The 57,671-nt window shown below is 53.6% G+C and carries 48 protein-coding genes, 2 pseudogenes and 1 riboswitch (1 of these 51 running past the window's edge); of the genes and pseudogenes, 14 read left to right on the top strand and 36 right to left on the bottom strand.

The features are described from left to right. Positions 1–2,608: the 3' portion of an excinuclease ABC subunit UvrA gene (uvrA, locus tag AC1DUO_RS06560; RefSeq protein WP_013577341.1), read on the top strand. 248 nt of this gene lie to the left of the window's left edge; 2,608 of the gene's 2,856 nt are visible here — the last part of the coding sequence; its start codon lies off the left edge, out of view; its stop codon occupies positions 2,606–2,608. A 50-nt stretch (positions 2,609–2,658) separates the two neighbouring features. On the opposite strand, the gene AC1DUO_RS06555 is transcribed toward uvrA, so the two are convergent. The 4 genes from AC1DUO_RS06555 to AC1DUO_RS06540 all read right to left on the bottom strand — a co-directional run bounded on the left by AC1DUO_RS06555 (position 2,659) and on the right by AC1DUO_RS06540 (position 6,729). Continuing rightward, the gene (locus AC1DUO_RS06555) at positions 2,659–3,414 is read right to left on the bottom strand and encodes a hypothetical protein (protein ID WP_013577342.1); all 756 of its coding nucleotides are present in this window, start codon (positions 3,412–3,414) and stop codon (positions 2,659–2,661) included. Next, positions 3,393–4,433, bottom strand: coding sequence for a hypothetical protein (locus AC1DUO_RS06550; protein ID WP_015690547.1), 1,041 nt, complete (start codon positions 4,431–4,433; stop codon positions 3,393–3,395). Before AC1DUO_RS06550 ends, AC1DUO_RS06555 begins: the two co-directional genes overlap by 22 nt. 81 nt (positions 4,434–4,514) lie before the next feature. Continuing rightward, the gene (locus tag AC1DUO_RS06545; RefSeq protein WP_119262152.1) at positions 4,515–5,696 is read right to left on the bottom strand and encodes an esterase; all 1,182 of its coding nucleotides are present in this window, start codon (positions 5,694–5,696) and stop codon (positions 4,515–4,517) included. A 115-nt stretch (positions 5,697–5,811) separates the two neighbouring features. Continuing rightward, complete coding sequence (locus AC1DUO_RS06540) at positions 5,812–6,729, bottom strand: LysR family transcriptional regulator (protein WP_013577345.1); 918 nt, start codon at positions 6,727–6,729, stop codon at positions 5,812–5,814. 101 nt (positions 6,730–6,830) lie between these two features. Here AC1DUO_RS06540 and AC1DUO_RS06535 point away from each other — a divergent pair, with 101 nt between their 5' ends. Both AC1DUO_RS06535 and AC1DUO_RS06530 read left to right on the top strand, forming a co-directional pair. Then, entirely contained in the window at positions 6,831–7,451 is a 621-nt protein-coding gene (locus AC1DUO_RS06535) for a glutathione S-transferase (RefSeq protein ID WP_119262153.1), read from the top strand. Positions 7,452–7,457: 6 nt separating this feature from the next. Then, complete coding sequence (locus AC1DUO_RS06530; protein ID WP_119262154.1) at positions 7,458–8,378, top strand: pyridoxamine 5'-phosphate oxidase family protein; 921 nt, start codon at positions 7,458–7,460, stop codon at positions 8,376–8,378. Here the strand turns inward: AC1DUO_RS06530 and AC1DUO_RS06525 are convergent. The 7 genes and pseudogenes from AC1DUO_RS06525 to yihU all read right to left on the bottom strand — a co-directional run bounded on the left by AC1DUO_RS06525 (position 8,360) and on the right by yihU (position 16,788). Next, on the bottom strand, positions 8,360–8,713 hold the full coding sequence (locus AC1DUO_RS06525) for an MmcQ/YjbR family DNA-binding protein (protein WP_013577348.1): 354 nt from the start codon (positions 8,711–8,713) through the stop codon (positions 8,360–8,362). The genes AC1DUO_RS06530 and AC1DUO_RS06525 overlap by 19 nt on opposite strands. A gap of 77 nt (positions 8,714–8,790) precedes the next feature. Continuing rightward, positions 8,791–10,206: an MFS transporter gene (locus AC1DUO_RS06520; protein ID WP_477986835.1), complete on the bottom strand. Its 1,416-nt coding sequence runs from the start codon at positions 10,204–10,206 to the stop codon at positions 8,791–8,793. A gap of 46 nt (positions 10,207–10,252) precedes the next feature. Continuing rightward, on the bottom strand, positions 10,253–11,638 hold the full coding sequence (locus AC1DUO_RS06515) for an MFS transporter (RefSeq protein ID WP_119262155.1): 1,386 nt from the start codon (positions 11,636–11,638) through the stop codon (positions 10,253–10,255). A 55-nt stretch (positions 11,639–11,693) separates the two neighbouring features. Next, complete coding sequence (locus tag AC1DUO_RS06510; protein WP_119262156.1) at positions 11,694–13,730, bottom strand: alpha-glucosidase; 2,037 nt, start codon at positions 13,728–13,730, stop codon at positions 11,694–11,696. Positions 13,731–13,747: 17 nt separating this feature from the next. Beyond that, complete coding sequence (gene yihS, locus AC1DUO_RS06505) at positions 13,748–14,989, bottom strand: sulfoquinovose isomerase (protein ID WP_119262157.1); 1,242 nt, start codon at positions 14,987–14,989, stop codon at positions 13,748–13,750. A 15-nt stretch (positions 14,990–15,004) separates the two neighbouring features. After that, a complete protein-coding gene (gene yihT, locus AC1DUO_RS06500; RefSeq protein ID WP_112151080.1) occupies positions 15,005–15,883 on the bottom strand; it encodes a sulfofructosephosphate aldolase in 879 nt (292 codons plus the stop codon). A 22-nt stretch (positions 15,884–15,905) separates the two neighbouring features. After that, positions 15,906–16,788, bottom strand: a pseudogene (gene yihU, locus AC1DUO_RS06495) (sulfolactaldehyde 3-reductase). 172 nt (positions 16,789–16,960) lie between these two features. Between yihU and AC1DUO_RS06490 the strand changes: the two are divergent. Both AC1DUO_RS06490 and AC1DUO_RS06485 read left to right on the top strand, forming a co-directional pair. Beyond that, positions 16,961–17,857 (top strand): sugar kinase, encoded by an 897-nt coding sequence (locus AC1DUO_RS06490; protein WP_477986830.1) that lies wholly within the window; start codon positions 16,961–16,963, stop codon positions 17,855–17,857. 36 nt (positions 17,858–17,893) lie between these two features. Continuing rightward, positions 17,894–18,679 carry a DeoR/GlpR family DNA-binding transcription regulator gene (locus AC1DUO_RS06485; protein ID WP_013577356.1) on the top strand — a complete coding sequence of 262 codons (786 nt, stop codon included), beginning with the start codon at positions 17,894–17,896 and terminating at the stop codon, positions 18,677–18,679. Positions 18,680–18,782: 103 nt separating this feature from the next. On the opposite strand, the gene AC1DUO_RS06480 is transcribed toward AC1DUO_RS06485, so the two are convergent. Continuing rightward, entirely contained in the window at positions 18,783–19,976 is a 1,194-nt protein-coding gene (locus AC1DUO_RS06480; RefSeq protein ID WP_013577357.1) for an amino acid aminotransferase, read from the bottom strand. Between the two features lie 225 nt (positions 19,977–20,201). Between AC1DUO_RS06480 and AC1DUO_RS06475 the strand changes: the two are divergent. Continuing rightward, a pseudogene (locus AC1DUO_RS06475) lies at positions 20,202–20,372 on the top strand (SDR family NAD(P)-dependent oxidoreductase); the annotation flags it as partial. Positions 20,373–20,466: 94 nt separating this feature from the next. On the opposite strand, the gene AC1DUO_RS06470 reads toward AC1DUO_RS06475, so the two are convergent. Further along, positions 20,467–21,099, bottom strand: a complete 633-nt coding sequence (locus AC1DUO_RS06470) for a YitT family protein (RefSeq protein WP_013577359.1) — start codon at positions 21,097–21,099, stop codon at positions 20,467–20,469. Between the two features lie 245 nt (positions 21,100–21,344). Continuing rightward, entirely contained in the window at positions 21,345–21,809 is a 465-nt protein-coding gene (locus tag AC1DUO_RS06465; RefSeq protein ID WP_013577360.1) for an Lrp/AsnC family transcriptional regulator, read from the bottom strand. A 134-nt stretch (positions 21,810–21,943) separates the two neighbouring features. Here AC1DUO_RS06465 and AC1DUO_RS06460 point away from each other — a divergent pair, with 134 nt between their 5' ends. After that, positions 21,944–22,723 (top strand): transporter substrate-binding domain-containing protein, encoded by a 780-nt coding sequence (locus tag AC1DUO_RS06460; RefSeq protein ID WP_013577361.1) that lies wholly within the window; start codon positions 21,944–21,946, stop codon positions 22,721–22,723. Between the two features lie 3 nt (positions 22,724–22,726). Here the strand turns inward: AC1DUO_RS06460 and alr are convergent, their stop codons facing one another. Together alr and dnaB are read right to left on the bottom strand one after the other, a co-directional pair. Then, positions 22,727–23,806: an alanine racemase gene (alr, locus tag AC1DUO_RS06455; protein WP_119262158.1), complete on the bottom strand. Its 1,080-nt coding sequence runs from the start codon at positions 23,804–23,806 to the stop codon at positions 22,727–22,729. A 108-nt stretch (positions 23,807–23,914) separates the two neighbouring features. Continuing rightward, a complete protein-coding gene (gene dnaB / locus AC1DUO_RS06450) occupies positions 23,915–25,321 on the bottom strand; it encodes a replicative DNA helicase (protein ID WP_013577363.1) in 1,407 nt (468 codons plus the stop codon). A gap of 182 nt (positions 25,322–25,503) precedes the next feature. On the opposite strand from dnaB, the gene AC1DUO_RS06445 reads away from it, so the two are divergent. Then, on the top strand, positions 25,504–26,487 hold the full coding sequence (locus tag AC1DUO_RS06445) for a quinone oxidoreductase (RefSeq protein ID WP_112151084.1): 984 nt from the start codon (positions 25,504–25,506) through the stop codon (positions 26,485–26,487). Positions 26,488–26,883: 396 nt separating this feature from the next. Here AC1DUO_RS06445 and pspG read toward each other — a convergent pair whose 3' ends face one another. Both pspG and dusA read right to left on the bottom strand, forming a co-directional pair. Continuing rightward, entirely contained in the window at positions 26,884–27,120 is a 237-nt protein-coding gene (gene pspG / locus AC1DUO_RS06440; RefSeq protein WP_013577365.1) for an envelope stress response protein PspG, read from the bottom strand. A gap of 192 nt (positions 27,121–27,312) precedes the next feature. Next, positions 27,313–28,320 carry a tRNA dihydrouridine(20/20a) synthase DusA gene (dusA, locus tag AC1DUO_RS06435; protein ID WP_119262159.1) on the bottom strand — a complete coding sequence of 336 codons (1,008 nt, stop codon included), beginning with the start codon at positions 28,318–28,320 and terminating at the stop codon, positions 27,313–27,315. 262 nt (positions 28,321–28,582) lie between these two features. On the opposite strand from dusA, the gene zur reads away from it, so the two are divergent. Then, positions 28,583–29,092 (top strand): zinc uptake transcriptional repressor Zur, encoded by a 510-nt coding sequence (gene zur, locus AC1DUO_RS06430; RefSeq protein ID WP_037035116.1) that lies wholly within the window; start codon positions 28,583–28,585, stop codon positions 29,090–29,092. 158 nt (positions 29,093–29,250) lie between these two features. On the opposite strand, the gene AC1DUO_RS06425 is transcribed toward zur, so the two are convergent. The 4 genes from AC1DUO_RS06425 to AC1DUO_RS06410 form a co-directional block, all read right to left on the bottom strand. Next, entirely contained in the window at positions 29,251–29,460 is a 210-nt protein-coding gene (locus AC1DUO_RS06425) for a CsbD family protein (protein ID WP_013577368.1), read from the bottom strand. A 189-nt stretch (positions 29,461–29,649) separates the two neighbouring features. Next, entirely contained in the window at positions 29,650–31,014 is a 1,365-nt protein-coding gene (dinF, locus tag AC1DUO_RS06420; protein ID WP_119262160.1) for an MATE family efflux transporter DinF, read from the bottom strand. 298 nt (positions 31,015–31,312) lie between these two features. Further along, entirely contained in the window at positions 31,313–31,921 is a 609-nt protein-coding gene (gene lexA, locus AC1DUO_RS06415; RefSeq protein ID WP_013577370.1) for a transcriptional repressor LexA, read from the bottom strand. Positions 31,922–32,040: 119 nt separating this feature from the next. After that, complete coding sequence (locus AC1DUO_RS06410) at positions 32,041–32,409, bottom strand: diacylglycerol kinase (protein ID WP_119262161.1); 369 nt, start codon at positions 32,407–32,409, stop codon at positions 32,041–32,043. A 117-nt stretch (positions 32,410–32,526) separates the two neighbouring features. Here AC1DUO_RS06410 and plsB point away from each other — a divergent pair, with 117 nt between their 5' ends. Next, positions 32,527–35,010, top strand: coding sequence for a glycerol-3-phosphate 1-O-acyltransferase PlsB (gene plsB / locus AC1DUO_RS06405; RefSeq protein ID WP_013577372.1), 2,484 nt, complete (start codon positions 32,527–32,529; stop codon positions 35,008–35,010). 97 nt (positions 35,011–35,107) lie between these two features. On the opposite strand, the gene ubiA is transcribed toward plsB, so the two are convergent. The 4 genes from ubiA to pgi all read right to left on the bottom strand — a co-directional run bounded on the left by ubiA (position 35,108) and on the right by pgi (position 38,950). Beyond that, on the bottom strand, positions 35,108–35,974 hold the full coding sequence (ubiA, locus tag AC1DUO_RS06400) for a 4-hydroxybenzoate octaprenyltransferase (RefSeq protein WP_119262162.1): 867 nt from the start codon (positions 35,972–35,974) through the stop codon (positions 35,108–35,110). A 41-nt stretch (positions 35,975–36,015) separates the two neighbouring features. Further along, on the bottom strand, positions 36,016–36,555 hold the full coding sequence (gene ubiC, locus AC1DUO_RS06395) for a chorismate lyase (protein ID WP_013577374.1): 540 nt from the start codon (positions 36,553–36,555) through the stop codon (positions 36,016–36,018). An 89-nt stretch (positions 36,556–36,644) separates the two neighbouring features. Further along, entirely contained in the window at positions 36,645–37,052 is a 408-nt protein-coding gene (psiE, locus tag AC1DUO_RS06390; protein WP_013577375.1) for a phosphate-starvation-inducible protein PsiE, read from the bottom strand. A 251-nt stretch (positions 37,053–37,303) separates the two neighbouring features. Next, positions 37,304–38,950, bottom strand: a complete 1,647-nt coding sequence (gene pgi / locus AC1DUO_RS06385) for a glucose-6-phosphate isomerase (protein ID WP_013577376.1) — start codon at positions 38,948–38,950, stop codon at positions 37,304–37,306. Between the two features lie 228 nt (positions 38,951–39,178). Further along, a riboswitch (Lysine riboswitch) is annotated at positions 39,179–39,368 on the top strand. A gap of 106 nt (positions 39,369–39,474) precedes the next feature. Here pgi and lysC point away from each other — a divergent pair. Together lysC and panS are read left to right on the top strand one after the other, a co-directional pair. Then, positions 39,475–40,863, top strand: coding sequence for a lysine-sensitive aspartokinase 3 (lysC, locus tag AC1DUO_RS06380; protein WP_013577377.1), 1,389 nt, complete (start codon positions 39,475–39,477; stop codon positions 40,861–40,863). A gap of 90 nt (positions 40,864–40,953) precedes the next feature. Next, positions 40,954–41,871: a ketopantoate/pantoate/pantothenate transporter PanS gene (gene panS, locus AC1DUO_RS06375; RefSeq protein WP_013577378.1), complete on the top strand. Its 918-nt coding sequence runs from the start codon at positions 40,954–40,956 to the stop codon at positions 41,869–41,871. 65 nt (positions 41,872–41,936) lie between these two features. Here the strand turns inward: panS and AC1DUO_RS06370 are convergent, their stop codons facing one another. From AC1DUO_RS06370 to AC1DUO_RS06340, 7 genes are all read right to left on the bottom strand, one after another. After that, positions 41,937–43,589: a Na/Pi cotransporter family protein gene (locus tag AC1DUO_RS06370; protein ID WP_013577379.1), complete on the bottom strand. Its 1,653-nt coding sequence runs from the start codon at positions 43,587–43,589 to the stop codon at positions 41,937–41,939. Between the two features lie 15 nt (positions 43,590–43,604). Then, entirely contained in the window at positions 43,605–44,261 is a 657-nt protein-coding gene (locus tag AC1DUO_RS06365) for an HAD family hydrolase (RefSeq protein WP_477986821.1), read from the bottom strand. Further along, positions 44,258–45,250: an ABC transporter ATP-binding protein gene (locus AC1DUO_RS06360; RefSeq protein WP_112197687.1), complete on the bottom strand. Its 993-nt coding sequence runs from the start codon at positions 45,248–45,250 to the stop codon at positions 44,258–44,260. Before AC1DUO_RS06360 ends, AC1DUO_RS06365 begins: the two co-directional genes overlap by 4 nt. 2 nt (positions 45,251–45,252) lie before the next feature. Next, positions 45,253–46,038: an ABC transporter permease gene (locus AC1DUO_RS06355; RefSeq protein ID WP_013577382.1), complete on the bottom strand. Its 786-nt coding sequence runs from the start codon at positions 46,036–46,038 to the stop codon at positions 45,253–45,255. 22 nt (positions 46,039–46,060) lie between these two features. After that, the gene (locus tag AC1DUO_RS06350) at positions 46,061–46,903 is read right to left on the bottom strand and encodes an ABC transporter permease (RefSeq protein WP_037034946.1); all 843 of its coding nucleotides are present in this window, start codon (positions 46,901–46,903) and stop codon (positions 46,061–46,063) included. A gap of 26 nt (positions 46,904–46,929) precedes the next feature. Beyond that, positions 46,930–47,727: an alkaline phosphatase family protein gene (locus AC1DUO_RS06345; RefSeq protein ID WP_477986818.1), complete on the bottom strand. Its 798-nt coding sequence runs from the start codon at positions 47,725–47,727 to the stop codon at positions 46,930–46,932. An 81-nt stretch (positions 47,728–47,808) separates the two neighbouring features. Continuing rightward, positions 47,809–48,867, bottom strand: a complete 1,059-nt coding sequence (locus AC1DUO_RS06340) for an ABC transporter substrate-binding protein (protein WP_013577385.1) — start codon at positions 48,865–48,867, stop codon at positions 47,809–47,811. 204 nt (positions 48,868–49,071) lie between these two features. Here AC1DUO_RS06340 and AC1DUO_RS06335 point away from each other — a divergent pair, with 204 nt between their 5' ends. Then, positions 49,072–49,782, top strand: coding sequence for a UTRA domain-containing protein (locus AC1DUO_RS06335; protein ID WP_013577386.1), 711 nt, complete (start codon positions 49,072–49,074; stop codon positions 49,780–49,782). A gap of 149 nt (positions 49,783–49,931) precedes the next feature. On the opposite strand, the gene metH is transcribed toward AC1DUO_RS06335, so the two are convergent. Further along, positions 49,932–53,633, bottom strand: a complete 3,702-nt coding sequence (metH, locus tag AC1DUO_RS06330) for a methionine synthase (protein WP_477986815.1) — start codon at positions 53,631–53,633, stop codon at positions 49,932–49,934. Between the two features lie 247 nt (positions 53,634–53,880). On the opposite strand from metH, the gene iclR reads away from it, so the two are divergent. Beyond that, positions 53,881–54,723, top strand: a complete 843-nt coding sequence (gene iclR, locus AC1DUO_RS06325) for a glyoxylate bypass operon transcriptional repressor IclR (protein WP_013577388.1) — start codon at positions 53,881–53,883, stop codon at positions 54,721–54,723. Positions 54,724–54,768: 45 nt separating this feature from the next. Here iclR and aceK read toward each other — a convergent pair whose 3' ends face one another. Together aceK and aceA are read right to left on the bottom strand one after the other, a co-directional pair. After that, a complete protein-coding gene (aceK, locus tag AC1DUO_RS06320; RefSeq protein ID WP_112197688.1) occupies positions 54,769–56,481 on the bottom strand; it encodes a bifunctional isocitrate dehydrogenase kinase/phosphatase in 1,713 nt (570 codons plus the stop codon). A 52-nt stretch (positions 56,482–56,533) separates the two neighbouring features. Then, on the bottom strand, positions 56,534–57,671 hold a 1,138-nt coding region (gene aceA, locus AC1DUO_RS06315), incomplete at its 5' end, for an isocitrate lyase (protein ID WP_477986812.1).

Here is a 57,671-nt window from a genome sequence, read left to right as displayed (position 1 = left end):
TTCGATTGAGCAAAAATCAACGTCACACAACCCGCGCTCTACCGTCGGGACCATCACCGAAATCCACGACTACCTGCGCCTGCTGTTTGCCCGCGTGGGCGAGCCGCGCTGCCCGGATCATAATATTCCGCTGTCAGCCCAGACCGTCAGCCAGATGGTGGATAACGTGCTGGCACAGCCGGAAGGCCAGCGTCTGATGCTGCTGGCGACCATCATTAAAGACCGCAAGGGTGAGCATACCAAGACGCTGGAAAACCTGGCGTCGCAGGGCTATATCCGTGCGCGTATTGATGGTGAAGTGTGTGATTTGTCCGATCCGCCAAAATTAGAATTGCAGAAGAAACACACCATTGAAGTGGTCGTTGACCGCTTTAAAGTGCGTGACGATCTGGCGCAACGCCTGGCGGAATCGTTTGAAACCGCGCTTGAGCTTTCCGGCGGTACCGCCGTGGTCGCCGATATGGATGACCCGAAAGCCGAAGAAATGCTGTTCTCGGCCAACTTTGCCTGTCCGGTGTGCGGCTACAGCATGCGCGAGCTTGAACCGCGTATGTTCTCGTTCAACAACCCGGCGGGAGCCTGTCCGACCTGTGACGGGCTGGGTGTGCAGCAGTTCTTCGACCCTGATCGTGTGGTGCAGAACCCTGAGCTTTCGCTGGCGGGTGGGGCTATCCGCGGCTGGGATCGTCGTAACTTCTATTATTTCCAGATGCTGCGCTCTCTCGGTGAGCATTATGATTTCGACGTGGAAGCGCCGTTTAACGAATTGAGCAGTGACGTGCAAAACGCCATCCTGCACGGTTCCGGCAAAACCACCATTGAATTCAAATACATCAACGATCGCGGTGATACCTCGATTCGTCGCCATCCGTTTGAAGGCGTACTGCACAATATGGAGCGCCGTTATAAAGAAACGGAATCCAGCGCAGTACGTGAAGAACTGTCGAAATACATCAGCAACCGTCCGTGTACTTCCTGCAGCGGCACCCGCCTGCGTGAAGAAGCCCGTAACGTATTTGTCGAAGAAACCACGCTGCCGGAAATCTCTGATTTCAGCATCGGCCATGCGATGGATTTCTTCCGCAATATGAAACTCAGCGGTCAGCGCGCCAAAATCGCTGAGAAAGTGCTGAAAGAGATTGGCGATCGCCTGAAATTCCTGGTGAACGTCGGCCTGAATTACCTCTCGCTGTCACGTTCTGCGGAAACGCTGTCCGGCGGCGAAGCCCAGCGTATCCGTCTGGCGAGCCAGATTGGTGCCGGTCTGGTGGGCGTGATGTACGTGCTGGATGAGCCGTCTATCGGCCTGCATCAGCGCGACAACGAGCGTCTGCTGGAAACCCTGATCCACCTGCGCGACCTCGGTAACACAGTGATTGTGGTCGAGCACGACGAAGACGCGATCCGCGCTGCCGACCATATTATTGATATTGGTCCGGGTGCAGGCGTACACGGTGGCGAAGTGGTGGCTGAAGGCACCGCTGAAGACATTATGGCGACCGAGAATTCACTGACCGGCCAGTTCCTGAGCGGTAAACGGGAAATCTCCGTACCGGCGCAGCGCGTCCCGGCGGATGCCACCAAAGTGCTGAAACTTTCCGGCGCTAAAGGCAACAACCTGAAAGATGTCACGCTGACGCTGCCGGTGGGCCTGTTTACCTGTATCACCGGCGTGTCCGGCTCCGGTAAATCGACGCTGATTAACGACACGCTGTTCCCGCTGGCACAGCGCGAGCTGAATGGCGCAACGATTGCTGAAGCTGCGCCGTACCGTGAAATCGAAGGTCTGGGCCATTTCGATAAAGTCATCGACATCGACCAGAGCCCGATTGGCCGTACGCCGCGCTCTAACCCGGCAACCTACACCGGTATTTTCACGCCGGTGCGCGAGCTGTTTGCCGGTGTGCCGGAATCACGTTCACGCGGCTACACGCCGGGGCGTTTCAGTTTCAACGTCAAAGGCGGCCGCTGCGAAGCCTGTCAGGGCGACGGCGTGATCAAAGTTGAAATGCACTTCCTGCCGGATATTTATGTGCCGTGCGATCAGTGCAAAGGCAAACGCTATAACCGCGAAACGCTGGAAATTAAATACAAAGGCAAGAGCATCCACGAAGTGCTGGAGATGACCATTGAAGAAGCGCGTGATTTCTTCGATGCCGTCCCTGCCCTTGCGCGTAAATTGCAGACGCTGATCGACGTCGGTCTGACCTACATCAGCCTCGGCCAGTCAGCGACCACGCTGTCCGGCGGTGAAGCACAGCGCGTCAAACTGGCGCGTGAGCTGTCCAAACGCGGCACCGGTCAGACGTTGTATATTCTCGACGAACCGACCACCGGCCTGCACTTTGCCGATATTCAGCAACTGCTGGAAGTGCTGCATCAGCTACGCGATCAGGGCAACACCATCGTGGTGATTGAACACAATCTGGACGTGATTAAAACTGCGGACTGGATTGTTGATCTCGGGCCGGAAGGCGGTGCGGGCGGCGGACAGATTCTGGTCGCCGGTACGCCGGAAACCGTTGCGGAATGCAAAGAATCGCATACTGCGCGCTTCCTGAAACCGTTGCTGGAACGCCACAGCCAGCAGGCGAAGAAAAGCGCTTAAGCCATAGCAAAAGGCCTTCCCAAACGGGAAGGCCTTTTTGTTTGCCCTGATTACAGACCAAATCCTTCTCTGATCCTTTTAATGACATCTTCTACAGACCCCCGCTGATTCAGTGACCTGAGATCAATATTCTCATCTGACAGTTTTGTGAGAAAGCTCTCCATGTCAGCCCGAATGTTCTCGGGAATGGTGGCAGCCTTTCCTGTCAGTTGACCTGATAACCGGATCACATCATTTCTGTGCTTATTCACAACACGGGAATCCACAGGTTCTCCTGCCGCCTTGCGGGTTGACAGATCAAGCCACGCATTCATTTTTAAAGGGATTAACCTGTCTGCTCCGATATACGAGAATAATTCCGTGCGCAGGAGGCCATCCCTGAGGAAGGAATAATAATGTTCATCGAGGAGGATAGCTGAGAGGCTGGAAACACCTTCATCTTTGGGGATCGGGATAATCTGAGCATCTTCCGGAGGTTCCATTCCTTGTGGAGAACGCGAGAAAAGTTCAATCTGAAAGGGGTAACTCGTGTTTTCTGGTTTCAGAAACCGGTAAAAAATGGGCTTTCCCTCACCCGTCTGGCGGATTTCGTAGTTGCCTGACTTTATAAATTCCCAAAACAGACTGACAAAATCAGGGCTCAGCGCCTCAATAATGAGGACAATATCCAGATCTTTGGTGGCCCGAAATTCTTCCCCGGCTTCATCCATAGTGATCCAGGATGCGACACCACCGATGAGGACGTATTGATCCTGATATTTTTTGAAATACTCGCCAAACAGTTTTAGTCCCCGAATTTCATCCATGGGTATTGATCCTTAAGTTCACTGAGCGCCAGTTGGACCCGTTCATCCTGATTATCTTTCTGTGTCAGATACAGAGATATTTCATCAACGATATGTGTTGAAGCTTTGGGACTCCGGTAGCTCCAGATTTCAACTGTAGCTACAGCGCTGTCGATATGAGTCACTTCATCAAATTCCCCCCTTTTCAGGAGTGAAGTGAATACTTCCCGGGTCATCGCAAACACAGGCTTAGCGCCACGGGCCAGCATCGTGTATTCCGCTAAAGCGCTGTCTCCGGCATAACAGACCCCCTCATCTAAAGGAGGTAGCTTGTTAATCCAGACGATTTTCTTCACCGGATTACGCATCAGCAGAAGAGATTTTACGAAAGTCTCTGAGCGCGAAAATCTGAGTGAATAAAATCGGGTCGAAAAATCTTTCTCATGCGTTGAAGCAAGAAGCCCGGATTTTGTCAGCTCAGAAATGGCTTTTGAGAGCGTCACGCGACTGTAATTATATAAGCCCATCAACTGCTCAGCCGTACAGGTAATACCGGATTTAGAGAATGACTCATCCCATAAAAGCTGGATGAGCATAGCCTGAGTGGCCGGAGAAAAATCGTTTTGCACGTCTTTGCCGGCGCTTTTTTTACGAATTCTGAAGGCATCGCGCAAATCCATGGCCAGTTCAGGAATAAATAACTGCTTTTTAATCGCAATAAAATTTATGTGATGGTCAATCAAGCTGCGGCGTTCCGCCAGATTCATATTTTCGCAGACGTAGACAACCACCTTATCTGTCATCTTTTCAATGAGTGACAGACGTTTCCTTATCGTGACAATGCCCGGATAGGTGTCATCCCGCTGTAAAGCCGCCAGCAGAATCAGAGGAGCGTCACCCGGCACACCAACTTCCAGTTCGAAGAAACCAAACAACTCCTGAAGACTGAATGAAACTGAGAGTTTTACTTCGGTGGCTGTAGTGCGAAAGCCTAAAACCGTTTCAAGGTAGCTAACCAGTTGCGTTATCTTCTGTGTCATTTGCAGATCCGTGTAAAGTCATTTTTTAAAGTATAAAGTAAATCACTTTATACATCGAAAAAGACTTTACACGGTGTGACCCTACTTAAATATCTTCTGCACAAACTCCGCATAGGCCGGGCGCCAGACGTCCATTTCATGGCCGAGATTCGGGTATTCGTGGTAATCGAATTTAATCTTTTTCTCTTCCAGCTCGGTTTTCAATCCGGCAATGTCCTTCCCTGTTACCACATCTTTCTCGCCGACAACCACGGTGAAATTTTTCAGTTGTGCATTGATTTTTTCCGGTTCAGCTAAGCGTTTCGCCACATCCGCATTGGGTACGGTGGTGGTGCTGACACCGCTGAGTGTCGCCAGCCAGCCAAACTGGTCGAGATGCGTCATGCCACTGACCAGCGTCTGATAACCGCCTTGTGAAAGCCCGGCCAGCGCGCGTCCGGTTGCGTCATCACGCACACGGAAGGTTTTAGAAATCAGCGGGATAATATCACCGGTCAGCTCTTTATCTGCGGCGGCAGCATTGCGCGGATAAAACTCTTTGCGGCGATCTTTGGTGACGTAATCTTCAGGCACCACGCCTTTGGCGTCGGTTTCGGTATCCGGAATGACCACCAGCATCGGCACGATTTTTTTCTCCGCCAGCAGGTTATCCATGATCTGCGGAATGCGCCCCTGATTCAGCGCCGAGCGACCGGTGTCGCCAAAGCCGTGATAGAAATACAGCACCGGCAACGGCTGTGAAGCCTCGGTGTAACCCGGTGGCGTCCACACCGCGACCTGACGTTCGGAATTCAGCGCGGCGGAATGATAGGTCAGCGTACGGACTTCGCCGTGCGGCACGTTTTTCACATCAAGAATACTGCCGGGCACCAGGATCAAACTGGTATTCACCTGACGCTGTGGCTTGGGCATTGCACTGCCAGGATCGGCAATCCTCAAGCCATCCACGTTGAAGAAATATTCATAGAGATCAGGCTTCTGTGCACCCGATGTCCAGCTCCAGACACCTTTATCGTCCTTGGTCATCTGATGCGGAATGTAGGTCACCGGCGTGGCACCGGTCACCACATCGACATGTTCGGCAGTCGGCGCATACAGCCGGTAAGTGATGGTTAAATCAGGATTCACCGCCGTGATGTAATTTTTCGCAGGCACCGACGCATCAGGATCCTGCGGCAAGCTTTGCGCAGAGACGGTCAGCGGGAACGGCGCGCTGAGCGCCAGAATCAAAAGCGTGGCAAGATTCAGCCGGTTACGGGTCATCATCCTTTCCTTCTGGGTTGGCGTGAGCAAACGGACAACCTGTCCTCAAGTAACTCACTGTTTTTGCACAACTCTCAGAGTAGGTTATTTTTACCGCCAGCGAGCGTGATCGGCGTCACTGTTCCGAAGATGCATCTAAAGCATGAAGCTGCGGCAGTGCACTCAGCCGCTGATAAGCAAAATCCCAGAAAGTCCGTACCTTGCGTGGCATTTGCTGTACCTGCTGCGCCACCAGTTGTACCGGCAACGGCAAAGGTTCGAAATCCTTCAGCAGCCGCACCATACGGCCTGCCTGCACATCATCCCTGACCTGATACGACAATAACCGTGCTATCCCCTGCCCGCTGCGCACCGCCAGCAGTTGCGATTCCACATCGTTGGAAAGCAAACGTGGCGACAGCCGCACGCGCAAATCGTCCTCATTCGGCCCGAAACGCCATTCACGGATTTGGGTGCGCAGCGTGCCCATCACCGTCTGATGAGAAGCGAGTTCCGACGGATGCTGTGGTTCGCCATGCTGCGCCAGATACGCCGGACTGGCGACCAGAACGCGGGTGACTTGCGCAACCTTACGGGCGACTTTGCCTGAATCTTCCTGATGACCGATGCGCACCGCCAGATCTAACCCTTCGTCAATCAGATCCAGATTACGGTCATTTAACATCATTTCGATTTGCATATCAGGATGTTGCGCCAGAAATTCCATCACCAGCGGCGCGACGTGTTTACGACCAAACTGTACCGGTGCGGTGATGCGCAGCAAGCCGCTGAGCTGGGTTTCCGCGGTATCTTCTACCGCGTTCTGATACTGGCTGAGCAGCAGTCGCGCTTTTTCCGCCAGCCGTGCGCCTGCTTCTGTCGGCGCCAGACTGCGCGTGGTGCGCTCGACCAGCCTTGCGCCGAACCGGTGTTCCAGCGAAGCAATGGCGCGGGTGATCGCCGGAGGAGAACGGTGAAGTTTACGGGCAGCTTCCGCCAGGCTGCCATACTGAAGTACAGCGACAAAAATCGCCATTTCATCTAAACGGTCCATAGATTCTTCCACCAGGTGAAACGCTCAATTTCAATCTTCGTGGATCCCAATCATTTGATGCAAGAGTAATCTTGACGCCAGACCCATAAAGGAGACATTCCATGCCAGCCATTCAACTTTACAGCACACCGCTTTCCGGCCATTGCCACCGCGTAACTCTGTTGCTGAACATGCTCAGCCTGCCCTTTGAGAACAAAGACGGCGGCAAAGACATTCGTCAAACCGCCGAATTCGCGCAGTTAAATCCGCTGCAGCAGGTGCCGGTGCTGACCGACGGCGAACTCGTTGTCACCGACAGTAATGCGATTCTGGTGTATCTGGTGAAACGTTACGCGCCCGACAGCCACTGGTTGCCGGAAGATCCGGTGCAGGCCGCTGAGGTGCAAAAATGGTTGTCCCGCGCCGCCGGTGAAGTGCGTTACGGCCCGGCATCTGCCCGTATGGTGAAACAGTTCGCCGCACCGGAATCTTATGAAAGCGCGCTGGCCGTGACGGCAAAGTTTCTGCCACAGCTTGAACAGCATCTGGAAAGCCGCGAGTTTCTGGCGACGGAGCGGGCCACCATTGCCGATCTGGCCTGTTACAGCTATGTGGCGACGGCTCCGGAAGGCGGCGTTTCGCTGGCGGATTACCCGGCGATTCGCCGCTGGCTGAAACGGGTGCAAAACCTGCCGGGCTTTACGCCACTTCCGGCGTTGCCACTGCCTGAAATTGTGGGGTAAAACGCGATGAACCATCCTTTCCATGCAGACGAAATCCTGGCACAGGACATGGCAGGGTTTGATGTTTCCGCACACGGCATCCGCGATGCGATGCCGGAACAGCACCGGCTTTTTTTCGCCGCGCTGCCGTATCTGTTTATCTCAACACTGGACGAAAACGGCTGGCCGGTGGCAACCCTGCTGACCGGCCCCGCCGGGTTTATCAGTACGCCGGATGACATCCATTTGCGGATAAATGCGCCGCGACGGGCGGACGATCCGGCCCTGGCCGCTTTACAGCCGGGGAAACAGATTGGCGGGCTGGGGATCGATTTTTCCAACCGGCGGCGTAACCGCGTGAACGGCAGGATCGGGCGCATGGATAAAAACCGCATTGAGATCGTCGTCGATCAAAGTTTTGGTAATTGTCCGCAGTATATCCAGATACGCAAACTGGCCGATGTGCCCGTCAGTTTGCCGCTGGCTGCGCGGGAAGATATGACCGAACCGGATGCTGACGCCCGCGCACTGATTGCCCGCGCCGATACGTTTTTTATCGCCAGCCACGCGCACGGCGGTGCCGATGTGTCGCATCGCGGCGGCCAGCCGGGATTTGCGCATCTGGTGGGAAACCGCTTATGGGTGCCTGATTTTCGCGGCAACCGTTATATGAATACGCTGGGGAATTTGCTGGCAGAACCGCGTGCTGCACTGCTGTTTATCGATTTCGAAAACGGTGACCTGTTGCATCTTCAGGGACACACGCAAATCCACTGGCAGCCGGAGGATATTCCCGGGCCAGCAGGCGCAGAACGTTACTGGAGTCTGGACATCACCCGCGTGTGGCGCTTTCGCGGCGCACTGCCGTGGCGGGCAGAGGTGGCGGACTTCTCTCCTGCAACCCTCAGCAGTGGCAACTGGCCGGATAATCAGCGGCCAATTTCCTGACGCACCGCCTCCGGCAGACCGGATACCACCAACTGGTAGGAATCATCAATCAGATAATAAAACTGTGAATCGGGCAGCGAGCCGTCGAGGAACACGGTATTCCAGTGCGCTTTGTTGAGATGATCTCCCGGCACAATATCCGGATGTGCTGCCCGTAATTGCTCTGCCAGTTCAGGGCTGGTTTTCAGCGAAATAGCCTCGCGGCCATCAATTTCACACACCATGGCAAACATCGCGTCGCCCACTTTTACCTGATTTGCGCCGCGCTGATTTTCAACACTTTGCTCCGCACCGGGTTTTCCCATGCAATAGGTCAGCAATTCCGAACTGGTCATGTTTGGGTTTCTCCTTGTAACGTGATGGCTACGTAGCACGAAAGTGCCCTCGGTTAACCATAGCAAACCTGAACGATTTACAGGCTTAACACAGACGTCTTTTCTTTGCCGGTGACAGGATCTGGAATCTCCCCTTTTTTGCGCGCGCCGATTTCCTCAATGATTCTGGCAAAGCGTTCCTCATTGAGTTTGTAAAATACGCCCATAATGATCGCCGCACTGATAGCCAGTGCACAGGGCCAGATAAAGATCAGCTGACGCAAACCGAGTAAGGTCGCGCTGCCCTGCACCGCATTCGGGATATAACCGATTTGAGTCAGCATAATTCCCGGCAGGAATCCGGCAAGCGCGGCAGATATTTTTCGTGAAAAGGTATAACCGGTATACACCGAGCCTTCGGCACGAATACCGGTTTTCCATTCGCCATAATCCACGGTATCTGGCACCAGCGCCCAGTTCAGGCTGTTGACAAATGCGGTGCCAAAAAATGCCATGCAGGAAAACAGCACAAAGCTTAACGAGCTGTTTCCCCACAGGAAATTAAGCATATCGCCGGTTGCCCACAACAGTAATCCCCCCAGGTACACCTGTTTTTTGCCAAAGCGTTTCACGCAACCCGGCACCAGAAAGACACCGACCAGAATGCAGCCCATGCTGAAAAACCCCATCCACGACAACAGATGAATATCATTAAGCACGTACTGCGTGTAATACACCTGGATCGCCAGTTTGATGTTAAACGCCGCCAGCGTACACAGATTGGCGAGGCACAGTACCAGCAACGGCGGATTACGAAATATGGCGCGAAACGACCGCAGGATGCCGGATTTATGTCCCGCAGGCGTGAGTTCAACGTAACGTTCCCTGACGCCGCGATAGCACCAGCCCATACACAGAATGCCGCAGGTGGCGAAAATCAGGGCAGCGGAGAAATACCCCACCGAAGGGGAATTGCCGAACAACGCCTGTACCGGCATAAACCCGACGGTACACAACAATAATCCGAGCGTGGCACCGCCCTGGCGCCAGGCGGCAAGCTGCGCCCGTTCATGGGGATTTTTGGTGATAGCGGGCACCATCGCGTCGTATGAACAATTCATCAGGCTGTAGAACAAGCCGAACAACATAAACAGTACGGTGGCGAGCGCCGTTTTCACCGGCAGGCCGAAATCATTCGCCATAAACTGCGCCGTCGCGATCAGCCCTACCGGCACGGAGGCATACAAAATGAACGGTCTGAACTTACCCCGCGCACCAATATGACGGCGGGAATCAAGTAACACGCCGGTCAGCATATCGGTGAAAGCGGTGAAAAACTTCGCCACCAGGAAGATGATGCCGCCATAAAACGCCGGCATGCCCAGTTCATCGGTATAAAACTTCAGGAGATACAGCGTCCCGATACATAACATCAGGTTCGAGCCAAAATCGCCCATTCCATAGGCGCACTTCTCACGCAACGTCAGCGGATCAGGGTGATGACAATCCTTCATAGGCGATCCTCAAAGCGCCCCGCAGGGCGCTGTTACAGTGAATGCATTATGCCGTCTGCTTACGCTGCTCAATTTCCGCAACGATGCGCACGTACATTTTCTCGTTGAGGTTATAGAAACAGCCCATCGTCACGATGGTGATTGCCGCCAGCGCACAGGGATAAATGAAGATCAGCTGACGCAGCCCTTCCTGCGTGCCCGCCGACTGCACCACGTTAGGCACATAGCCGATTTGCGTCAGCATCAGGCCGGGGAAGAACCCCGCCAGTGCCTGTGAAACTTTGCGAAAGAAGGTGAAACCGGTGTAGACCGTGCCTTCCGAACGCACGCCGGTGCGCCACTCGCCGTATTCCACCGTGTCGGACACCAGCGCCCAGTTCAGGCTATTGACGAACGCCGATCCGAAGAACGCCAGACAGGAGAACGCGACAAAGCTGACCGAGCCGCTGCCATAGAAGTAGTTAAGGATGTCGCCGACAATCCACAGCGCCAGACCGCCGATATACACTTTTTTCTTACCGAATCGCCGGACGGCGGCAGGCATCAGGAACACGCCAATGAAAATGCATCCCATGCTGAAAAAACCCATATAAGAGAGCAGGATCGGGTCATTCAGCACGTACTGCGTGTAATACACCTGAATCGCCAGTTTGACGTTAAACGCCCCCAGCGTGCAGAGATTGGCGATGCACAGAATGAACAGCGGACGGTTACCGGCAATCGCCCGGAATGACAGCAACAGCCCCGGTTTTTGCGTATCACTGGCGGACTGCGCCTCGACATAACGCTCTTTCACGCCGGCATAACACAGCCACATAAACAGTAACCCGACCAGCGAGAACAGCGTCGCCGCAAAGATATAACTGCGCTGCGAACTGCCTTCGAGCAGATTCATCACCGGCACAAAACCGACAGTGCACAACAGCAGTCCCAGCGTGGCACCGCCCTGCCGCCATGCCGCGAGTGACGCCCGCTCGTCCGGGTTTTTGGTGATAGCAGGCACCATCGCGCCATACGAGCAATTCATCATGCTGAAAAACAGCCCGTACAACATAAACAACAGTGTTGCCACGACGGTTTTACCGGTGATCTCAAACGGTGTGCCGACGAAATTGGCGACGGCCAGCAACGTCACCGGAAACGCGGCGTACAATACGAAGGGGCGGAATTTGCCCTTTGGCCCGATCTTACGGCGCGAATCCAGCATGATGCCGGTGCCCATATCGGTAAATGCGGTAAAGAATTTGGCGATCAAAAAGATAATGCCGCCGTAAGTCCCCGGCAGGCCGAGCACGTCAGTGTAAAATTTCAGCAGGTACAGCGTGCCAATATCGAGCAGGATATTGGAGCCTAAATCCCCCATGCCGTAGGCCAGTTTTTCCCTGAAAGGCAGGCGCAGGGTCGCGGGGTTTTCCGATGTTGTCTGACTCATTATTATTCTCCTTCACCCGCCGGGGCGATGTATTCCCCCCGGCGGGCAAGCCTTATCAGAGGTGACGTAATGCACCGAACAGCGCTGCCCACTCGCTGTCTGCACGATAAAAGACCGGCGGCTGTCCTAACGGCGCGGCCACCGTAATATCGCCGCCGTGATGCGTTTCCCCGGTCCAGGCGTTGATCCACGTATCCTGCGGCAGATACAGCGACCAGTCGCTGCGCCCTTCTTCATGCACCGGTGCCACCAGCAGATCGCGGCCAAACAGGTACTGATATTTCAGGGTATAGGTGCGGGCATCGTCTTCGTAATGCAGGAACAACGGACGCATCACCGGTAAACCGCGCTGACTGTTTTGTTGCACGGCCTGCCGGATATACGGTTTGAGATGAGTGAACACGCCGGTCATGCGGGCGAAATGCGCGATGGTTTCCGCGTCGCCGTCAAACTGCCAGTTGTCGCCCGGACGGTTGCCTTCGTGAGTGCGCATCATCGGGGTGAAGGCGCTGAAATCGCACCAGCGCAGCAGCAGTTCCTTGCTGCGTTTCATCTCGAACAGCGTGGTGTAACCGCCAATATCGCTGTGATGCAGACCGTGGCCGCTCATTGCCAGCGACAAGGCCGCCGGGATCACCGAGGCCAGCCCGTCGTCCGGGCTCCAGTCAACGTTCTGATCACCCGCCCACATCATCGTCGAATATTTCTGACTGCCGGTGTAACCGGCGCGCATAAAGAACAGCACCTCGCCGAGCTTGCCGGTTTCCTGCAAGGCTTCGTAGTTACATTTCGCCCACAGTGCGGGCCAGGCGTTATGCATGATTTCCGCGCTGACGCCGTTGTGCAGGAAGGTATCGGTTGGCAGATATTCACCGAAATCCGCCATCCAGCCGCTACATCCCAGTTCAATCAGGTTCTTTTTGATGACGTTTTTGAACCAGTCATAGGCAGCAGGATTGGTCAGATCGACCACGCCTGCGTAAAACTCGCCGAACTCGACGTGATAATCGCCCCCCGTGGCATCTTTGGTCAGATAGCCTTTTTTTGAGGCTTCGGCACACAAATCCCGATCGCTGGCGACATACGGATTGATGTAAGAAAGGAACTGCACGCCCTCTTCTTTCCACTGAGGAATACGCTGGTCGAGTTGCGGATACAGCTCACTGTTCCACTTCCAGTTCCACATCACGCGTTTGCCGAATGAGGTCATGCGGATACCGGACCAGTCCTGCGCCCAGATGCCGTTGACCTTCACGCCGCCTTCGCGCATCACGTCGAGTTTCTGCTGGCAGACTTCCGTGCCGCCCTGAGTACCCAGCGTCACGCCGTCGTATACCCAGTCCGGTAATTCCGGCTGGCGGCCCAACAGCGCAGTGAGTTTTTCCAGCAGGCTGATATAGTCGTCGGCACATTCAAAACGCAGCGTGGCGCTATCTTCCCAGAAGGCCAGTTCGTGGTAGTCCGGCGCGCTGAAATCGAAATTCATATAACCGCTGTTTTCAACATGGCAGTAAACCTTCTGCGTGCTGACAAAGGTCGGCTGGGGGAAGAACGTCCAGTAATAGTCGCCGCCTGCGTTCTCTTTGCAGTCGGCCTGCCAGGTCACATAGGTTTGTTTGTTGCGCCCGACGCCCTGCTCGCTGGTCCACAGCGGGAAAGGTTTGCCGCGCAAATCAAAGTAAGAGAATTGTTCACCGCAGCCGTAAATATGATCTTGCGGTTGCGCTGCCAGCCGCAACCAGATGCGGTTATGTGCGCGGTTATCATTTTGCAGGTTGAGCTGTAAACGCCCGCTATCATCGGTGGTGATAACCAGCGTAGCGCTGAGCGTATTACCACGGCTGAAATGTAAGTGCCATCCCGCGGGTTGCGCAGTGATCTTAACGTCTGTCAGGGCGACCTTTTCATTCAGACGATCTTTAATACTGAAATTACCGCGAAACATATCGATATCCGCTTCGCCGCCGCCAATCCACAAACAAGGCGCTTGCGCGGTATGACGTAAAATCAGACGCTGTTGATAAATCAGCGAAAATTCGTTATTACCGGCGATAAATTCAATCTGAGTATTTTTATTTTGTAGGGTACTCATGATGGTCTCCGTGATTTTTATTTTGCATTAACGTCCAGCAGACCCGCAGCCACGGCAGGCGCCAGCCCAGGTGCCAGCGGCAGACGCGGGATCACCAGGCAGTGCAGCAGATGATAAATATCCTGTTTGCCGTCCCAGACTTTGGTGGTGACGTTGTTGTCAGTGTCCAGCTCCTGCCACCACGAACCATTTTCGTAGTCCATCAGGTATTTCACGCAGTAATCCCACCAGGTCTGATACCAGGTTTCGTATTGCGCCTCGCCGGTCACGCAGTGCAGTGCATACGCGGTGCCCATTGCCTCCACAACCGGCCAGCGCACGCGTTCACGCACGATGGGTTTCCCGTCCCAGTCAACGGAATAAACAAAACCGTCTGCGCCATCCGGTGCCCAGGCATCGCGGAGGGTGGCGTGGAACAGCCCTTTGGCATCCTCCAGCAACCAGGCTGGTGGCGTTTCAAAACGGGCTTCCAGCGCGGCATGCAGATGCAGCATCAGCCGTCCCCATTCGATCCAATGCCCCGGCGTGCCGCCGTAAGCGCGGAAACGGTGCGCCGGATTATCTTTGTTGTAATCGCGGATCGGGTTCCAGTGCGTATCGAAATGTTCATTAACGCGATACTCGCCGGGCCGGGCGACGTCATGAATAATGACCGAGGCAATCCTCAATGCGCGATCCAGCCATTTGCGTTCGTGCGTGATGTCATAAACAATCAGGAAAGCTTCGACGGCGTGCATATTCGCATTGCCGCCGCGATAGGCTTCGGTTTCGCTGAAGGCTTCATCCCACGACTCGAGACACATCTGTTCGTCTTCACTCCAGAAATACTTTTCGATCACGCCGATGGCCTGATCGAGTAACGCTCTGGCCTCAGGATGGCCGGTGGTGACCGCGCTGGCGGCGCCCAGCAAAACAAAGAAATGCTGATAACCTTGTTTCGAGGCATCCACCACGCCTTCATCATTTACGCAGGCGTACCAGCCGCCGTATTGTTTATCCGCCAGCGCGCCGTTGAGGGCACGGATGCCGTGATCCACCAGCGCATACGCACCGGGACGGCCCATGCCTGCGGCAACGGAATAGACGTGCAGCATGCGGGCAGTGATCCACAAATGGGTGCCCATCTCTGCCCGGACCTGGCCGTTATTGCCCAGCCAGCCAAAGCCGGTGGCCACAGCGGCATTTTTGCCAAAATCGAAGATCCGGTCGGTTTCCTGCTCAAGCCAGCGGTGGTGGCTCAACGTGTTAAACCATTTCATTTTCCACTCCTTTCGTTAGCGGCGGCGCGCCATCATCTCGTCCACAATGTCGCCCAGGCGCTGTAATTTCGGCGCGGAAACATCCCTGAGCATGAGTTCGGTATCAGGTAAACCGACCACGGATGACCAGACCGCACGGCCTGCGAGGAAACCGGACGCGCCCGCCGTCATGGCGACGCTGACCGCGCGCGGGAAGAGTTTTTCATCAACACCGGAGGAGAGGATCACCCACGGCATATGAATATGTTCATTGAGGTGTTGCGATGCACGTAGCAGTTCAGCCTGCGTACCGCGCCCGCTGAGTGGCATTTCGACTTTATAAAGATCAGCGCCGCTGTCGCCGAGTTCTTTTGCGGCATCGATAATCGCCTGTTCGCGGTCAAATTTGTCGCCACGACGCGGCGGCCTGACCACCGGCTCGATAATGCTCAGCAGCCCGTGTGCATGGCAGCGCTGATTAAATTCCTTCACCATCGCCAGACGTTGCTGCGGATCTTCATCGCTGCGCCACAGCACCAGTAATTTCAGCGCCTTACCGCCGTTTTCCCGGACCTGTTGCGGATCCACACTTTTATCGATCACCACGCTGTCCACCGGAATGCCGTTGCCCGGAATAAATTCGTCTGCCGCGACAATCATGGCGCAGCTTTTCGCGATGGCCTGTTGCTCAACAATCTGGCGGTAACAGAACTGCTGATCGACCAGAATCGCCGAGGCGTACGGCGATAAAATCCGCGCGGCATTGACTTTAAAATCAGTCAGCACCTGATCGGCGACCGGGGCTTTCGCGCCGGCTGCCGCGAACATTAAGCGCATCGCTTCACGCTGATCGACCGCCAGCATGGCGAAGCCGCCGGACGGACGGGTGATATCGTTAAGGCTGTAATGAGTCATTTAACTTTCCTTGGTTAATGCGTTACGGATGTGTTTTCTGAGCCAGACCGGCGCTGGTGCGCACCTGCTCAAGAATGGCGGTCCAGTCCTGACGCCCGCGCCCGGCGGCACGCGCCTGGTTGTACACTTCGCGGGAAGCCGCACCGAGCGGCATCGGCACATGCAACTGATTAGCGACGTCCAGCGCGATACCGAGGTCTTTATGGGCGAGGTCAATCATGAAGGCCGGTGACAAATCACCTTTCAGCACTTTGTTCGGCCATGAGGTGGTGAAGTGGCCTTTTCCGGCCGGGGTGCCGCTCATTACCTGCAGCGCCACATCAAAAGAGAGATCCAGCGCTTCGCACAGCACGGCGGCTTCGGCGGAGAGCGCATTCAGGGCGATACTCATGTAGTTATTGATCAGCTTGACGCGGATGCCTTTGCCCGGCCCGCCCGCGTTAATCAGCTCCGAGCCCATCGCCATCAACACTGGCCTCGCGCGCTCAACCTGTTCTGCCGTGCCGCCAGGTACCGGCCACTGCGTGATCAGAGGTTCTGCCCACCGGCACATCCATCATGCTGAAACCTTTTTCATGCATCTGCGCAATCAGCTTGTCGGTCTGTAACGGATGGATAGTCGACATATCAATAACCAGCGCGGACGGGCTCAGGGTTTCGCAAATACCATCACGGCCAAATAAAACCTCACTTACCAGATCGCCGTTGGGCAGCATAGTAATGACAAATTCTGCGCCCGCCGCCGCTTCTGCCGCGCTCTTGCTGCCCGTTGCCCCCTGTTGTATCAGTGAGTTAACCGTCTGCGGGTTGAGATCGAACACCGCTAACCGGTGTCCCTGTTTAATCAGATTGGCCGCCATCGGAGCGCCCATTTGCCCCAGACCAATAAATGCCACGTTTGCCATCCGTCTCTCCTTTGTGCTGATCAGCCATGTCACTTTTTGATAATCAGCGGTGTCTGTGTTTGTCGTTTTTTGATCGTATTTGTAATTTAAGGTCAAAAAATTGACAGCCATCACTTTTTTAACAATTCGCTAAATTAAAATAACCCCATCAAAACACGCTTAAGGAATAGCCATGATTCGTATCGCCTGTGTCGGAATTACCGTGATGGACCGGATCTATTACGTTGAAGAACTGCCTGCGGAAGGAGGGAAGTATGTCGCTGAAAAATATCATGAAGTGGGTGGCGGTCCGGCGGCCACGGCTGCGGTGGCGGCGGCCAGACTGGGCGCACAGGTGGACTTTATTGGTCGCGTGGGCGATGACGATACCGGCAACCGGCTGCTCGCGGAGCTGGAATCCCTGGGGGTAAATACCCGCTATGTCCGTCGCGTTGAGCAGGCCCGTTCTTCGCAATCCGCCATTCTGGTGGACAACAAAGGTGAGCGGATCATCATCAATTATCCCAGCCCGGATTTACCCGTTTCCGCCGAGTGGTTACAAGCCATCGACTTTTCCCAGTGGGATGTAGTGCTGGCTGATGTGCGCTGGCATGACGGCGCGAAGCAGGCGTTTACCCTGGCGCGCCAGTCCGGTGTGCTCACCGTGCTGGATGCCGATGTGACGCCACAGGATATCGCCGAACTGGTGGCGTTAAGCGACCACAGCGCCTTTTCCGCGCCCGGTTTGCAACGGCTGACCGGAAAAACGGACGCCGGTTCTGCGTTAGTTGACGCCCAAACGCTCACAAATGGTCATGTGTATGTCACGCAGGGCGGGCAAGGTTGTCTCTGGCTGGAAAATGACCGTCTGCATCATCAGCCGGGTTTTGCCGTCAACGTAGTGGACATCACCGGCGCAGGGGATGTTTTTCACGGCGCACTGGCGGTCAGTCTGGCCCATGGAGCGTCGCCCGCCGAAGCCGTGCGCTTTGCCAGCGGCGTTGCTGCACTGAAATGTACCCGGCCGGGTGGCCGTGCGGGGATACCTGACTGTGATCAGGCCCGGTCTTTTTTGTCACTTTCTGTATAGAATACGACTCAGACGCTCATTTTAAAGGATGTATCCATGAGTCTTACTGAACTGACCGGTAATCCGCGCCACGATCAACTGCTCGCATTGATTGCCGAGCGTGGTTACATGAACATTGAAGAACTGGCGGCGTTACTGGATGTCTCGACCCAAACCGCCCGCCGCGATATCCGCAAGCTCAGCGATCAGGGGCTGATCACGCGCCATCACGGTGGCGCGGGGCGGGCCTCGAGTGTGGTCAATACCGCCTTTGAGCAGCGCGAGATTTCCTGGACGGAAGAGAAAAAAGCCATTGCGGAATCCATCGCCGATTACATCCCCGACGGCTCAACGGTGTTTATCACCATTGGCACCACAGTCGAGCAGGTCGCGCATTCGCTGCTCAATCATAACCGGCTGCGGATTATCACCAATTGTCTGCGCGTCGCGCATATTTTGTATAAGAACCCGCGCTTTGAGGTGATGGTGCCTGGCGGCACGCTGCGCCCGCATAATGGTGGCATTATCGGCCCGGCGGCCACGGCTTTTGTCGCCGGATTTCGTGCCGACTATCTGGTGACCAGCGTCGGCGCAATTGAAAGCGACGGTGCCCTGCTGGAATTCGATGTCAACGAGGCCAGCGTGGTGAAAACCATGATGGCGCATTCACGCCATATCCTGCTGGCTGCTGACCACACCAAATATCATGCCTCAGCGGCGGTCGAAATCGGCAATGTCTCACAGGCCACGGCGCTGTTCACCGACGAACTTCCGCCCGCCGGATTGCTCAAGGTGCTGAAAAACCATCAGGTCGAAGTGATAAAAGTCAGTACCGCGGAATAAAAAAGGCCGACATTTCTGTCGGCCTTAATCAACATCTTATCCCCTAAATAATTCGGGTTGCGGGAAGGCGGTAAGCTCACGCAGCCCGAAGTATGACGGGGATTTACTGAACCGCGGCGAAAGCCTCAGCCACTTGCTTCACATTGTGGTGATTCAGACCGGCCATGCAGACGCGGCCGCTGAGTATCAGGTAAACGCCAAATTCTTCACGCAGACGGACAACCTGCGCTTCGCTGAAACCGGTGTAGCTGAACATCCCGCGCTGTTGCAGCAGGTAGTCAAAATTACGGCCCGGCAAGGCGGTTTTCAGGCTGTCGACCAGCGTGTGGCGCATTTCGAGAATACGGGTACGCATTTTCTCGACTTCGGCTTTCCACTGGGCATTCAGCGCGCTGTCGCTCAGGACTTTCGCCACTACTTTTGCGCCGAAGCTTGGCGGGCTGGAGTAGTTACGGCGCACGGTGGCTTTCAGTTGCCCCAGTACACGTCCCGCCGCATCGCTGTCTTCACAGACCACAGACAGGCCGCCGACACGTTCGCCGTACAGGGAGAAGATTTTCGAGAAGGAGTTGCTGACGAAGCAGTTCACACCTGCCGCAGCCATCGCCCGGATGGCGTAAGCGTCATCGTCAATGCCCGCGCCAAAGCCCTGATAAGCGATGTCGAGGAACGGGATCAGCTCACGCTGTTTGGTGATTTCAATCACCTGATCCCACTCCGCTGGCGTCAGGTCAGAACCGGTCGGGTTGTGGCAGCAAGGGTGCAGCAGCACAATGCTTTGCGCTGGCAAGGTTTTCAGGCGGTCAATCATCGCCGGGAAATTTACCCCCAGCGTCTCCGGGTCAAAGTACGGATAGGTATGCACTTTGAAGCCTGCGCCTGCAAAGATAGCCACGTGGTTTTCCCAGGTCGGGTCGCTCACGTAAACTTCTGAATTCGGGAAATAAAACTTCAGGAAATCAGCACCGACTTTCAGTGCGCCGGAACCGCCGACGGTCTGAATGGTCGCAATACGCTGTTGTTTCAGCGCCGGATGATCGGCACCAAACAGCAATTCCTGAATGCCTGCGCGGTATGCGGGCAGACCTTCCATTGGCAGATAGACTGACGCGGCCTGTGGCCCGGCGTTCAGTTGTTGCTCTGCATTTTCCACTGCCGCCAGTTGCGGAATAATACCCTGCTCGTCGTAATAAAGACCGATGCTCAGGTTTACCTTATCTTGTCTCGGATCGGTCTTGAAGCTTTCCATCAGCGACAAAATCGGGTCACCGGCATAGGCATCGACATGTTGGAACACGGTATACATCTCCTTGGTTTGGTTAAGTGGCGCTGCGATCCACATCCGGCAACCCGGCGCATCGCAACTGTTTCACAGACTATCAAAGTTCGTTAAAAAAGATGACAACTATGTTGTCGATTTTCGGGCACTCATTGCGTATCAAACCGTCCGTTCGCCTGAGATGCTGATCCGCTCACATCAACTACGATCAAATGGACATCTCATTCTTCCCGGAGCAAACCAATGACAACTCAACACTCACTGCAAGGTAAAGCCGCTTTCGTTCAGGGCGGTTCACGCGGCATCGGTGCCGCCATCGTTCAGCGTCTGGCCCGCGAAGGTGCCAGCGTGGCCTTCACCTACGTTTCTTCCGAAGAAATTTCCGGCCCTGAAGCGGGGTATATCACCGGCGCAAATCTGACAATTGACGGCGGTTTCGGCGCGTAACACTTGCCGGTTCATTCATAAAAATGGCGCAGTCCCCTGCGCCATTTTTTTATCCATTTCGTCAGACGCTGTAGCGCCCCGGACGGTGATTCATCGCAATGATCAGGTTGACGATCACCGCGCCCAGCACCGAAGCAATCAGCATTTCAAGGCTGACCACAAACAGCGATGCCAGCACGATGCAGCAGTCCACACCCATTTGCAGTTTACCGGCGCGAATACCGTATTTGTCCTGCAGGAACAGCGCCAGAATGTTCACGCCGCCCAGACTGGCTTTGTGGCGGAACAGCACAATGAAGCCGATGCCCATAATCACATTGGCAAACAGCGTGGCGTAAAACGGCTGAAGATGATCGAAATGAACAAACAGCGGATGCAAATCAGAAAACACGGAAACCAGCGCGACAGCAGCAAAAGTTTTCAGTGTGAACTGCAGACCCATGCGACGAAAAGAGAGGTAATAAAAAGGTAAGTTGATGATAAAAAAGGCCGTACCGAATGATACCTGCGTCACGTAATGCGCCAGAAACGCCATTCCCGCCGTGCCGCCGGTCAGTGCGCCGACCTGACGCAACATCACCACACCAAAAGAGACCATCAGCGTACCGATAATGATCGCCAGCGCATCTTCAACCAGCGTGTGCCCGATGCGCGGCTGCTCAACCGGCTGTTTGATGTCGTCTACACTTGCCATAATTCCCTGTACCTCAAAATAATAATACTAAAGACTGATTTTGAGATAATTAATGAGATGGGGAGTTAAGGCAATATTCACGCATAGAATTTGCATTAAAAATCGAAAATAAGATTTTATGACGCGTTAATTATTCTTTACATGCACAGATCACGCATATTAATTCAAAATATTGCACCATTAAAGTGAGTCTGCACCAAAATAAATCACCCAAACAGTGCACCTGAAATACGCCCTTATTTTTCTCAGCTAAGCGTCAATAAGCCGTTTTCTTTTAAACGGTTAAGCACTACCGATGTTTTTACGTGGGCGACACTTTTATGGACTGACAGAATTTGGCTGATCAACATGCTTAAACCGGCTAAATCTTTCACCGCAACTTTCAGCAAATAATCCGCATCGCCAGTGGTTTTATAGGCATCAATAATGGAATCGACTTCGCCCAGCATGCTGTGAAATGCATCGACCTGTGCGGGCAAATGATTGATAAGCCTGACTTCAATCAGACCAATCATGCCTAAGTCGAGGGCTTCCGGTGCCAGACGGGCATGATAACCGAGAATGAGTTGTGCCTGTTCCAGACCAATCCGGCGGCGTGAACACTGTGATGCTGACAGTCCGACCAGCTCGCTTAATTCCTGGTTAGTCAGTCTTCCGTTGGTTTGTAATAAGGTCAGAATTTTCAGATCGTAATCATCAATGCTGTACATGGCAGTGTTCCTGTCGCTTTAATTTTTATATGTGGATTCTTATTGCAAAAAACATTCCCACTATAACCAGTTATAAATACTTTTCGGCCGTTTTTTCTTATACTTGCGCATGATTTAAACGCAAGGAAAAAATAATGAAAAAAGTATTCTACTCTCTCGTTTTGCTGTCAGTTTTGCCCGGTCTCGCAAAAGCAGAGCCGGCATCTTCACGCCTTGAACGCGTATTACAGAAAGGCTCGCTGAATGTCTGCACCACCGGCGACTATAAACCGTATACATTTTTGAAAGAAAACGGTGAGTATGAAGGCATTGATATTGCAATGGCGGAATCGCTGGCGGCGAGTCTGGATGTGAAAGTGAACTGGGTACCGGTCACCTGGAAATCTCTGCCGGACGAAATGAGCGCAGGGCATTGTGATATCGCGATGGGCGGGATTTCGGTCACGCTGAAACGCCAGCAAAAAGCCTGGTTTGCCAACGTACTGGATCAGGACGGCAAAATCCCCCTGGTGCGCTGCGAAAATGTGCGTCAGTACCAGACGGTTGAGCAGTTAAACCGTGCCTCCGTGCGCCTGATTGAACCGGCAGGCGGTACCAATGAAGCCTTCGTACACAGCCATCTGCCAAAAGGCACGCTGACCCTGAGCGATAACGTGACCATCTTCCAGAAGCTGGTGGATAAGAAAGCGGATGTAATGATTACGGATGCTTCGGAAGCGCTGTTTCAGCAGAAACATTACCCGAAACTGTGTGCGGTAAACCCGAAGAAGCCGCTGCAATATGGCGAAAAGGCTTACATGCTGCCGCGTGATGACGTGAGCTGGAAGATGTATGTCGACCAGTGGCTGCACCTGAGCAAAGCCACTGGTGAATATCAGAAGATCGTCAGTCAGTGGCTGGCCGTGAAAAAGTAAGACTTAGTCGCCAATATAAACGCGGGCAACGCGCTCGCTGAGCTGGGTAATCAGCTCATAAGCACTGATACCGGTTGCCTGCGCAATGCGCTCAACCGGTAATTTCCCGCCCCAGAAAATCACTTCATCGCCGACCTTATCGGTCGCATCTGGCCCTAAATCGACAGTGATCATATCCATCGACACACGCCCGGCAACCGGCACTTCCCGACCATTGACCAAAACCGGCGTACCGTTCGGCGCACTGCGCGGATAGCCGTCGCCATATCCCATCGCCACCACGCCCAGACGAGTGTCGCGATCGCTGACCCAGGTGCTGCCATAACCGACCGGCTCACCGGCAATATGTTCACGCACGGCGATCAGGCTGGAAGTCAGTGTCATTGCCGGTTTCAGCCCGAAATCGCTGGCCGTTCCGGTTTCCATTGGCGATACGCCGTACAAAATAATGCCGGGGCGGACCAGGTTCATATGCGATTCCGGCCACAACAAAATACCGCCGGAAGCCGCAATAGATTTTTGTCCCGGCTTGCCTTCGGCAAATTCATTAAAACAGTTCAGCTGTTTCGGTGTGGCGTTGCTTTCCGGTTCGTCCGCGCGGCAGAAATGGCTCATCATATTGACCGGCTGAACCACGTTTTTGCAGGCACTCAGACGCTGATAAAATGCATCGGCCTGTGCCGGATGAACGCCCAAACGGTGCATACCGGTATCGATTTTCAGCCAGACATTCAGCGGACGCGCGAGGTCAGCACTTTCCAGCGCATCAAGCTGTTCGAGGCTGTGAACAGCGGTATCAAGCTGATGTTCAATCAGCAACGGTAATTCGCTGGCGGAGAAAAAACCTTCGAGCAGGAGGATGGGTTTTACCACACCGGCTTTACGCAGCATCAGCGCTTCGCTAAGCCGGGAAACGCCGTAATAATCGGCATCCTGCAAGCTATGCACCGTCTCCAGCAGACCGTGCCCATAAGCGTTTGCTTTCACTACCGCAACCAGACGACTTTGTGGCGCCAGATGACGCACCCGTTGCAGATTGTGTCGCAGAGCGCGGCGATCAATGACAGCCGTAGCCGCTTTCATTTTGAGTCCTTTGCATGAATTTGAGAGTTTCTGATAGCAAGGCTGAGAACCAAACCCCACCTAGCCTCCCCTTGTGAAAGGGGAGGGATAAATTCAAAACCCGGGAAGTTAATCCTCGTCGTATTGCGGGCCGCCATAGTTATCAAATCGCGACCACTGACCGTTAAAGGTCAGGCGGACGGTACCGATCGGGCCGTTACGTTGTTTACCGAGGATGATTTGCGCGATGCCTTTTTCTTCACTGTTATCGTGATAAACCTCGTCACGATAGATGAACATGATTAAGTCGGCGTCCTGCTCGATGGAGCCGGATTCACGTAAGTCGGAGTTGACCGGGCGTTTATCCGCACGTTGCTCCAGGCTTCGGTTAAGCTGCGACAGCGCCACCACCGGCACCTGCAATTCTTTCGCCAGCGCTTTGAGCGAGCGGGAGATTTCGGCAATTTCCAGCGTACGGTTATCAGACAACGCCGGAACGCGCATCAGCTGGAGGTAGTCGATCATGATCAGGCTCAGGCCGCCGTGCTCACGGAAGATACGTCGCGCACGCGAACGAACTTCGGTTGGCGTCAGCCCGGACGAATCATCGATATACATGTTACGTTTTTCGAGCAGAATCCCCATGGTGCTGGAAATACGTGCCCAGTCTTCATCATCGAGCTGGCCGGTACGGATTTTGGTCTGGTCGACGCGCGAAAGCGACGCCAGCATACGCATCATGATCTGGTCGCCGGGCATCTCAAGGCTGAAGATTAAGACCGGTTTATCCTGCATCATCGCGGCATTTTCTGCGAGGTTCATCGCAAAAGTGGTTTTACCCATCGACGGACGCGCCGCCACAATGATCAGGTCAGATTTTTGCAAGCCTGCGGTTTTCTTGTCGAGGTCAGCATAGCCGGTTGAAACGCCGGTTACGCCGTCATGCGGGCGCTGGAACAGCTCTTCGATACGGGAGACCGTGCTTTCCAGAATACGGTCGATACTTTTTGGACCTTCGTCTTTACTGGCGCGGCTTTCGGCAATCTGGAATACGCGGGATTCGGCTAAGTCCAGCAGGTCTTCGCTGCTGCGGCCTTGCGGATCATAGCCCGCGTCGGCAATTTCATTGGCGACGGAGATCATTTCCCGGACAACAGCACGTTCGCGCACAATGTCAGCGTAAGCGCCGATGTTCGCCGCACTGGGGGTGTTTTTAGAGAGCTCTGCCAGATACGCAAAACCGCCGACGGAATCCAGATCGCCTTTCTGTTCCAGCGATTCGGAAAGCGTGATCAGGTCGATTGGTTTGCTCATTTCCAGCAAACGCTGCATTTCGGTAAAAATCAGGCGGTGCGGGCGGCTGAAGAAGTCATTGCTGACCACCCGTTCGGCCACATTATCCCAGCGTTCGTTATCCAGCATCAGCCCGCCCAGAACGGATTGTTCAGCTTCCAGCGAATGCGGCGGAAGTTTCAACCCTTCCATCTGGCGATCGCGGTTTTCGTTCTGTTGATTGGTCGGTTTTTTTGCTGCCATCTGTGGATTATTTCCTGCTCTAAGCGCCTGTTTTATGAGCGTCGGGTTTCCAAAAATCGGAGCCTGACTCGCGCGACAGTATAAACCATTTCAAAAGGGTATTAACCCTTAGTGCCGAAAATCTGGATTGTCCCTGACATTTAGCCTAGGGTTGAAATCAGACTCCATCACGAGGAAAAAACATGGCAAAGCGCATCCAGTTTTCTGAAACAGGCACCCCGGACGTTCTGCAATACGTTGATTATCAGCCACAAGATCCGCAGGCAGACGAAGTCCAGGTCGAGAATAAAGCCATCGGTATCAACTATATCGATACTTATGTGCGCAGCGGTCTGTACGCACCGGCCAGTTTTCCGGCGGGTTTAGGCACGGAAGCGGCAGGCATAGTCAGTAAAGTCGGTAGTGGCGTAACGGACATCAAACCTGGCGATCGTGTGGTTTACGCACAATCCGCGCCCGGCGCTTACAGCGAATTCCATAACGTACCACAGGAAAAAATCGCCCTTTTGCCGGACGCGATCAGCTTTGAGCAGGCCGCAGCCTCCTTCCTTAAAGGGCTGACAGTTTATTATTTACTGCGCAAAACCCATGAAGTACAGGCCGGTGAAACCATTCTTTTCCATGCCGCAGCCGGTGGCGTAGGCCTGATTGCCTGCCAGTGGGCGAAAGCGCTGGGCGTAAAACTGATTGGCACCGTGGGCTCTGATGAAAAAGCCGAACGCGCCAGACAGGCCGGTGCATGGGAAACCATTAACTACCAGAAAGAAGATATCGCGACCCGCGTGGCGGAACTGACGAACGGCGAAAAAGTCGGTGTGGTTTACGATTCCGTCGGCAAAGATACCTTTGAAAAATCGTTAAACAGCCTGAAACGTCGCGGTTTACTGGTCAGTTTCGGCAATGCGTCCGGCCCGGTAAAAGGTGTGGATCTGGCGATACTCAATCAAAAAGGTTCGCTGTTTGTGACGCGCCCTTCCCTGAATGGTTACGTGACTAACCGTGAAGAACTGCTGGAGGCGAGCAGCGAGCTGTTCTCAATGATCGCCAGTGGCGCGATAAAAGTGGATGTCAGTGACGCGCAGAAATTCCCACTGTCCGAGGCAAAACGCGCGCATGAAACGCTGGAAAGCCGCGTGACACAGGGTTCAAGTCTGCTCATCCCATAAAAGTTTCCCTGAACCAATGCAAAAAAGGCTTTCACAGTTGTGAAAGCCTTTTTTACTGCCTGACTCAGACGACCTCTGATTTCAGACGGGTACTGCTGTAGGGTACTGCCGGGTAAATCCACAGGGCGATGTCACTTAAGCGACTATTGTGTGCCTCAGCGGACTTGATGAATTCGGTTTACAGCCTGCTGGCTGCCAATGAATTCCATCCTAACAGTCACCCATGTTAAAAAATATGATTTATGCATTTTGACCGCACATTCTGACCCAGCTTGTGATCGCTAGCACATAAGCAAAAGTTATCACTGCAACGGTTACATTTTTTTGCGCTCAGAACACAGTCAGCAATCCCCATTATTTCATGCAGTTACGAAAATCGATAAAGTGAAGCTGTTATTACGGCAAGCGACGGCGACGGTATTTTGGCTCATCAGGCCGGAAAAATGTCCGGTAAATCCAGACCGCAAGCACGGCCAAAAGCAGCCACGGCAACATTTTTACAACAATCGCCAAAAACCCACCCAACATCATCAGAGCAAATGCCACGACCAGCGCCGCAACCATACCCAGTAAAGAAATGCCGGTCAGCATCAGCATAAAGAAAAAACCAAGCACGAAGAGAATTTCCAGCATCAGGTGCTCCTTAATAAGCCATGTGCGATAAGACGTAGCGTCCAAACACGCATTAACCATTACAAGAAACATGCCAGTGTGATGGGATAAATAATTGATTGAATGATAAGGAAAAAATAATTCGCAGGCACGAATGGCCTGCGAAAAGATAGTAAATTTGACTAACAGATAGCGATTTTACTCACCCTGTTTTTATGCCTGCGCCACCACTTCCTGCGGCTGAGCAACCATCTGCAACGCCTGTTCGACCACATCAATGCCCGCGCCGGCTTTATGCGCATTCTCACTCAGATGACGACGGAACTGACGCGCGCCCGGCACCCCCTGGAACAGACCAAGAATATGGCGGGTAATGTGGCCGAGGTAAGTACCTTTGCTCAGTTCCGCTTCGATATACGGATACAGCGCGCGGATAATATCCGGCCCGGTTTTCAGCGGCGCATCAGAGCCGAACAGCTCGCGATCCACATTCAGCAACAGGCCCGGATTCTGGTAAGCCTCACGCCCCACCATCACGCCATCCATATATTGCAGGTGCGTTTTGGCTTCTTCGAGGGTTTTGATACCGCCGTTAATTGCCAGGGTCAGGTGCGGGAAATCACGCTTGAGCTGATATACGCGCGGGTAATCCAGCGGCGGAATTTCACGATTTTCTTTCGGACTGAGGCCCGAAAGCCAGGCTTTACGCGCATGAATAATGAAGGTATCGCAACCGCCGTTTTCTGAAACCTGACGGATGAAATCACACAGAAATTCGTAGCTGTCCTGATTGTCAATACCGATTCGCGTTTTAACCGTGACCGGAATTGAGACTACGTCGCGCATGGCTTTGATGCAGTCAGCCACCAGCGACGCCTGACCCATCAGACAGGCACCAAACATGCCGTTCTGCACGCGATCTGACGGGCAACCGACGTTGAGGTTAATTTCGTCATAACCACGTTCTTCCGCCCGTTTTGCGCAATGCGCCAGATCAGCCGGATTGCTGCCACCAAGCTGCAAAGACACCGGATGTTCTGCATCGCCAAACCCGAGATAATCCCCTTTGCCGTGAATAATGGCGCCGGTCGTGACCATTTCGGTATACAGCAACGTCTGGCCGGTCATCAGCCGGTGAAAATGGCGGCAGTGGCGATCGGTCCAGTCGAGCATCGGCGCAACGGAAAAACGCTGGGCGGAAAAGGGAGTGGTCTGGGGCATTACGTGTTGAGTTTCTGACATCGGCCTGACATTCGCTGAAGGGGTTCGTGACGCTCCCCCCGCTTCGCGCCAGAGGGAAGGTAATCGCTGATTATACCACAGAACAAAGATTCGGCATCTTGTGCCGCTGAGCAGGCGGATGCCGACGTTGCATCACATCTGAATGGCGCATAATTCGTCGTTTTGGTGCAAGCATGATAAAATCATCGGTGGTCGCATGATGTGGCCTATTCATTCCAATCTGCGCTCAGAGACCGTTGCTATGACCCTGAATAATCCGGAAAAATTACTTTCACAAGCTGAAGAACTTTGCCAGCAGCGCAATGTTCGCCTGACGCCGCAGCGGCTGGAAGTACTGCGCCTGATGACGCAACAACCCGGTGCGATCAGCGCCTATGACTTGCTGGATCTATTGCGCGTAAGCGAACCTCAGGCGAAACCACCGACCGTTTACCGGGCGCTGGATTTTCTGCTGGAACAGGGATTTATTCACCGTGTTGAATCCGCAAACAGCTATGTTCTCTGCCATCATTTTGAAGAGCCGAGCCATACTTCTGCGCTGTTTATCTGCGACCGCTGCGGGTTAGTTACCGAAAAAACCACCGACGGCATTGAAGAGCGTCTGGCAAAACTGTCATTAGAATCCGGATTTGAGCTTCGCCATTCCGTCGTTGAAGCGCATGGCTTATGTGCAGAATGCAAAGTAGTAGAAACCTGCGACAGCCATGACCATTGCGATCACGACCACAGTATTGTGGTGAAAAAACGCTGAATGATCGGGTTTTAAGGTTTTGAAGGTGACTCGTAAGAGGAGGATGTTTTGTACAGAGAAGAGGTTGGGTACATCCGTGTACCCGTATCCTGAAGCGTTCCGGGTAGGAGCAGCTAAATCTCAGGATACGTCACTGGCACGCGAGGGGGAGTCGCGTCTTACCAGTGATATTTGTTTTTGGTTTCCCATTCATTGAGCTCTTTCTCGGCCTGATCTTTTTGATAGCCGTAACGCTCCTGAATTTTACCGACTAACTGATCACGTTTACCTTCAACCACTGTCAGGTCGTCATCAGTCAGTTTGCCCCATTGTTCTTTCACTTTCCCTTTGAACTGCTTCCAGTTACCGTCGGCTTGGTCCTTATTCATAAAATATCTCCTGTTACCTTGGGTTTTATGAACTGCATTTCGTCTTGCAGCTCGTCCTTAACACTTTAAAGGTTAGTAGAGAATCTCGATTAATCCTCCTTAAACAGGGATAAAAACCACTATTAGGATTAATCTAAAGCATGAAATAACGACAAAGCTGCGCTTATTTCTTTGAAAATAGCTGAAAAATCAGTGCGACGGAGACGAAAACCATGTGTCATGCCGCCAGTAACGACGCCATATCCAGCCCAGTGAAATCCCGCGTAACCCGAGGAATACCGTCAGCGCCAGCCACAACGCATGATTGCCCAGCAGCGGTAAAGTGAACAATGTCAGCCCGTACCCCAGCGCCGCCACCAGCATGCTGTTTCGCATATCCCGCCCACGCGTTGCGCCGATAAACATGCCATCAAGCAAATAGCACCAGACAGCCACCAGCGGCAGTATAATTTGCCAGCCAAGATATCGGTCCGCCAGCTCACGCAATTCCGGTAATGATGTCAGCGCATCAATGATCGCCCCACCCGCCAGCGCGTAAATCAGAGCAAAAAACAGCGCAACCAGCCCGGCCTGACGACACGCGGCATGCCAGACATTCAGCAGTTTTTCGCGGTTGCGGGCACCGAATGCCTCACCGGAATGCGCTTCGATAGCATAAGCAAAACCGTCAAGTGCAAACGCGGTAAATGTCAGCAGGTTCATCAACACGGCGTTGACCGCCACAATGTGGCTGCCCAGCCGCGCGCCCAGAACGGTCAGCGATGCAAAGCAAAGCTGCAACAGTAATGAGCGCAGCATGATGTCGCGGTTAAGCCCGAGAAGACGGCGCAAATTACCACGCCACGCGGAGGTGATTTCTGCGCCGGTGATACCGCGTCGTTTCATCACCCGCCAGACGAAATACAGCCCGATGAGTAGCGTGAAATACTCGGAGCTTGCCGTCGCCATGGCTGCGCCACGCACGTTCCAGCCCAGCCCGATCACCAGCCACAGATCCAGAATGATATTCAGCAAATTCCCGGCAATCAGCAAAATCACCGGCCCGCGAACGTACTGAATGCCGAGCAACCACCCGAGGATCACCAGATTCGCCAATGAAGCCGGGGCGCTGAACCAGCGGATTTCGATAAACAGCCTCGCCTGTTCAAGCACGGGCTGGCTGCCGCCGACAATGTGAAACGCCAGCTCCATCAGCGGATGACGGAATACCACAATAATGACGCCCGCCAGTACAGCCAGAAGGAAGGGTTGTACAAAAGCACGCGCCAGAAGCTGATTATCTTTCGCGCCCAGCGCCTGAGCGGTCATGCCGGTGGTACTCATCCGCAGAAACAGTAAGAGCATAAAAAGGAAAGTGGTGATCATCGAACCCACAGCCACGCCGCCGAGATAATCCGGGCTGTCGAGATGACCGATCACTGCGGTATCCACCAGGCCGAGGAGCGGCACCGTGATATTGGAAAAAATCATCGGCAATGCCAGCATCCAGAGCGCTTTATCGGCAGGGCTTAAAAAGGTGTTTTTGAGTGTGTGTCGCAGGGAATGATGTTGCATAGAGAATCTCATGCCGGAGGTTCAGGTTATGCCTGTAAATGACATCGCCCCGAAAGGGGCGATGATGAGAGAAACGCATTTCTCTTTGAATTCACATGGATGCCAGAGGCGGCCGCCATCCATATTCAATTAGTTTTAGTCTTGTCTATCTGACACAGCAATTTCTGACTTAGTCATATCTGACCGAGTAATTCGCGTTATATCAAGGCGGCAACTAAGCGAACGCCGGGAGCATACACAAGTATGTGACCGGGGTTCGCGAAGGCAGCCAACGCAGAGATAGCTCGAAGTACGAAGGTCAGATCCAGTCGCCGTTGCGGATAACACCTACGGCTAAGCCTTCAATGCTGAAATTCTGCTCGCGCAAATCCACCACGATCGGCTGAAACTCGCTGTTCTCAGGCAATAACTGCACCACACTGCCTTGTTTTTTCAGGCGTTTCACGGTGACCTCATCATCAATACGGGCCACCACAACCTGACCATTACGCACGTCTTGCGTTTTATGCACGGCCAGCAGATCGCCGTCAAGGATACCAATATCACGCATCGACATACCGCTGACACGCAGCAGGAAATCGGCGCTCGGCTTAAACATTGCCGGATCGATCTGATAGTGCCCTTCGATATGTTGCTGCGCCAGCAGCGGTTCACCGGCGGCAACGCGGCCAATCAGCGGTAAACCTTCTTCTTCTTCCATCAGCAGACGAATGCCGCGTGATGCACCGGAAACAATCTCAATAACACCTTTACGCGCCAGCGCTTTAAGATGCTCTTCCGCCGCATTGGGAGAACGGAACCCCAGACGTGATGCAATCTCTGCGCGGGTTGGTGGCATACCGGTGGTGGAGATATGATCGCGAATAAGGTCGTAGACCTCTTGTTGTCTGGTCGTTAAAGCTTTCATTCCGCCCCCTGGTTGTTTATACAGTCTTGCTGTGAGTATATACAGCTAAACGGTCAATGAAAACCTAAGATTGAATAAAAACAGGGCATAACGTTGATTCCTGGAATGCAGATTCCAAATCAGAACCATCGCGACCAAAAGATGCTGACCCAGACAAAAATCGCCAATATGATGGTCAGAAGTACGGCAGCAGAGCCGATATCTTTTGCGCGACCGGAAAGCACATGAAACTCAGGCCCGATGCGGTCTATTGCACATTCCACCGCGCTGTTGAGCAACTCCGTGACACAGACCAGCACGACGGATCCCACCAGCAGGATACGTTCAATGGTGCTGACATCAAGCAAGAAAGATAGCAAAATTAACGGGATAGCGACGCTGGCCTCCTGGCGAAATGCCGCTTCGTTTTGCCATGCCGCTTTGAATCCTTTCCAGGAATAGCCGGCCGCTTTATAAATTCGGGTAAATCCGGTGACTTGGTTCGCCATTTCGGGTACTGATCCTTAGAGTGTTTGCAGCATTTTAGCTTTTATATGACCACAGATCTCCACGGATCTTTCTGGTATCCTTGCGGCGAAATTGCTAACAAGAGGCTTCACGTTTTTATGTCAGGTTGGCGTAGACTTTATTACACATTATTGAATTTACCACTCTCATTGCTGGTAAAGAGCAAGGTCATACCTTCAGATCCGGTTACCGAGTTGCATTTAGACCCGACGCGGCCGATTTTGTACGTATTACCTTATAATTCCAAAGCCGATTTGCTGACGTTGCGTGCGCAATGTCTGGCGCAGAATCTGCCTGATCCTCTTATTCCGCTGGAAATTGACGGAACCCTGCTACCAAGCCATGTCTTTATAGCCGAAGGCCCGCGCGTATTCTCTTATTACACGCCGAAGCAGGAGTCCGTAAAGCTGTTCCACGACTACCTTGATTTGCACCGCAATAATCCGGATTTAGACATTCAGATGTTGCCGGTGTCGGTAATGTTTGGTCGTGCACCGGGCCGTGAAGGTCAGGACGACACGCCGCATCTGCGCGTGCTGAACGGTATCCAGAAATTTTTCGCTGTGCTGTGGCTGGGGCGGGACAGTTTCGTCCGTTTCTCCAATACCGTTTCCCTGCGTTATATGGCGACGGAACACGGCACAGATAAGACGATTGCTCAAAAACTGGCACGTGTGGCGCGGATGCATTTCTCCCGTCAGCGTCTGGCTGCGGTTGGTCCGCGTCTTCCGGCACGTCAGGATTTGTTCAATAAATTGCTGGCCTCAAAAGCCATTGAGAAAGCGATTGAAGACGAAGCCCGCAGCAAGAAAATTTCCCACGAAAAAGCCCAACAAAACGCCATCGCCCTGATGGAAGAGATTGCTGCTGACTTCTCTTATGAAGCCGTGCGCCTCTCTGACCGTGTGCTGAGCTGGACGTGGAACCGTTTGTACAAAGGCATCAACGTTAATAATGCCGAGCGTGTACGCCAGTTAGCGCTGGACGGTCAGGAAATTGTGTATGTGCCTTGCCACCGCAGCCACATGGACTATCTGCTGCTGTCTTACGTGCTCTATCATCAGGGTCTGGTACCGCCGCATATTGCCGCCGGTATCAACCTGAATTTCTGGCCGGCTGGCCCGATTTTCCGCCGTCTGGGTGCGTTCTTTATTCGTCGAACCTTTAAAGGCAACAAGCTCTATTCGACGGTTTTCCGTGAATATCTGGGCGAACTGTTCAGCCGCGGTTATTCGGTGGAATACTTTGTGGAAGGGGGGCGTTCGCGAACCGGGCGTCTGCTGGAGCCGAAAACGGGCACGCTGGCCATGACCATTCAGGCCATGCTGCGCGGCGGTTCACGTCCGATTACGCTGGTACCGATTTACATCGGTTATGAGCACGTCATGGAAGTGGGTACGTACGCGAAAGAATTACGCGGTGCGACCAAAGAGAAAGAAAGCCTGACACAGATGCTGAACGGGCTGCGCAAGCTGCGTAACCTCGGCCAGGGTTACGTGAACTTCGGTGAGCCGCTGCATCTGACCACTTACCTGAACCAGAACGTGCCAACCTGGCGTGAAGCCATCGACCCGATCGAAGCACAACGTCCAAGCTGGCTGACGCCGACAGTGCAGGATTTGGCAGAACAGATCATGGTGCGCATCAACAATTCAGCGGCAGCCAATGCCATGAACTTGTGTTGTACCGCGCTGCTGGCCTCCCGTCAGCGTTCACTGACACGCGAACAGCTGACCGAGCAAATCGACTGTTATCTGCAATTGCTGCGTAACGTGCCTTACAACGCGGATTCGACGGTGCCTGATCTGACCGCTGACCAGTTGCTTGATCACGCGCTGAACATGAATAAGTTCCAGGTTGAGAAAGACAACATTGGCGACATCATCGTTCTGCCTCGCGAACAGGCCGTGCTGATGACGTATTACCGCAACAACATCCATCATATGCTGGTGTTGCCATCACTGATTTCAAGCATTGTGATGCACCACCGCCAGGTCAGCCGCGCGGAATTACTGCATCAGGTCGAACTGATTTATCCGATGCTCAAAGCCGAACTGTTTATGCATTTCGATACGCCTGAGCTGCCACAAGTGCTGGATGTTCTGACGCTGGAACTGGCGCGTCAGCAAATCATTCACCTTGAAGATGATGAGCTGACACTTAATCCGGCCCGTATCCGCACCCTCCAGTTGCTGGCGGCTGGCGTACGTGAAACGCTGCAACGTTACGCGATTACCTTCTCCCTGCTCACCAATAACCCAAGCATCAACCGCGGGGCACTGGAAAAAGAGAGCCGGATTATGGCGCAGCGTTTATCCGTGCTGCACGGTATCAATGCCCCTGAATTCTTCGATAAAGCTGTGTTCTCGACGCTGGTCGGCACACTGCGCGCAGAAGGCTATATCAGTGACACCGGCGATGCCATTCAGGAACAAACGCGTGAGATTTACCTCATGCTCAGCGACCTGATGACACCGGATATCAAGCTAACTATCGAGAGTGCGGGAATGCCTTCTGAGCTGCCGCAAGCAACGGAGCCACCGGCTGAACCGAAGATGGATGTACGCGATACCGATCATTAACCCGTATTAGCGCCAGACATCAGATTAAAAAAACAAAACGCCCGGACTTTTTACAGAGTCCGGGCGTTTTTAATTGTTGTCGCGCAGGCTAACTTACTTAGAAATTGAAGCCTGACAGGCTCATCAGAATACCGAGGAACAACACCAGCCCGACATAATTGTTCTGGCGGAAAGCCAGGAAACAGGCATCACGTTCACGTTTAGCAATCAGCTTTTGCTGATGCACAAACAGCGCAGCAGCCAGCAGCAACGACCAGTAAAACGGTGCGCTGAGCTGGGAAAGATAACCGACAATCCCCATCAGGATCAGCGTTGCCAGTTGCAGCAGGCCGATGATCAGCGTGTCAAAACGACCAAACAGAATCGCTGTCGATCTCACGCCGATCTTCAAATCATCGTCACGATCGACCATCGCGTATTGCGTATCGTAAGCCACCGTCCAGCAGATATTTGCCACGAACATTAACCAGCAGCTAAGCGGCACACTTTCGCTCACAGCGGCATACGCCATCGGAATTGCCCAGCCAAACGCCGCGCCCAAAACCACCTGCGGCAGATGGCTGACGCGCTTCATGAACGGATAAATCCATGCCAGCGCCAGTCCGGCCAGAGACAGCCAAATGGTCATGCGGTTAAGCAGCAGAACCAGCAGGAATGACACCAGCACCAGTCCGGCGAATAATATTTTCGCCTGCTTGCCGGTGATCGCCCCGCTCGGCAATGGCCGGTGAGCGGTGCGTTTTACGTGACCATCAAACTTACGGTCAGCGTAGTCATTCACCACGCAACCGGCGGCACGCATGAAGAACACGCCCAGCACGAAGACCAGCAAAATCTTCGCAGACGGCATTCCCCCTCCCGCGACCCACAATGCCCATAACGTTGGCCACAACAGCAGCAGTGAGCCAATCGGCTTATCAATGCGCATCAGGCGGCAGTAATCACGCCATGTGCCCTGCGTCATACTTCCTGACACTCTCTGTTCTCCTTGTTGATTAGTCTGACTCATGCCTTGCTCACTTTACCCTCAGGGCGGTGCACCGGCGAATCCGGGAGGAAAATTTCGGTCAGCAGCAGCGGCTTGTCAGACAAACGCAGACGGGAACGGCGCGCCCATAATTCTCCCTGCTCACTGTGTAACTGGCCTAAATGAATGTAATCGCGGGACAAGTTGTTCCCGCTAAACAGATAGCGCCCCAGCGGCACCGTGCCTAAATCGACCAGCGCCAGATCCGGCCCGGTCAGCGTTTCTTCAGGAATGACCGTGCGCCCCAGCAGCCAGGGTTCGGCATCGCCAAACAGCACGATTTCGCGGATCCAGTAACGGGCACTTTCCGGCAACTGCTGTGCTTCGCTTTCACCCAGTTCTTCGCGACTGACAAAACATTCATTTTGCGGTTTCACGGTGACGGTAACACCCTGCTTTTCAAACCGGCGGGTCATGGACCCCATTTCCATCAGCCAGTCAGCCACATCCGCAGGCACCTGCGAAGGGTCGTCAAACCAGTGGATCGGGGATGGTTCGGGGGAATGGGGATCAGACATCAACGGCTCCGTAATGAAGGCATTCATACCTCCAATGAATTATCTGCCTCGCATTCTAGCGCATCAATGCGAGGCAGTAATTGCCTGATTTATTCGCGGCGCAGACGTTCGCTATTGGCCAGAAACAGTGTCACGACCAGCACAAGGATCGCGCAGGCGTAAACCAATGTGTCATAAGGACTTTTGTGGTCGACGATGATCAGACGGATAATCGCGGTGATGCCGATGTAAATAAAATAGCGTAACGGGAAATGATAGCCCGACGAAAAATATTTAATAATCAGGGCAATAAACTCAAAATAGAGGAAGTAAATTACAATCCCTTCAATGAGCAGATATGACGAAGACTGATCGTTATTCACGAACAACACCATTGCTAAATGATAGGTTTCGCGCCCGATAAAAATCATCAGGATCGCGGCCAGTCCTAATAAGAATACGTTCAAAATTCGCTGCATAATGACGGATATCATCAATGCCCGTTTTGATCCTGCCATGTGATCTACATCCCACTTTTGTTATTAATCCCCGCAGAATACCACAGAGTCAGCACAGGAAAAGCGCCATTAAAAAAGGGCCAGCCGGTGAAGGCTAACCCTTTTATTGAGAAATATTTCGACCTGTCCCTCTAAATCATTCGGGCTGGATCCAGTCGGCAAGGGAATGAATCCCCGGGAGTATACACAAGTATGTGACCGGGGTGAGTTCACGCAGCCAACGCTGAAACAGTCTGAAGGATGACGAGGGATTAGCGCCAGTTTTTGAAGCGGTTAATTAAACCGTTCGTGGAACTGTCGTGGCCTGTCACTTCTGAGCTACCTTCCAGTTCTGGCAGGATACGGTTTGCCAGCTGTTTGCCCAGTTCTACGCCCCATTGGTCGAAGGTGTAGATGTTCAGGATCACGCCCTGGGTGAAGATTTTGTGTTCATACATTGCGATCAACGCACCCAGGCTGTAAGGCGTGATTTCACGCAGCAGGATGGAGTTGGTCGGACGGTTACCTTCGAACACTTTGAACGGCGCAACGTGTTTAACGTCTTCTGGTTTTTTACCCTGATCGGCGAATTCTTTCTCGACAACATCCAGAGATTTACCGAATGCCAGCGCTTCGGTCTGGGCGAAGAAGTTAGATAACAGTTTCGCGTGGTGATCGCTCAGCGGGTTATGGCTGATGGCCGGTGCGATGAAGTCACAAGGGATGATTTTAGTCCCCTGGTGAATCAGCTGATAGAACGCGTGCTGACCGTTAGTGCCCGGTTCGCCCCAGATGATCGGGCCAGTCTGGTAATCCACCGGGTTGCCGTTACGGTCAACGAACTTACCGTTAGATTCCATGTTGCCTTGCTGGAAGTAAGCGGCAAAACGGTGCATGTACTGGTCGTATGGCAGGATAGCTTCGGTTTCGGTGCCGTAGAAATCGTTGTACCAGATGCCGATCAGCGCCAGCAGTACCGGCAGGTTTTTCTCAGCCGGCGTATTCGCGAAGTGTTTATCCATCGCGTGCGCACCGCTCAGCAGTTGTTCGAAGTTATCGAAACCTACAGACAGCGCGATAGACAGACCGATTGCGGACCACAGAGAGTAACGGCCACCGACCCAGTCCCAGAATTCGAACATGTTGTCGGTGTCGATACCAAACTCGCTCACCGCTTTACCGTTGGTGGACAGCGCCGCGAAGTGTTTCGCCACGTGTTGGTTATCGCCAGCGGTTTTCAGGAACCAGTCACGCGCGCTGTGGGCGTTGGTCATGGTTTCCTGCGTGGTGAAGGTTTTTGATGCAACCAGGAACAGCGTGGTTTCCGGAGACAAATCTTTCAGCGTTTCAGCGATATGCGTGCCGTCAACGTTGGAGACGAAATGCATATTCAGGTGGTTTTTGTACGGACGCAGCGCTTCAGTGACCATGAACGGACCGAGGTCTGAACCGCCGATACCGATGTTCACCACGTCGGTGATGGCTTTGCCGGTATAACCTTTCCATTCGCCACCGATAACACGTTCGGTGAAGCCTTTGATTTTCGCCAGAACTGCATTCACTTCCGGCATCACATCTTTGCCGTCCACGACGATTGGCGTGTTGCTGCGGTTACGCAGTGCAACGTGCAGAACAGCACGGTCTTCGGTGCGGTTGATCTTCTCGCCAGAGAACATCGATTTGATTGCGCCCTGAAGGTCAGTCTCTTTCGCCAGCGCCTGCAGCTTATCCAGCGTCTCTGCGGTGATGCGGTTTTTGGAGAAATCGACCAGCATCTGGTCTTCAAACGTGGCAGAGAATTTGGAGAAACGATCACCATCTTCAGCAAACAGATGGCTAATCTGCACATCTTTCATCTTGTCGAAATGCTGCTGCAGGGCTTGCCAGGCAGCGGTCTGAGTTGGATTGATATTTTTCATAGCAATGCTCTTAGGCTGAGAATAAATATGAGGTAACTGTCCCGATTGTAGCCTGAAGTTCCCGGGAAGAGATGCCTTTTCTTGCGATAGGTTAGATCTGCTTAATCACAATGACAGAGAACAATATTAGATGAGAATCGCTCAAAATGTGGCGCATGCATTGCCTGACCGTTGACAGACGGGCGATAAACGGCTATTCCTAAGCGCCTAACTCGCGCGCTCGATGCGCGAGCCAGAAGAGGCGCGTCGCCCAGGCAGTGTATCGGAGGAGCCGAAATCCTACGAAGATACATCAGGGGGAGCGGCGCCGAGATCATAAGCCCACGGCAGGCAAATGATCGACTACAGGGGCTGAATCCCCTGGGTTGTCACCGGAACACCCAACAGGGTGTCGGCTAGGTGGGGCGCTTCTGGGTGTATCGTAGTATCTCTACGCCTGCTCCCGTTTCCCGCTCTTCCCTTTGTGCCAATTCTTATGGAATCGATGGCCGTCATGATATGGCGACCCGGACACGAGGTTTTACATGAATCACGCAGTATCCCGCAACGCCAGCCAGCAGCCTTTGGGCAATGTCATCGTCGCCAAATTCGGCGGTACCAGCGTGGCGGATTTCGACGCAATGAACCGCAGCGCGGATATCGTGCTGTCGCGCCCTGAAGTGCGTCTGGTTGTTCTCTCCGCCTCTGCGGGCGTCACCAATTTATTAGTTGAGCTGGCAGAAGGTAAAGAAACCGAACGCCGGGTGTTCCTGCTTGATGAAATTCGCCGCATCCAGAGCGCCATTATCGATCGCCTCGATAATCCCACCGTGATCCGCGAAGAAATCGGCCGCATGCTGGAAAATATCGCCATGCTGTCAGAAGCGGCGAGCCTTGCGACCTCTACCGCGCTGACCGACGAACTGGTGAGCCATGGCGAACTGATGTCCACCCTGCTGTTTGTTGAAATCATCCGCCAGCGCAACGTGCCAGTGGAATGGTTCGACGTACGTAAAATCATGCGTACCAACGATCGCTTTGGGCGCGCGGAGCCGGATACACAGGTATTAAGCGAGTTAACCGTTCAGCAGCTACAACCGCGCTTGCAGGACGCCCTGGTAATCACACAAGGTTTTATCGGCTCAGAAGGCAAAGGCCGCACCACGACGCTTGGCCGTGGCGGCAGCGATTACACCGCCGCATTGTTGGGTGAAGCGCTGAGCGTTTCCCGTGTGGATATCTGGACTGACGTTCCGGGGATTTATACCACCGACCCGCGTCTGGTGCCGGCGGCAAAACGTATTGACCGCATTGCGTTTGAAGAAGCCGCTGAAATGGCGACATTTGGTGCCAAAGTTCTGCATCCAGCCACTCTGCTGCCCGCGGTGCGTCGCGGTATCCCGGTGTTTGTAGGCTCGAGCAAAGACCCGTCAGGCGGCGGCACCTTAGTGTGTGATACCAGCGATAATCCGCCGTTGTTCCGTGCGATAGCCCTGCGCCGCAGACAAACGCTGGTCACGCTGCACAGCCTGAGCATGCTCCATTCACGCGGTTTCCTCGCCGAAGTGTTTGGTATTCTGGCACGCCACAGTATCTCTGTGGATCTGATCACCACATCCGAAGTCAGCGTCGCGCTGACGCTGGATACCACCGGTTCCACATCCTCAGGCGACAGCCTGCTGACCACCTCACTGCTGACAGAATTATCCTCACTGTGCCGCGTGGAAGTGGAAGAGAATCTGGCGCTGATTGCGATTATCGGCAACAAACTGTCCCAGGCCTGTGGCGTCGGCAAAGAAGTGTTCGGCGTGCTGGACCCGTTCAATATCCGCATGATTTGCTACGGCGCAAGCAGCTACAACCTGTGCTTCCTGGTGCCGGGCAACGATGCCGATCAGGTCGTTAAAACTCTACACCGCAACCTGTTCGAATAATGACGGGCGCGGTATGTGAGAAGACCGGGCCATGTGCCCGGTCTTTTTTTGTCTGTACTTTTGCAAACAACAAAGACAAGGATCACCTCAATGTTAGCCAAAATAACCCGCCTGTTCCCGTTGTGGGCCGTGCTGTTATCCGTCGCGGCCTATTACTCGCCCGGTACGTTCACGCCGATCGGCCCGCATGTTTCTACCCTGCTGATGCTGATTATGTTCGCGATGGGTGTCACTCTCGAATTCGGTGATTTCAAACGCGTGCTTTCCCGACCTGGCCCGGTTGCTGCCGCCACGTTCCTGCATTATCTGATCATGCCGCTGGCGGCGTGGGTGCTGGCAAAACTGTTCCATATGCCGGCAGATTTATCGGCGGGAATGATTCTGGTGGGCAGCGTTGCCAGCGGTACAGCCTCTAACGTGATGATTTATCTTGCGAAAGGAGATGTCGCGCTTTCCGTGACGATTTCAGCAGTTTCCACACTGGTGGGGGTTTTCGCCACGCCACTGCTGACGCGTCTGTATGTCGATACGCACATTAAAGTGGATGTGGAAGGCATGCTGTTAAGCATTTTGCAGATCGTCGTCATCCCGATTTTAGCCGGTCTGATTATTCATCATCTGTTCACGAAAACCGTGAAACGTATCGAACCGCTGCTGCCGCTTTTCTCAATGGCATGCATTGTCGCCATTATCAGCGCCGTCGTGGCGGGCAGTCAGGGCTTTATCGGTTCGGTGGGATTGATCGTGATTGTGGCGGTTATTCTGCACAACGGCATAGGCTTACTGAGCGGTTACTGGGGCGGGAAACTGTTTGGCTTTGACGAAACCACCTGCCGCACGCTGGCGATGGAAGTCGGGATGCAGAACTCAGGTTTAGCGGCGACGCTGGGGAAAATCTATTTCACCCCGCTGGCCGCACTGCCGGGCGCATTGTTCTCGGTATGGCACAATCTGTCAGGTTCTTTGCTGGCCGGTTACTGGTCCGGTAAGCCGGTCAAAAAAGACTGATTTCCAGACGAAAAAGAAGATGAAAAAGAAACGGGCGCCTTCCTCAGCGCCCGTTTTGATTCGTCCTACACCCGTTGCACATCATCATTCGGTTCGCGCTGCTCATCTTCCTGCTCATCCTGATCCAGCACGTTATAGGCCACTGCACAGAACAGTGAGTTCAGACGTTTCATATCCCCCAGCAACCCGAGGTGCAGCGAGCTGGTTTCGATACTCTGCACATTATGCTGATGCAGGCGATCGACGTGCGCATGCGCATAACGGCGGTCGAGAATGCGGAAACGGTGTTTGGAGCGGCGCAGACGGCGCGCACTGGTCAGATCGTTCGACAGGAAAACGCCCAGACTCAGGCGCAGGTTATCCTGCAATTTCTCATGTAAGGCATCCAGCTCCACCAGTCCTTCCGGCGAGAACGCGCGTCGGGTAGCGTGGGATTTGGCGGTGATATCGCCGGTCATGCGCTCGATAATGTCACCGGCCTGTTCGAGGTTCAGCGCCATTTCGATGATTTCAGCCCAGCGGCGGGAATCATCTTCGCCAAGTCCTTCCTTGTTGATTTGCGCCAGATACAGTTTGATGGCGGTATAGAGCACATCAACGTCATCGTCGAGACGCCGCACTTCGCGATCCTGCGCCAGTTTACCGTGCATCACTTCCCGGTTGAGGATCAGCATATGTTCGACCACGTCGCCCATGCGCAAGGTTTCACGGGCGGCATTGGCCAGCGCCAGCGTCGGGGTATCAATTGCGCTGACATCCAGATGGCGCGGACGCAGACGGGGATCATCTTCAGGCACATCGGCAATCATCATCTCGCAAACCTTCGCCATCGGCGCCGTCAGCGGCACCATCGCCAGACAACGGATCAGGTTGTAGAACATGTGGAAGTAGATCACCAGTTCTTCATCCGGAATGCCAAGCCGCGCCAGTTGCGTCGACAACAGTCCGACAAACGGCAGCACAATCACCAAACCAATCAGTTTAAACAGCGTACTGCCGAGCGCCACGCGGCGACCGGCGGCATTCATTTTACTGGCGTTAATCATCGCCAGCAGCCCGCTGCCGAGGTTGGCACCGATGACCAGACAAAGTGACACTTTAAGCGAAATCACGCCGGTCGCGGCAAGGGTTGCCGTCAGCAACACCGCCGCCAGACTGGAATAACTGATGATGGCAAACACTGCGCCGGTCAGGGCATCGAGCAGCACATCACCGGTCAGGGACGAGAATAAAACTTTAACGCCGGAGGCCTGCATGATCGGCGTCGCGGCGCCCACAATCAGCTCCAGCGCCAGTAAAATCAGCCCCAGCCCGATACCGACACGACCCATTTGCCCCGCGCGGGTCTGTTTACGGCTGAGGAAGAACGCGACACCGACGAAAATCAGCAGCGGAGAAAGCCAGGAGAGATCGAAGGTCAGGATACGCGCCATCACGGCGGTCCCGACATCTGCACCGAGAATAATCACCAGTGCCGGAGCCAGGGCTACCAGCCCCTGCGATACAAACGACGTGACCAGCAGCGCGGTAGCATTACTGCTTTGCACCAGCGCAGTAACGCCAATGCCCGCCACAAACGCCAGCGGTTTTTTCTCGACACTGTTACTCAGAACACGGCGCAGATTGGCGCCAAAGACACGCATGATGCCGGTACGCACGATGTGCGTACCCCATACGAGCAGAGAAATAGCAGACAACAAATGCAAAAGGGTTAACACGAAAGAACAGCTCCATTAACGCCAGGCATAGACCGGCCATCCTGYCTGCCGGGCGTGCTGGAGCAGGATAGCGTCTGGATTCACCGCCACCGGCTGGCCCACGCGGGTCAGCAACGGCAGATCATTATGGGAATCAGAATAAAAACTGGCTGATTGCAAAAGGGATGCGTCCTGATTGATGAGCTCCAGCAACCGCGAGACTTTTCCCTCGCGATAGGTCATCGTCCCTCGTGTGGCGCCGGTAAAACGCCCGTCTTTCATTTCAACACCAATCGCCAGCGTTTCATCAACACCGAGAAAACGGGCAATCGGCTGCACCAGATGTTCACCGGACGCGGAAATAATTACCGTCCGGTCGCCCTGTGCACGGTGAGCAGCCAGACACTCACGCGCCTGCGTGTAAACACGCGGGGCAATCACATCCTGAATATAATTCGCGACCATCGCCGCGACATCACGTTGACTGCGGCCGGACAGCGGCACCAAAGTACAACGCATGTACTCCTGCATATCCATCTGACCGATAGCATATTGCTGCATCAGCGCGGCATCTTGTTGCAGAAAAGCCTGCTCATCGGCCACCCAGCCATTTGCCACCATGTAGGCTGACCACAAACTCGAACAGTCGCCGCTAATCAGGGTTTCATCGAGATCAAACAGCGCCAGTTTCATGCAACTTCCCGTAACGTAACAAGATCTAACTGTAGACCAATATCGCTGCCATCGGCGCGAAGTGAGGCCACAGAACGGTTTAAGACATCCACAGAAAGCTCAACTCCGTGTGCTAAAACGCGATAACGCACGACGTTGCCAAGCAGACTGTGGCTGATAATTTTAGCCGGAATACCTTCAATCAGCTCGCATATTGTGACCGACTCCGGACGGATGGCGACACGGCTCGTGTAAGTTATGCCGGTCAGCGCCATCGCCTGTTCAGGGCTTAGCAGGTTGTAGCTGCCGATAAAGCCCGCAGCAAACGCATCCACCGGTTCAGTATACAGGGTTTCGGCATCGGCATTTTGGACGATTTGCCCTTTGTTCATCAGCACAATCCGGTCGGACATGGTCAGCGCTTCTTCCTGATCGTGGGTCACGAAAATCGCCGTCAGATTCATTTCACGCTGAATACGGCGGATTTGCTCACGCAGATGCTTACGGATACGGGCATCGAGCGCGGAAAGGGGTTCGTCGAGCAGCAACAGGCGCGGCTGCGTAACCAGTGAACGCGCCAGTGCCACACGCTGACACTGACCACCGGAAAGCTGATGCGGATAACGTTTTGCGTAATCGTTCATTTCCACCAGTTCCAGTACTTCACCGACGCGCCGGTGCAGCTCTGAAGCCGGTATCTTTTGCATTTTCAGGCCGAACGCGACATTGGCTTCCACCGTCATATTAGGAAACAGCGCATAGCTCTGGAAGACCATGCCGATGCCGCGCTGTTGTGGCGGCAGCGGCACAATATCCTGCCCCTGAATCAGAATTTTTCCGCTGTCGACGGAAGTCAGACCGGCCAGACAGCGCAGCAGCGTGGATTTTCCGCAGCCGCTTGGCCCCAGCAGTGTGACGAATTCTCCCTCTTCTGCTGAGAAATCGATGTTGTTGAAAATCTGCGTCGGACCGTAAGACTTGTTGAGTTGAGTAACCTGCAAATACGACATAATCAGCTCTTTCCTTTGTTCAGCATGTTCGCCACCCAGGTGAAAATCAGGACGACCATGAAATAGGAGATGACCAATGCGCTGGTAAAATGGCCGCTGCCATTACGCATGTTATAGAGGTAAACCTGAACCGTTTCATAACGGCTGCCCGCCAGCAGATTGGCGAACACAAACTCCCCGATCAGGAAGGAAAACGACAGCAGGACGGCAATCATTCCGCCTTTGCGTAAGTTAGGCAAAACCACCAGCAGCGCCGCTTTCCAGGTGCTGGCACCGAGCAGATGTGCAGCATCCATCAGGTCACGCAGGTTGATCGCCTGCATGTTGTTAGAAATAGCACGATAGATAAACGGCAGCGCGATGGTGAAGTAACAGCCAATCAGGATCCACGGCGTACCGGTGAGCGCCAGCGGTTCAGCGGAATAGAGTTGCATCAGGCCCACCGATGACACCACCGGCGGCACGGCGAACGGCAGCAGGATCAGGATGTTCATCAGTGCATCGAGCTTAGGGAAATAGTAAGCAATCACAAACATTAGGGGCAGGATCAGCACCAGCGACAGAAAAAGTGTGCCGAAACACACCAGCAGCGAATGCCAGAGCGCAATCAGGAAGCGCGGATCGCTCCACAGTTCCACCAGCCATTTCAGCGTAAAGCCGCTCGGTAAAATGGTCGCCCCCCATTCCAGCACCAGCGCATAGACCAGCGTCGCCAGCAGCGGCAACATCAGGACAATCAGTAAAATCCAGATCACCACACGGTGGTAAATTGCTTCAGACCGCGACATCTTACGTTCCTTTTTCTGCCCGTCAGCTGCGCTGACTGAGATAACTTTTACGCAATAACCACTGATGGATCAGCGTGATAAAGGCCATCAGCACCACCAGCAACATCGCCAGCGCGCTGCCCATATTCGGATCGAGAGAAATATCCCCCGAGACCAACGCCGCGATACGCACCGGCACCACGTTAAAGTTACCGGTGGTCAGCGCATACACCGTGGCATACGCGCCAAGGGCATTGGCGAGCAAAATAACGAAGGTGCCGAGCAAGGCCGGGAACAGTACCGGAATACCGATATGACGCCAGTAACGCCAGCGTCCCGCGCCCAGCAAGGCCGCTGACTCGCGCCAGTCCTCCCGTAACGCATCAAATGCCGGATACATCAGCAACACGCCGAGCGGGATCTGGAAATAGGTATAGAGCACAATCAGGCCATCTTTTGAATAGAGGTCGAAGTGTTCCATCAGGCCATATTTTTTCAGCAGCAGCGTCAGACAACCATTCAGGCCAAGCAGGATAACGAAGGCGAAGGCCAGCGGTACGCCCGCAAAGTTGCTGGTCATGTTAGTAAACGACATCACAAAGTCGTGCAGCTTTGTCGGGCCAAGCTGGCGAAGTGAGTAACTACCCACTAACGCAATAAGCAAACCGTATAAACTCGACCAGATGGAAATATCCAGTGAGAAACGCATAGCCTGTAAATAGAACGGTGATGTCAGAATGTCGGTGTAATTGCCCAGTCCCCAGGCTTCATAGGTTTCGCTGTAAAAGCTGCTCACCGCAATCCATGTCAGCGGCGCCAGCTGAAAAGCGATGAAAAACACCAGAAACGGCAGCATAAACAACGCCGCAATCCACTTAGCTTTCATCGGGTATCCTCTAAAAGTGACGGGATTCAGGCCAGTAATGCCGCGCAATGTGGCTTGTCGTGGGCAATATTGAGGATCTGACAAACAGTTCCGCATAACTCCGTCTGCAACGGTGCGGCCTCTTTGAAGCTGAACGCACTGCCGAAGACGAACAGCGGCACCTGACGCTCCTCCGGCAAAATACCGCCGTGGCTGCGGTCATCATTCATACCGTGATCCGCAGTCACGATCACCTGATAACCGGCGTCCAGCCAGTCGCCCAGATAGCGCGACAGGATGCCGTCTGCGGTCCGTGCTTTGTTGCGGTATTGGGGCGTCGACAGGCCAAATTTATGCCCGGCATCATCAATGTTCATCGGGTGGATCAGCAGGAAGTCGGGATCATGACGACGACGCAGGCTTTCGGCGTCATCGAACAGATGCGAATCAGGGTAACTATCATCGTAATAAAAATGGCCGTGCTGGATAGTCAGCGAGTCATCGCTGGTGTGGCGGTCACGCGGCGGGTCAAACGGCGTGCGGTTATACAGCTCGCTGACCCAGTGATAAGCCGCAGCAGCCGTCGTCAGGCCAGCGTCGCGGGCATAGTGGAAAATACTACGTTGAGTCGATAACCGGTCAACGTGGTTGTGAACAATGCCACTCACCACCGGCGTGATAYCGGTGAGAATGCATTCATAAAGTGGCCGGGACAGCGAAGGCAATTCGCATTCCAGTTGATACAAGCGGCCGCGTCCTGCGGCACACTGGGCTTGCAGATAACCCATTGCGTCGCGGCCGACCTGATAATTCAGCCCGTCGAGTACTACCAGAATGCTCTTCATACCATGTATACCTTTCATTTCTTACAGGTGTTGTTATTAACCAATGCTTTCGCTGTCCGGTTTTTCTTATTTTTTAATCAATTACTGCTGCATGTTGATCATGACGTTTTCCTGCCACAGACGCGGCAAGGTTTTCGCGCTCTTATCCCAGGCAGCCGGATCTGCAATCGGGTGCGCATTTTTGTATTCGCTGGAAGGCAGCAGTTTGGCTTTTGCATCGTCTGGCAGCGTGATGTGATCGGCACGGATTGGACGGGCATAGCCTTGTGCCAGATTGATCTGACCGGCATCAGAGAAGATGTATTCACGCGCCAGTTTGGCGGCGTTCGGATGTTTGGCGAATTTGTTGATGATCGTGGTGTAACCGGACGTGATAGTGCCATCAGATGGGATCACCACGTCGAAGCGGGTTTTGTCGATTTTGTCGCGATAGCTCAGACCGTTGAAGTCCCAGACTACGCCAACCTGCACTTCACCTTTTTCCAGAGACGCGATGACCGGGTTAGTCAGGCTCAGACGCCCTGCTTTCGCCAGTTTGCCAAAATATTCCAGACCTGGTTTCAGGTCCTTTTCATTGCCGCCCATCGCGTAAGTTGCCGCCAGCACGCCATTTGCGGCCTGCGCTGCGGTGCTCACGTCACCGATAGTCACTTTGTATTTGCTGTTTAGCAGATCAGCCCAGCTGTGTGGCTCATCTTTAACCTGCGATTTATCAATGATGAAGGCGATAGTGCCGGTATAAGCAAGTGCCCACATACCCTCTTTATCTTTTGCCCAGTCTGGTACCTGATCCCAGGTGGTCGGTTTATAGGGCTGAGTCACGCCTTTTTGCACGGCAACGGGTCCAAAAGCTGCACCCACGTCGCCAATATCAGCACTGGCATTGTCTTTTTCTGCCAGGAATTTCGCGATCTCCTGTGCCGAACTCATATCGGTATCGCTGTGTTTCAGGCCATACTTGGTGCTCAGATCACTCCAGGTTCCTTTCCAGTTCGCCCAGTCATCAGGCATACCGACACTGTTTACCGTTCCTTCGGCTTGTGCCGCTTTCAGGAGTGCAGCAGGAGGTTCAGCGGCAAATGCCGATGAAGCGGAGAGGACAAGCGCGCTGGTTAACACAGAAGCGAACAACTGTTTCATAACGTATGCTCCGGATGGTAGTGTGTGTGAAGTGCTGGTCTAGTCCAGCAAGAACCAAGCCAATCTAACGCTCAATTGTGATAATTATATGTCAGTGCGAAAAAGCAGCAGTTTTAAGCTTATCGCTGTTAACAAGCGCACATTATTTACATGATGAAAGTTCAGATTGGTGCAAAAACGCACTGAAATGAGGCTTGCTGACCGATGAGTGAATCGCAGACTACCCTTGCCGTTATCTGCAAGGCATTAAGCGAAAGTATTGCGGCCGGGGCATTTTCTGCCGAGGGAAGGCTGCCTTCTGAGCGCACGTTGAGTGAACAGTTTTCCACTACCCGTATTACATTACGGGAAGCATTGAGCCAGCTTGAGGCCCAGGGTCTGATTTACCGGGAAGTACGCCGGGGCTGGTTTGTTTCCCCGCCACGCATTGTCTACAACCCGCTGCAAAGAAGTCACTTTCACGCAATGGCGAAAGATCAGGGGCGCAGCGCAAAGACCACAGTGATTGATGCGAAGCACTGTATTGCCAGCGATACGGTGTGTCAGAAGTTATTGTTGCCGTCAGAGAGTGAGGTCATTTGCATCCGGCGGTTGCGTTATATCGATAACCGCCCGGTTTTGTACGTCGAGCACTATCTTAATCCTCTGTATTTTCAGGGCATTCTTGACGCGGATCTCACGACATCGCTGACTGATTTGTACGCATCCCGCTATGACATCCATTACGGACGCGTGCGTTTCGACATGGTGCCGACATTGCTGCCTGAAGAGGCGTCACATGCGCTGAAAGTGGCTCCCGGCAGTCCGGCGCTGTTTATTACGCGTATTAACCGCGACCAGCACGACCGGGTTATCGACTGCGATTTAGAATACTGGCGCTATGACGCGCTGCACATTGATGTGGAAGTGAGTTGATTTAAGTGGAAAAAAACACCGATGGGATACCCTAAATCATTCGAGATGAATTAAGGCGGCAACTGAATGAACCCCAGGAGCTTACTGAAGTAAGTGACTGGGGTTCGTGATGGCAGCCAATGCAGAGTCAACTTGAAGGATGACGGGTATTAGTCGGCGTCGTAACCTAAGTTCGGCGCCAGCCAGCGCTCCACTTCGGCGACCGGCATATTTTTACGTGCCGCGTAATCTTCGACCTGATCACGCTGGATTTGTGCCACGGCGAAGTATTTGCTGTCAGGGTGGCTGAAATACCAGCCTGACACCGCAGCACCCGGCCACATCGCAAAGGATTCGGTCAGTTGCATACCGGTATTGGCTTCCACATCCAGCAGCTTCCAGATTTGCCCCTTTTCAGTGTGTTCAGGACAGGCCGGGTAACCGGGCGCCGGACGTATTCCCTGATAATTCTCGCGGATCAACTCTTCGTTGCTCAGATTCTCGTTGGCGGCAAAACCCCAATACACCTTGCGCACTTTCTCATGCAGGTATTCCGCAAACGCTTCTGCCAGACGGTCAGCCAGCGCCTTGATCATGATTTTATTGTAATCATCATGCTGTTTGTCATACGCCTCGGCCAGCGCATCCTCCTCCAGCCCGCCGGTTACAGCAAATGCCCCCATGTAATCTTTCTTGCCGCTGGATTTCGGTGCGACAAAGTCAGCCAGGCAATAGTTGGCGAAATCGGTTTTTTCCGTTTGCTGACGCAGATGATGGCTGACCACCAGCACGTCTTCGCGGCGTTCATCGCTGTAGATTTCGATGTCATCGCCTTTGCGGTTTGCCGGGAAGAGACCGACGACGCCGCGTGGGTTGAGCAATTTCTCAGCGCAAAGTTTATCGAGCAGGTCATTGGCATCTTTGAACAGGCGTTTCGCTTCTTCGCCGACAACTTCATCTTCAAGAATGCGCGGATATTTACCTGCCAGCGACCAGGTCATGAAGAACGGCGTCCAGTCGATGTAATTGCGCAGTGTTTCAATGCTGGCTTCGACTTTCTGGATGCCCAGACGATGGACCACCGGTGGCGTGTAAGCTTCCCAATCGATAAAAGTAGCGTTGTCGCGGGCCACTTCAAGACTCACTGGCGGCGTGCGCGGCTTTTTACGACCATGCTGGATACGTACAGTGTCGTACTCTTTACGTGTACGTTCGATAAACGCGTCCCGCTGATCTTTTGACAGCAACGCAGACACCACGCCGACAGAACGCGAGGCGTTTTGCACGTAGCAGGTCACACCACTGTAATTTTTTTCGATTTTCACCGCAGTGTGCGCTTTCGATGTGGTTGCGCCGCCAATCAGCAACGGCATGGTAAAACCACGCCGCTCCATTTCTTTCGCGACGTTGACCATTTCATCGAGTGACGGCGTAATCAGCCCGGAAAGCCCGATGATATCGACGTTTTCTTCGATGGCGGTTTTCAGGATTTTGTCCGTCGGCACCATTACACCGAGATCGATAATCTCGTAGTTATTACATTGCAGCACCACGCCAACGATGTTTTTACCGATGTCATGGACATCGCCTTTGACCGTGGCCAGCAGGATTTTGCCGTTGGTCTGGCCCTTTTCCTTGCTGGCTTCAATGTATGGCTCCAGATAGGCCACAGCCTGTTTCATCACGCGCGCGGATTTCACCACTTGCGGCAGGAACATTTTACCGGCACCAAACAGGTCGCCGACGACGTTCATACCGTCCATCAGCGGGCCTTCGATCACTTCGATAGGACGCGCGGCCAGCTGACGGCACTCTTCGGTATCCAGTTCGATAAATTCGGTAATGCCTTTCACCAGCGAGTATTCGAGGCGTTTTTTCACGTCCCAACTGCGCCATTCCGCCTGCTGCTTATTCGCTTCTCCATCGTCCTTGCTGCCACGGTATTTTTCAGCCAGTTCAAGCAGGCGCTCAGTACCATCATCGCGGCGGTTGAGGATCACATCTTCGACGGCGTCGCGCAGTTCAGCCGGTAAATCATCATAAATCGCCAACTGACCGGCGTTGACGATGCCCATATCCATACCGTTGCGGATGGCGTGATACAGGAAGACGGCGTGAATGGCTTCACGTACCGGTTCGTTACCACGGAAAGAGAATGAAACATTGGAAACACCGCCGGAAATCAGCGCATGCGGCAGTTGTGCTTTGATATCGGCGCAGGCTTCGATGAAATCGACGGCGTAGTTGTTGTGTTCGTCAATGCCGGTCGCCACCGCAAAGATATTCGGGTCAAAAATGATGTCTTCCGGCGGGAAGCCGACTTTTTCAGTCAACAGCTTGTAGGCACGGCGGCAGATTTCAATTTTGCGGGCGCGGGTATCCGCCTGCCCGGTTTCATCGAATGCCATGACCACAACGGCCGCGCCGTACCGGCGTACCATACGGGCGTGGTGCAGGAAGGCTTCTTCGCCTTCTTTCATGGAAATGGAGTTAACAATCCCCTTGCCCTGAATGCATTTCAGGCCTTTTTCGATAACATCCCATTTGGAGGAATCGATCATGATCGGCACACGGGCGATATCCGGTTCACCGGCAATCAGGCTGAGGAAACGCACCATTGCCGCTTCGGCKTCGAGCATCCCTTCATCCATGTTGATATCGATGATTTGCGCGCCACTTTCTACCTGCTGACGGGCTACCGCCAGCGCTTCCGCATACTTTTCTTCTTTAATCAGTCGCTTGAAACGAGCAGAACCGGTCACATTAGTACGTTCACCGACGTTCACAAACAGCGTCTGTGGATCGATGGTCAGCGGTTCCAGCCCTGCCAGACGACAGGCAACAGGAATGGTCGGTAAAGCGCGGGGCGGTACGCCTTCCACGGCTTTCACCATCGCCGCGATATGCGCAGGCGTGGTACCACAGCAGCCACCGACAATGTTCAGAAAGCCCGAGCGTGCCCATTCGGCAATATGCTCAGCCATTTCTTTGGCTTCGAGATCGTATTCACCGAAAGCATTAGGTAAACCGGCGTTCGGGTGCGCGGTAACATAACATTCTGCAATACGAGATAACTCAGCGACATACTGACGTAACTCATCCGGCCCCAGCGCGCAGTTAAGGCCAAAGGTGAGCGGTTTAACGTGACGCAGCGAGTTATAAAAAGCTTCGGTTGTCTGGCCAGATAAGGTGCGGCCGGAAGCATCAGTAATCGTGCCGGAAACCATGACAGGCAATACGATGCCCATTGCTTCGAATTCACTTTCTACTGCGAACGTCGCGGCTTTGGCGTTGAGAGTGTCAAATACGGTTTCGATCATGATCAGATCGGCACCGCCTTCGATCAGTGCCCGGGTGGATTCGCGGTAGGCTTCAACCAGCTGATCGAAAGATACGTTACGAAATGCGGGATCGTTAACATCCGGGGAAATCGACGCCGTCCGGTTGGTCGGGCCTAAAACCCCGGCAACATAACGCGGTTTATCCGGCGTACGGGCGGTCCACGCATCGGCACATTGACGCGCCAGCCGCGCAGCTTCATAGTTAATTTCAGCCGACAGCGATTCCATATGGTAGTCAGCCATTGCAATCGTGGTGGAGTTGAAGGTGTTGGTTTCGAGGATATCTGCACCAGCAGCAAGATAACCGTTATGGATCTCGACGATCACGTCGGGTTTGGAGAGCACCAGAAGATCATTATTGCCTTTAAGATCGCTTTCCCAGTCAGCAAAACGCTCACCACGGTAATCTTCTTCTTCCAGACGATAGCTTTGGATCATGGTGCCCATGCCGCCATCCAGAACCAAAATGCGCTGTGCCAGCTGCTTATGTAGCGCCTCAACTCGATTAGTCACTTTCACCTCATCACCCATCACGCACACCCGGCAAATTGTTCATTCATGCGCCGGAAATCATGGTCAACATCCTAGCATACCTTCCTCAGCCAAAAGCCCGCACCGACGTGAGACTTTTTCAATTCGGGAAGACATCCCGCAAACGCAGTGCAACACATCGGATGAGCGTAAAGGCAGGTTGCGATCCATACTGTAAAAACGAAAACCAATTCCAAAAATGATTTTTCTTCGCCAGCTTTTGGCACATCTTACAAGGAACAGGCTCATGGCAACGTCCGTAACGGCTCCGGCCAAACGTGCTAAGAAAACCAAAGCCGCGGCTGTAACCGGCAGCGCCGCGACCGGGCAGGTACAGTCCCTGACACGTGGCCTTAAGTTGCTGGAATATATCGCTGAAGCCCAGGGCAGCGTGGCACTGACCGATCTCGCCCAGCAGGCGGGTTTACCCAATTCCACCACCCACCGCCTTCTGACCACCATGCAACAGCAGGGATTTGTCCGTCAGGTCGGCGATTTGGGCCTGTGGACCATTGGCTCACATGCTTTTATCGTAGGAAGCAGTTTCCTGCAAAGCCGGAATTTACTGGCAATGGTGCATCCGATGTTACGCCGCCTGATGGAAGAATCCGGCGAAACGGTGAATCTGGCGGTGCTGGATCACAGTGATTATCAGGCGATCATCATCGATCAGGTGCAGTGCAATGCCCTGATGAGGATGTCAGCGCCGATTGGTGGCAAATTACCGATGCATGCGTCGGGTGCCGGTAAAGCATTTCTTTCGACGTTGCCGGAAGAGCGTCTGGCAAAACTGCTGCATAAAATAGGCCTGCACAGCTATACGCCCCTGACAAAAACGTCTCCTGTGAATCTGAAGCAGGAGTTGGCGGATACCCGTAAACGCGGCTATGCCTTTGATGATGAAGAGCATGCGCTCGGACTGCGTTGTGTGGCAACCTGCATTTACGACGAACACAACGATGCCTATGCGGCGATTTCAATCTCGGGCCCGGTTTCACGAATCACCGATGACCGCGTGACGGAACTGGGTGCACTGGTGATTCATGCGGCGAAAGAAATCACGCAGGCCTACGGCGGTGGAAAACACTGAGAAAGATGCTGAAATCCCACCATTATCCGGGAGGATTTCAGCAAATTAACGCTGGCTAAAACGCCGGGAACGACGATACGCAAAAACATCTTCGACGTGCCCTTCACGGATACGCTGTTGCAAACCGCGCCAGTAACCGGCGCTAAACAAATCGTCGTGTAGCGTTTCAAAGATTTGACCAAGGCGTTTGTCGCTGCAAAGGAAATGCCGGAATTCTTCCGGGAAAACATCGCCCGGAGCAATGCTGTACCAGGGTTCGCTGGCCAGTTCATCCTCCGGGTAACGGGGTGCGGGAATATCGCGAAAATTAACTTCAGTCATGTAGCAGATTTCATCGTAGTCATAAAACACCACACGACCATGACGGGTCACGCCAAAATTCTTAAACAACATGTCGCCGGGGAAGATATTCGCCGCAGCCAGTTGTTTGATCGCATTGCCGTATTCTTCAATCACGTCATGAAGCTGCGTATCGCTGGCCTGTTCCAGATATAAATTCAGCGGCGTCATACGCCGTTCAATGTACAGATGCCGGAGCGCAATGCTGTCCCCCAGATCTTCTATCTTGGCAGGTACTTCGCGCTGTAGTTCAGCCATCAGTTCAGGGCTGATGTTATTCTTTGGCAGAACAAAGTGCTCAAATTCCTGGGTATCGGCCATCCGCCCGACGCGGTCATGCTCTTTCACCAACTGATAGCAGGCTTTGACCTGTGCCTCAGTCACTTCTTTCTGCGGCGCAAAATTATCTTTTATCACCTTGAACACGCGGTCACTGCCAGGCAGGGTAAATACCAGCATGACCATGCCTTTGACCCCCGGCGCAATAATAAAAGACTCGTCGGTTTGCGCTATAAAGTGCAAATGCTCACGGTAACATTCTGTTTTTGCGTGTTTTTGACAACCGATAGCGCTGTACAGCTCAGCCGTGGTTTTGGCCGGTAAAATCTCACGTAACCATTCAACCAGCGCACCGGGCTGCGGGGCATACACCATAAAATATGAGCGGGCAAAGCCAAAGACTATGCTGGCATCGTTGCTTTCCGTCAGACAGGCATCAACAAATAACTCATTCTGATGACTAAGATGCACCGGCAATAACAGCGGGAATATCTGTGAAGCACATCTGATTTTGCCGATTATCCACGCGGCTTTATTGCGATAAAAAATCTCGGTAGCGATCTCAATATCAGCATCCGCAAGCCACTCTGCGGGGAAGCGTTGCTTTAATGCAGTGGCAATATAATCCACATCACGGTTCGCATCCTCCCACGGTAAGCGCACCGGCAGGTCATCAAGGACTTTTACCAGCGTGGCAAAGAAATTACCCTGAACCGGGTAGAGGCGTGACAAAGGACGGGCACAATGTTGCTGACGCCGGGAGGACTGCTCACTGAAAATAAAAAGTTTGTCCGCTGTCAGATCGCGATGTTTGAAAATCCGGCAATAGACTGAATTAAAAAAGCTTTCAGCGATTTCAGCCCTCGGATAATCAGGCAGTAATCCGGAGTAACATTCCTTTATGCGGATCAGAAACGCGGCATCATAAAAACGCTGGCCGGTAATGCATTTGAGCTGGGCGACAACCAGACCGACATGGTGGTCATACAAATGGATACGTTGCTTCATCGCTGCCTGTACCGCTGACCAGTCGGCATTTTCAAAGCGCTGCTGCGCCCCCGATGTCACTTCGAGAAAGCGGCCGTACTGGGCGTCGAACCCCTGTAAAATAGTCTGCGCAATCAACAGCTCTATACGCATAGTGGCGACTCCCTGAGGAAAGAGACCCGGCTTTCACCAGGTCTGATGAGCATCAGTGTGACGTCGGAGAAAACTGCTGTTCTTCGGTAGAGCCGGTGAGTGCGGTGACCGAGGAGCGACCGCCCTGAATAATGGTGGTGACTTTGTCGAAATAGCCGGTTCCGACTTCCTGCTGATGAGAAGCAAAGGTATAGCCGCGATCTATGGCCGCAAATTCCGGCTCCTGCACTTTATCCACGTAGTGCTTCATCCCCTCGCCCTGTGCATAAGCATGGGCAAGATCGAACATGTTGAACCACATGCTGTGAATGCCCGCCAGCGTAATGAACTGATACTGGTAACCCATCGCGGCCAACTGGTCCTGGAAACTGGCGATGGTTTTATCGTCGAGATTCTTCTTCCAGTTAAACGATGGCGAACAGTTATAGGCCAGCAATTTGCCCGGGAATTTAGCGTGGATGGCCTCAGCAAAACGCTGAGCCAGTTTCAGATCAGGCGTCGATGTCTCGCACCACACTACGTCGGCATAAGGTGCGTACGCCAGACCGCGACTGATGGCCTGCTCAATACCGGCGTTCGTCCGGTAGAAACCTTCATGTGTTCTTTCGCCGGTAATAAACTGGCTGTCATACGGGTCGCAGTCCGACGTCAGTAAATCTGCCGCATCGGCATCGGTACGTGCCACCAATAACGTCGGCACACCAAGAACATCGGCGGCAAGACGCGCGGAAATCAGCTTCTGTACGGCTTCCTGTGTCGGCACCAGAACTTTGCCGCCCATATGCCCGCACTTCTTCACCGCAGCAAGCTGATCTTCAAAATGAACGGCGGCAGCACCGGCTTCAATCATGGATTTCATCAGTTCAAAGGCATTGAGTACGCCACCAAAACCGGCTTCAGCGTCCGCCACAATCGGCAGGAAATAGTCGGTATAGCCAGGCTGCCCGGGCTCAATGTTATTGGCCCACTGGATCTGATCAGCGCGACGAAAAGTGTTGTTAATCCGCGCCACAACTTCAGGCACCGAATTCACAGGATACAAAGACTGGTCGGGATACATACTGGAAGCCGTATTGGCATCCGCGGCAACTTGCCATCCCGAGAGATAAATGGCTTCGATACCCGCTTTTGCCTGTTGTAAGGCCTGGCCACCTGTCAGCGCGCCGAGGCAATTCACATACCCTTTACGC

It is taken from the genome of Rahnella sp. P4_A8 (genome assembly GCF_056402435.1).
This window is presented reverse-complemented; position numbering and strand designations above follow the sequence as displayed.

Coding starts and splice junctions, on each gene's coding strand:
- alr (WP_119262158.1), bottom strand. CDS start 23,806: ATGAAAGCGGCTACGGCTGTCATTGATCGCCGCGCTCTGCGACACAAT.
- lysC (WP_013577377.1), top strand. CDS start 39,475: ATGAATCACGCAGTATCCCGCAACGCCAGCCAGCAGCCTTTGGGCAAT.
- dusA (WP_119262159.1), bottom strand. CDS start 28,320: ATGCCCCAGACCACTCCCTTTTCCGCCCAGCGTTTTTCCGTTGCGCCG.
- panS (WP_013577378.1), top strand. CDS start 40,954: ATGTTAGCCAAAATAACCCGCCTGTTCCCGTTGTGGGCCGTGCTGTTA.
- AC1DUO_RS06520 (WP_477986835.1), bottom strand. CDS start 10,206: ATGAAGGATTGTCATCACCCTGATCCGCTGACGTTGCGTGAGAAGTGC.
- iclR (WP_013577388.1), top strand. CDS start 53,881: ATGGCAACGTCCGTAACGGCTCCGGCCAAACGTGCTAAGAAAACCAAA.
- AC1DUO_RS06550 (WP_015690547.1), bottom strand. CDS start 4,433: ATGACACAGAAGATAACGCAACTGGTTAGCTACCTTGAAACGGTTTTA.
- zur (WP_037035116.1), top strand. CDS start 28,583: ATGACCCTGAATAATCCGGAAAAATTACTTTCACAAGCTGAAGAACTT.
- dinF (WP_119262160.1), bottom strand. CDS start 31,014: ATGCAACATCATTCCCTGCGACACACACTCAAAAACACCTTTTTAAGC.
- aceK (WP_112197688.1), bottom strand. CDS start 56,481: ATGCGTATAGAGCTGTTGATTGCGCAGACTATTTTACAGGGGTTCGAC.
- AC1DUO_RS06525 (WP_013577348.1), bottom strand. CDS start 8,713: ATGACCAGTTCGGAATTGCTGACCTATTGCATGGGAAAACCCGGTGCG.
- AC1DUO_RS06410 (WP_119262161.1), bottom strand. CDS start 32,409: ATGGCGAACCAAGTCACCGGATTTACCCGAATTTATAAAGCGGCCGGC.
- AC1DUO_RS06490 (WP_477986830.1), top strand. CDS start 16,961: ATGATTCGTATCGCCTGTGTCGGAATTACCGTGATGGACCGGATCTAT.
- yihT (WP_112151080.1), bottom strand. CDS start 15,883: ATGACTCATTACAGCCTTAACGATATCACCCGTCCGTCCGGCGGCTTC.
- AC1DUO_RS06530 (WP_119262154.1), top strand. CDS start 7,458: ATGAACCATCCTTTCCATGCAGACGAAATCCTGGCACAGGACATGGCA.
- dnaB (WP_013577363.1), bottom strand. CDS start 25,321: ATGGCAGCAAAAAAACCGACCAATCAACAGAACGAAAACCGCGATCGC.
- AC1DUO_RS06540 (WP_013577345.1), bottom strand. CDS start 6,729: ATGGACCGTTTAGATGAAATGGCGATTTTTGTCGCTGTACTTCAGTAT.
- AC1DUO_RS06355 (WP_013577382.1), bottom strand. CDS start 46,038: ATGTCGCGGTCTGAAGCAATTTACCACCGTGTGGTGATCTGGATTTTA.
- plsB (WP_013577372.1), top strand. CDS start 32,527: ATGTCAGGTTGGCGTAGACTTTATTACACATTATTGAATTTACCACTC.
- AC1DUO_RS06535 (WP_119262153.1), top strand. CDS start 6,831: ATGCCAGCCATTCAACTTTACAGCACACCGCTTTCCGGCCATTGCCAC.
- AC1DUO_RS06340 (WP_013577385.1), bottom strand. CDS start 48,867: ATGAAACAGTTGTTCGCTTCTGTGTTAACCAGCGCGCTTGTCCTCTCC.
- AC1DUO_RS06555 (WP_013577342.1), bottom strand. CDS start 3,414: ATGGATGAAATTCGGGGACTAAAACTGTTTGGCGAGTATTTCAAAAAA.
- psiE (WP_013577375.1), bottom strand. CDS start 37,052: ATGGCAGGATCAAAACGGGCATTGATGATATCCGTCATTATGCAGCGA.
- AC1DUO_RS06460 (WP_013577361.1), top strand. CDS start 21,944: ATGAAAAAAGTATTCTACTCTCTCGTTTTGCTGTCAGTTTTGCCCGGT.
- AC1DUO_RS06425 (WP_013577368.1), bottom strand. CDS start 29,460: ATGAATAAGGACCAAGCCGACGGTAACTGGAAGCAGTTCAAAGGGAAA.
- ubiA (WP_119262162.1), bottom strand. CDS start 35,974: ATGACGCAGGGCACATGGCGTGATTACTGCCGCCTGATGCGCATTGAT.
- AC1DUO_RS06335 (WP_013577386.1), top strand. CDS start 49,072: ATGAGTGAATCGCAGACTACCCTTGCCGTTATCTGCAAGGCATTAAGC.
- pgi (WP_013577376.1), bottom strand. CDS start 38,950: ATGAAAAATATCAATCCAACTCAGACCGCTGCCTGGCAAGCCCTGCAG.
- yihS (WP_119262157.1), bottom strand. CDS start 14,989: ATGAAATGGTTTAACACGTTGAGCCACCACCGCTGGCTTGAGCAGGAA.
- AC1DUO_RS06545 (WP_119262152.1), bottom strand. CDS start 5,696: ATGACCCGTAACCGGCTGAATCTTGCCACGCTTTTGATTCTGGCGCTC.
- ubiC (WP_013577374.1), bottom strand. CDS start 36,555: ATGTCTGATCCCCATTCCCCCGAACCATCCCCGATCCACTGGTTTGAC.
- AC1DUO_RS06360 (WP_112197687.1), bottom strand. CDS start 45,250: ATGTCGTATTTGCAGGTTACTCAACTCAACAAGTCTTACGGTCCGACG.
- AC1DUO_RS06445 (WP_112151084.1), top strand. CDS start 25,504: ATGGCAAAGCGCATCCAGTTTTCTGAAACAGGCACCCCGGACGTTCTG.
- pspG (WP_013577365.1), bottom strand. CDS start 27,120: ATGCTGGAAATTCTCTTCGTGCTTGGTTTTTTCTTTATGCTGATGCTG.
- AC1DUO_RS06515 (WP_119262155.1), bottom strand. CDS start 11,638: ATGAGTCAGACAACATCGGAAAACCCCGCGACCCTGCGCCTGCCTTTC.
- lexA (WP_013577370.1), bottom strand. CDS start 31,921: ATGAAAGCTTTAACGACCAGACAACAAGAGGTCTACGACCTTATTCGC.
- AC1DUO_RS06465 (WP_013577360.1), bottom strand. CDS start 21,809: ATGTACAGCATTGATGATTACGATCTGAAAATTCTGACCTTATTACAA.
- AC1DUO_RS06470 (WP_013577359.1), bottom strand. CDS start 21,099: ATGGCAAGTGTAGACGACATCAAACAGCCGGTTGAGCAGCCGCGCATC.
- AC1DUO_RS06350 (WP_037034946.1), bottom strand. CDS start 46,903: ATGAAAGCTAAGTGGATTGCGGCGTTGTTTATGCTGCCGTTTCTGGTG.
- AC1DUO_RS06510 (WP_119262156.1), bottom strand. CDS start 13,730: ATGAGTACCCTACAAAATAAAAATACTCAGATTGAATTTATCGCCGGT.
- AC1DUO_RS06485 (WP_013577356.1), top strand. CDS start 17,894: ATGAGTCTTACTGAACTGACCGGTAATCCGCGCCACGATCAACTGCTC.